Raw genomic sequence first — 57,671 nt, 5'->3', positions numbered from 1 at the left:
CGACGCGCCGGCCGAGCCGTCCGTCGAAGAGCAGCGAAAAGCTTATGCCGCTGTGCTTTCGCCGTTCCGCGGCAAGCCGGTCATCGTGCGCACGCTGGACGCGGGCGCGGACAAACCGCTCGCGTTCCTGTCCCCGGACGACGAGCCCAACCCGGCGCTCGGCGTACGTGGCGTGCGGATCGCGTTCGACCGGCCCGAGGTGCTCGACCGGCAGCTCGAAGCCATCGCGGGCGCGGCGGAGGATTCCGGCGCCGAAGTTTCGGTGATGGCCCCGATGGTCGGCACCGTCGAGGAAGCCGCGTGGTTCGCCGCGCGCGTGCGCGCCGCCGGGATCGCGCGGGCGGGTGTGATGATCGAGATCCCCGCCGCCGCGGTTTTGGCGCGGGAGATTCTCGGCGTGGTCGACTTCGTGTCCGTCGGCACGAACGACCTGGCCCAGTACACCTTCGCCGCCGACCGCCAGCTCGGCGCGGTGGCGAAGCTGAACGACCCGTGGCAGCCCGGTTTGCTGCGCCTGCTGAAGCTGATCGGCGACGCGGCGGAAGCGACCGGCAAACCGGCGGGCGTGTGCGGCGAGGCGGCGGCCGATCCGCGGCTCGCGCTGGTGCTGGCCGGGCTCGGCCTGACGAGCCTGTCGATGAACGCCCCGGCGATCCGGGCGGTCGGCGCGAGCCTGGCGACCGTGTCTCGGCAGAAGGCCAGCGAGATCGCGGCGGCGGCGCTGGCCACCGCCGACCCGGCCGCGGCGCGCAAGGCGGTCGCGGACGCCGTTTCTTAGCAGGGGACGCCGGATCCGGGCGAGAGATGGGTAAACGGATCCGGTGCCGGGCGCTGGTCAGCCGAAGATGCCCCGCCGAGGGTGGCGGATGACCAGCGAGCCTCCGTGGATGCGGCCGGTCAGCACGTAGCGCGGGGTGCCCGCGCGGCCGTTGCTGCCGGTCTTGTCGTCGAGCGAGCCGAACTTGATCTCGGTGATCGAGTTGTAGTCCACCGCCGCGTGCTGCGGAATGATCAGCTCGACCGAACCCCACTTCGAGTCGAGTTCGATCTGCACCACCGGGGTGGCGACGCGGGCCTCGGTGAAGTCGAGTTTGGTGCTGCCGTACTTGTTGCGCACGACCATCGCGGCCGGGACCTGCCACGGGCCGCTGCGCTGCAGTGACGAGTACTTGGCGTTGAGTTCGAGCCGCTGGCCCAGTCCGTAATTCGGCCCGTAGCCGGGCGGTTCGGGCGTCGGCGCGTACTGCGGAGCAGCGCCGGGGTGCACCAGCCCGGGCAGGTCCGCGAGCACGGTGTTGAGATCGCCCCTGGTCTTGGCGGCCAGCGCCTGGTCAGTGCGTTCGGTGAACTCGTCGAGGGTGAGCATCCCCTGCCCGATGGCTTTTTGCAGCACGCCCACGACGTGCTCGCGTTCGTCGTCGGACACCCGGATGTCGCGCGCGGTCAACGGCTTGGTCTCGGTCGCGGGCTGCGCGGCGGTCGTCTCTTCCTCGGCCATGGCTTCGATGGTAGAACTCGATTCACGCTGGCAGATCGGGGAAAAACCCTGAACGGACCCGTACCTCGCGCGTTGGTCGCCCTGGCCGCGGCCTGCTGTCTGCTGACCTCCTGCACGAGCGGGACTCCCGCGCCCGCCCCGGTGAGTTCGGCGCACCCGGCCCCGACCACCCCGCCGCCGACCGGCCTCGACGGGCTCGTCGCCACCGGCGGCCTCGGCGTGGAGTTGCTGCTGGCCACGTCGCCGCCGACGGTGTTCGACGCCGATTCGGGCGTGCGCGGAACCCTGCCCGGCGTTCCCGGCGGGCAGCGGGTGGTGTCGGTGCTGCGCGTCGGCCACACCCCGGTCGTGCTGACCGCGCCGACCTGCTCACCGGCCGCCTGCGCCCCCGCGGAGGTGTACGTCTACCTGGGACTTTCGCCCCCGCGGTCGCTCGGCAAAGCGGTGAGCGCGGCCCCGGGCGAGGACGGCACCAGCGTGTGGCTGATCCGGGAGGACGGTCCGGACCTCTGCCGGTTGGAACACGTCGCGCTCACCGGCACCTCGTTCGGCCGGGGCACCGTGGCGTCGTGCCACACGCTCGTCCGGGTGGAGACGGCGCACGGGTTGCTGATCACCGTCGGCAGCGGCACCGCCGAGACCGTTGACGTCCTGATCGACCCGGCCACCGGACGGACCGTGCAGCAGTCGCCGCGCATTCTCGCCGCCGCCGGTGATCGGCTCGTCCTCGGCGGCCTGACCGACCTGACGATCCTTGACCTGCGCGGCGGAGCGCGGAAACCGGTGGCCCTGCCGGTGCCCTCGCCCAATCCGGATGTCCTGCCGAGCCGGGACGGCGACGTCGCCGCGGTCGATTTCGGCACCCCGTCGTTCCCTGGAACCGGCACGCAGACCCGGGATCTGTGGCTGTTGAACCTGCGCGACGGCAGCTGGCAGCAAACGCCGTCGATGCCGTATTCGACGGAAAACCTGAAGCACTCCGGTCTGGAGTGGACGCAAGCGGGCGACCTGGTCATCGACGACGGAGTGGTCGCGGCGTGGCATCCGGGCGAACCGGCCTGGCGGCTGGGGAAGGCGAAACTCGCCGCGGCGCGGCAGGCCGCCGGGGTCGCGACCTCCTGAGGTCAGTCCTCGTCGAGGCCGTGCTCGATCGCGTAGCGCGCCAGCTCGACCCGGTTGTGCAGCTGAAGCTTCCGCAACGTCGACTGCACGTGGTTTTCCACCGTCCGGTGCGACAGCACCAGCCGCTCCGCGATCTGCCGCGCGGTCAGTCCCTTCGCGACCAGCCGGAGCACGTCGGTCTCGCGGTCGGTGAGCCGCGGCGGTTCCGGCGCGCCGTCCGGAACGTCGGCCATCCGCCGGTACTCGCCGAGCACCAGGCCGGCCAGCCCGGCGGTGAACACCGGGTCGCCGTCGGCGGTGCGGCGCACCGCGTCCACCAGCTCGGCCGCGGACGCCGATTTCACCAGGTAACCCGACGCGCCCGCTTTGACCGCTTCCAGCACGTCGCTGTGTTCGCCGCTGGCCGAGAGCACCAGCACCCGCGTGTCCGGCGCCGCAGCGGTGATCTCGCGAGTCGCTTCGACGCCGGACGTGCCGCCGAGGTTCAGGTCCATCAGCACCACGTCCGGCCGCACCGCGCGCGCGATCCGGATCGCCGCCGGGGCGTCCGGCGCGGTCGCGGCCACCTCGAACCCGTTCTCGCTGAGGTCGCGGGCCACGCCGTCGCGCCACATCGGGTGGTCGTCGACCACCATCACGGAGATCGTCCGTTCCGTCATCGCCCGTCCCTCATCGTGGCTGGCACTCGCACTTCCCACTCCGTGCCCCGGCCGGGAGCGCTGTCCAGCACCGCGGTCCCGCCGAGGTCGTCCACCCGGCCGCGAATCGACTTCACCACCCCGAGACGGCCCTCGGCCGCCGCTCGTTCCAGCCTGCCGCCCTCGATTCCCGGGCCGTCGTCGCGGATGCTCACCACGACCTCGCCGCCGAGGTCTTCGAGCAGCACCCAGGCGTGCGCGTCCGGACCAGCGTGTTTCTCCACGTTAGCCAGTGCTTCGCGGGTGATCGCGACGAGTTCCTCGGTGACGTGCGCGGGCAGGTCCACCGTTCCGGCCGGCGTCGAGACCTGCACCGACGTGGTCGCCAGCAGCTGCAATGCCGANTGCCGAACGGAGGTCCGCGGTGTCGCCGGACCGGGTTGGCTCGCTGCTCACCAACGCGCGCAACGCGATCTCCTGTTCTCCCGCGAGCCTCGCCAGCTCCGCTGCTTCACCGCCTACTTCGAGGCCGCGACGCCGTACGCGCGCGAGAACCTGAAGCACGCTGTCGTGAATGGAGCGCGCGAGCCGTTCGCGCTCGGCCGTCGCTGCTTCGGTGCGAAGTGCGCGCGCGAGCGCTTCGGCGGAGTTACGTGCGAGCGTCGCGGCCATACCGACAAGGAGACCGCTCGCGCACAACAGCACCCCATCACGGATGACGTCGATGTCGACGTGCGCGCGAGCGACACCAGTACCTACTGCCACGACGAGGCCTGCCACTACACCGCTGCGCGCGCCGAAGCGCGTTGCCGTCGCGATCGGCGCTACCGCCGCCCAGACCGTGGTGATCAACGGCGTAGTCGGGTTGTCGAACTGCGCGTCCGACAGGATCCACGGCGACGTGAGCATGAGCGCTGTGGTGAGTACGAGGTCGAAGATCACCAGCCAGCGGTGCCGTCCGTTCTCGCGCATGTACGCCAGACTCGACACGACGGACCACACGGCCATCACTCCGATGACGAGCCACCCCAGCCACGGCCGTTGGAAGCCCGGGTAGTGCGCGATCACCACGGCCAGCGCGAACAACCACGTGACGACGCGCAGCACCACGACACCGCGCCACAGCGGCGTCGCCGGGTCTCGGACGGAGCGAACGGTCACTTCTCGTCTTCTGTGTTTTCTTCGGAGCCGGCGTCCTCTTCCGGGTCGTCGTTCGGGTTGGCGGCTTGGCTGTGCAGCGCGTCGACGGTCGCCGGATCCGGATCGTGTTCGTGCAGCAGCGACCGGATCCCGGCATTCAGCACGGCCAGCAGCGGCACCGCGAGCAGCGCGCCCGCGATCCCCGCGGCGACCAGGCCGATGGCGATCGCGAGCACCACCGCGAGCGGGTGCAGCCGCACCGCGCGGCCGAGCAGCAACGGCTGCAGCACGTGGCTTTCCAGCTGCATCACGCCGACCACGATGGCCAGCACGACCACCGCGCCGATGACGCCCTTCGACACGAGCGCGATCAGCACCGCGACGCCGCCGGTGAGCAGCGCGCCGATGATCGGGATGAACGCGCCGAGGAAGACCAGCGTCGCCAGCGGGATCACCAGCGGCACGCCGACGATCCACAGCCCGATGCCGATGCCGACCGCGTCGACCACGGCCACCGCGGCGGTCGCGCGGATGTAGCTGACCAGCGACGCGAAGCCGCGCCGTCCCGCCACGTCCACCCGGTTGCGCACCCGCGTCGGCACGCCGCGCACCAGGAACGACCAGATGCCGTCGCCGCCGGCGAGGAAGAAGATCGTGACGAAGAGCGTCAGCACGAAGCCGGTGAGGATCTCGCCGACGGTGCCCGCGGTGGTCAGCGCGGTGGTGGTGATCGAGGCCTGGTTGTTCTGCAGGAAGCCGATGGCCTGGTTGATGAAGTCCTGGATCTGCTCCTGGCGCAGGTGCAGCGGACCGTTGATCAGCCAGTCCTTGATCTGGTTGAGGCTCGTGGTCAGTTGCTGCTGCAGTTCCGGAAGGCCGCTGGAGAACTGGGTGATCACGAAGGTCAGCAGCCCGCCGAGCACCGCGAGTCCGGCCACGAGGACGATCGCCGTGGCCAGTCCGCGCGGGAAGCGGATCTGCACGAGCCGCGACACCGCGGGGGCCAGCAGCGCCGAAAGCAGCAGTGCGATCGACACCGGCACCACGACCGAGGCGAGATAGCCCAGCAGCCACACCACCGCGTACAACGCGGCGATCACCACGATGAACCGCCACGACAGCGCGGCGGACACGCGCAGGCCGCGCGGGATGAAGCCGGTGACGTCGGCGACTGGATCGGAAAGGGACGGTTGTTCGCGTTGTCCGCGCCCTGGCTGGCTCACGGGGACAACCGTATCGGCCCCGCCGACCAAAACCGGGCGGATCGCCCCAGCGGCCGGCGCGAATCACCGCATCGCCGGGGTCACGCGAACCGACTCAGGAGTAACCAGCCGTCTTCTCCGGGGATGACCCATCGTGAGACCCGGCCACACCCTGTGTTGTTCACACGATGGTGGCATCAAGTCGTGTCAAGGATGCGCGGCGGACCGGAAATTTGGTTGTCTCGGGTTTGCACCACTGCGGAACCGTGCCGTTCCCGGCAAAAACCGAAATCATTTTTTACCCGAGGAGAAATCACCTGTGACGAACGACGCTGTGCACGAGAGGCGGGGCGCGACGCGCTTCGGCCGTCTCGCGTCGCGTGCGTTGTTCGTCGTTGGCGGCGCGCTCGCGGCCACCGCGGCCGCGTGGGCCGTCTCCTCCCCCGCCGCCTCGGCGGACCCGGTCGACGCGAGCGTCACGCCGGTCACCGACGCGACGGCCGCCGGGATCGGCGACGTCACCGACGGCGTTGGCCGGTTCGCGGGCGAGGTCACCGGTGCGGTGCAAGGGCTTTCGTCGTGCGGTCAGGGAGCCACCACGTGGTCTGAACCAGGCACGTCGCGGCCCGCCTGCTCGCTCGACCAGCTCGGCCGCGCGCACCGCGACGACCTCGCCGGAAGCCAGGAGGCCGCCGGAAAGGTCAGCGACGCGGTGAGCGGCCTCGGCCAGCACGCGGTCGTCAAGCCGGTGGAACGCACGCTCGGCTCGCTTGAGCACATCGCGCGCAAGCCGGAGGACGCCCGCCAGGTGATCGCCGACGCGACCACCCCGCCGCCCGCCGCACAGGATTTCGGCCGGAAGCTGTGGGATCTGCTCGACCCGAGCACTCCCTCGAACCTGGTCGACCTGCCGAAACTGCCGAGCGCGCCCGCCGAATCCGAGCAGGCTCCCACGCCCGGCATTCCCGAGCATCCCGCCGAGGCGGAGCAAAACCTCGGTGCCGCCACGATGACCACGTCCGACGCATTGCAGTCGGTCTTCTCGGCGATGGACGCGCAGTCCGTCGATCCGGTGCAGGGAACCGAACTGCCGCAGCGCCACCACGGCGACCGTGGTCTGCCCGGCGCTCCGTTCTCCCCGGCGCAGCTTCCCGTCGCGCCGCTTTCCATCCCGAACTCCCCGGCCGGTGGCAGCACCGCGCCCGGCGGACACCTCGACGGCTTGAACTTCGGCGTTCCCTCCTGGGTCGTCGCCGCCGTCGACAACGCCGTGGCGGGTTCGACCCGCACCGGCCTCGCGCACACGCCGCGCACCCCGGGCGAGCAGCCCGGCGTCACTCCTGACTGATCCACTTCACCCGCGGGGTCTTTGACGCACCCACGAGCACACTTTCGTGTGCCGTCGCCGTCATCGACACATATCCCGCGGGTTTTTCGCGCGCTGCGCAATTTCCGCGCACGCATTCCCCGGTGCATTCCTGAGACACAGGAACACCGTCACGAACCCGCAAGGGACCCCGATATGAAGGAGAAAAATCCCATGCAGACCTGGGCAAAGCGCGGACTCCAGACCGCGTTGGTCACGGGTGGGTTGCTGATGCTGGGCACCGGCATCGCCTCGGCCGACGAGAACGTCAACCCGGACACCCCGGCCTCCCCGCTGGATCTCAACGTCACCGTCCCGATCGACGAGGCCAACAACGCGATCGGCACCCCGCTCGGGCAGGTCGACCTCCCGGCGCACCACAACGAGATCAGCACCAAGCCCGTCACCTCCGCCGTCAAGGGAGCGCTCGCCTCGGCGAAGACGCCCGGCGGCTCCGCGGGCAGCCTGACCGACAGCCTCCCGAAGGCGGACGCTCCCCGGCAGGTCACGCCGACCCGCGACGCGTTCAAGGGCAACAAGGTCAACGGTGACGTCGTCGTCCCGGTCCAGATCGTGGACAACGCGGTCGGCGTCATCGGCGACGCCCACGTGCAGGGCGGCGACCACGACCAGACCTACAGCCACAACCAGGACGTCGCGACCGACGGCAAGTACTCCGGCATCGCGGGCAACGTCGTGGCGCTCGACTGGGCGCTGCCGGTGCAGATCGCGGGCAACGGCGTCGGCCTGGCCGGCGGCAGCGGCGCGGTCCACGGCGGTTCGGCGCACCAGAGCACCAGCGAGACCGGCAACATCGACACCACCGGCGAGGGCTCCGGCCTGTCCGGCAACGTCGTCGGCGGCCAGTTCGCGACCCCGGTCCAGGTGACCGGCAACGCCGCGTCCTGGATCCTCGGCAACGCCTACAGCGGCGACTACAACGCCGACACCACGGCCACCTCCGGCGGTTCGGCGAAGTCCAACGGCAAGGGCGCCGCGGGCAGCGGCAACGTGGTCGGCGCGCCGATCGCGCTGCCGGTCAAGTTCAACGGCAACGCAGGCGGCGTGTGGGGCTCGGACGCGGACTCCACCTCCAACTCCTCGGCCGACGCCAAGGCGGGCGACACCCGTCCGGGCAGCCTCAAGGGCATCCCGACCTACCTTGAGACCGACGGGGACCAGTCGTTCCTGTCCGGCAACGCCGCCGCCGCGCAGGCCAGCCCGGTCGCGAACGTCGCGTCCGTCGCCGGCTCGTGGATCGGCAACGCCACCACCGGCCAGGCGCTCGACCGCCAGGCCTCCTCCTCCACGCACGAGACCACCGCCACCTCCGGCGGTTTCGTGAAGACCACCGGCAACGACGCCGCCGGCTCGGCCAACGTGGTCGACCCGGCAGTCGCGCTCCCGGTCGAGGCGTGCGGCGTGGGCGGCACCTACATCGGCCGCGCGGTCGCCAACTGCGACAACACCACCACCGCGACCTCCGGTGACGGCAGCTACACCACCGGCAACGGCTCGTTCCTGACCGGCAACATCGCCAACACCCAGGTCGCGGGCGCCCCCGAGGTGCACGGCATCGGCGGCAGCCACATCGGTAACGCCTCGGGCACCTCGACCGAGACCAAGACCGTCACCGCGGGCAACTACGACGGCACCCAGGGCAACGACTCGTCCGGCTCGGGCAACATCGTGCAGGTCCCGGTGGCCGCGCCCGCCGAGGTGTTCGGCGTGGGCGGCTCCTTCATCGGGCAGGGCTCGGGCGACGGCTCCGAGACCAAGGTCGTGAAGGCGGGCGGCGGCGGCAACACCGCTGACGACAACGGCTTCCTCAGCTCGAACCTCGGCACCGTTCCGGTGTCGACCCCGGTGCAGCTGTTCGGCATCGGCGGCTCGTTCGTCGGCCAGGGCCACGGCACGGCCAGCAACGACACCACCTCCACCGCGGGCCAGGACGTGCACGCGACCGGCGCGCAGGGCGCGGGCGCGGGCAACCTCATCGAGGCCCCGGTCTCGCTGCCGGTGCAGGGCCACGGCGTCGGCGGCTCGGTGGCCGGCATCGGCACCGGCATGTCGGACAACCTGACCGACTCGACCGCGGGCGGCAACGCCACCGCGGACGGCAAGGACGGCGCGCTCGCCGGCAACATCGTCAAGGCTCCGATCGCCGGTGCGGGCACGATCTTCGGCGACGGGATCGCCGGGGGCGCGATCGGCGACGGCACCGCCACCAACGACATCACCTCGACCGCGGGCGGCGACGCTCTTACCAACGGTGACGGCGGCGCGGTCGCGGGCAACATCGTCGGCGTGGACCCCGCGCCGGTGGCGCAGGTCTTCGGCGACGCGGTTTCGGTCGCGGGCGTGTCCTCGGGCGACGCCATGAACAACACCGTCGTCACCGACGCCGGCAAGGACACCACCTCGGGCACCGAGGGCTCGATCTCGGGCGACATCCTCGACTTCCCGGTCCCGGCGGTCGTGGAGGTCTTCGGCGACGCCGTCGCCGTGGGCGGCGTGGCGCACGCGGTTGCCGACAATGTCACCGACGTGACCGACGGCGACGACGCCACCAGCACCGACGGCACCGGCGAAGCCCTGTCCGGCTTCGACTACTACCACTCGCTGGGCGCGCTGGTGCAGATCTTCGATGTGCCGCTGGAGGTGCTCGGCGTGGCTACCGCCGAGGCCGCCAACTCCACCGAGGTCGACCCCGAGCCCGTCATCAACGTGCCGTTCGGCGGCGAGATGGGCGCTGACCAGCTCCCCGCGCTGCCCGCCGTGCCGGGTCTGCCGGGCGGTTCCTCGGCCTTGCCGTCGGCTCCGGCGCTGCCGAGCCTGTCGGGTCTGCCCACCGCCACCACGCTGCCCGCCCCGGCGCTGCCGGGTGCCGAGCGTGCCGACGTGCCGCAGGTCAGCGGCCTGTCCGCGCTGGGTCAGCTGAACCAGCTGAAGGGCGCTTCGGCGCTGCCGTCGGTGTCCGGGCTGAAGAACGGCATCCACCTGCCCTCGGCCCCGGCCGTTCCGGCTCTGCCGGGCGTTCCGGCTCTGCCGGGTGCGGCTGCGCAGCGTGCGGACGTTCCGGCTCTTCCCGCTCAGCTGCCGGTGAAGACCTCGCTGCCGACGCTGAACCAGCTGCCGGCCGTCACGGCGCTGCCCGCCGTTCCGGGCATCCCGACGACCCTGCCGACCACGATGCCGACCGCTCCGGCCGTGCCGGCGATCGGTGACGCGACCGGCCCGCTGGGTGCGTTCCAGAAGCTGGCCGCGAAGGTGACCGGCATCTTCAAGAAGTGAACCGCTTCGCCTGAAGCGAGCCGGGGATAACCCCGGACGGGCCCGGAAGCCAGGTGCTTCCGGGCCCGTTTCGCGTGCTGGGTCAGCAGAATTCGAGCGACCGCTTCGCCAGTCCGTGCCAGAAACCGTCGATCACCGTGCGGCCCTCGCCTTCGGCCGAGCTGGCCCCGAGCGATACGAACAGCGGCGCGAAGTGTTCGATCCGCGGGTGCGCCATCGCGGCGGCCGGTGCCTTGTGCTGGAAGTCGAGCAACGCGTCGAGGTCGCGGGCGCGCAGCACCTCGTCACCCCAGTGGTCGAATTCCGCGGACCAGCCCGGCGGGGTTCCGTCGGCACCGTTGACCTCCTGCATCGCGCGGAGGTTGTGGGTGAAGAATCCGCTGCCGATGATCAGCACGCCCTCGTCGCGCAGCGGCGCGAGCTTGCGGCCGAGGTCGTAGAGCGCCCGAGGGTCGAGCGAGGGCATGGAAATCTGCAGCACCGGGACGTCGGCGTCGGGGAACATCTCGACGAGCGGGACGTACGCGCCGTGGTCGAGGCCGCGGTCTGGGGCGTCGTGCACCGGGGTCGCGGTCGAATGCAGCAGCCTGCGCACCTGCGCGGCGAGCTCCGGCGCACCCGGCGCGGCGTATTTGACCTGGTAGTAGTGCTCGGGGAAGCCCCAGAAGTCGTAGACGAGCGGAACCGTCGTGGTCGCCCCGAGCGTCAGCGGAGCCTCTTCCCAGTGCGCCGAAACGACCAGGACCGCGCGAGGCTTCGCCAGGTCAGCGGACCATTCCGCGAGCTGCCGGGTCCACGTCGCGTCGTCGGCGAGCGGCGGCGCACCGTGGCTCAGGTACAGGACCGGGGTGCGGGTCGCCATGACTGCCTCCAAGTGTTTGAAACTTCAACTATCACGGTACGCCGTATGCGCGGACTTGGCGAATTCGTCCTCGGCGGCCGCCTCTGTGCGCCAGACTCGGCTGGTGAAGTTCTTCTGCTACCACCGGGACCGCCCGGGCTCCGCCGCGTTGCGCGCCGAACTGGTCGAAGCGCATTGGTCCTATATGGACGGTTTCGCCGCCGAACTGATCGCCCGCGGCCCGACCCTGGAGGGCGAAGTGCCGACCGGCAGCGTGCACGTCGTCGACCTCCCGGACGCCGCCGCGGCTCGCGAATTCGCTTTCGCGGAACCGAATTACCAGGCCGGCGTCTACCGGGACGTCCTGATCCGCCGCTGGGACAACGCTCTCGGCCGCACCATGTGGGAGTTCCCCGGCGATCCGGAGGCAGCGAACCTGTATTTGGTGCTGGGCTGGGGTTCCGGCTCCGCCGCCGACCTCGAACCGGCCGCCACGGAGTCCTTGATCGCCTACGGCCCGCTGTGGTCCGACGACGGCACCGCCTGGCTCGGCACGGCAGCCTTGGTGCAAGCCGCCGATGCCGACGCAGCCCGCGGACTCCTCACCGCGGAGCACTACGCCGCGATCGAGGTGCACGACTGGGCGCCCGGCGGCCGTTCCTGAGCGACTGCCACACGATTCCACCGGCGGTGAGTGAGGCGAGTGCCAGAAGCGCGGCGAAGACTGTTGATCCAGCAGCGATTCCGAGGGCGTCGCTGAGATAGCCGGTGCCGACGGACAGCAGTGCGGCCGGGAGGTAGCCGCCGAAGTTGAGCAGAGCGTTGGCCTCGGCGCGCCGCCGCCCGGACACGTGGGTGCTGATCAGGGTGAGTCCGCCGAGTTGGCCGAGCCCCTGCGCGGCTCCCGCGAGCACGGCGGTCACGACGATGGCCACGATCCACTGCGCGTGCACGGCGACCAGCAACGCGGCCATGCAGGCGACCCCCACTGCCGCTCCGGTGAGCAGGATGGCGCGCACCTCAAGTCGCTTCGCCGCGAACTGAACCGCGGTCGCCGCACCGAACATGACGAACGCCGTTACCCCGGCGAGCAGGCGGTTGCTGGTGCCGAGCACGTTGGCCAGCAGCGCCGGTCCGAGGGAAAGCACGAACGACGTCGACGTGATTCCCGGCGCGAAAACCGCGATCCCGAGCGCGACGTACTTGCGCTGCGCTCGCGGCACCGCCGGGATCCGGACCCAGCCGGCTGCGTCGGGATCGACCGGACGCTGAAGCGGCAACCGAACAACCACGACGACCGCGCTGAGCAGCAGCACCGCCGAAAGTGCGAAGATCGTCACCGTCGGGCCGGGGAGATTTTCCGACAACGCGCCGGCTAGCAGCGGTCCCAGTCCGGCCCCGAACACCATCGCGGTCGACGCGGCGAGCGTGGCGGTGCGAGCGCGTCCAGGCCCGCCGACGTCGACAACCGCCGCCATCCCCGCCGACACCGTGATGCCGACCGCGATCCCCGCCAGCAACCGAGCGGCCACCAGCGCGAGCACCGACGTCGCGACGGCGAACAACCCGCAAGCGATCAGGGCGAGCAAAACCCCAGGCAGCACAACGGGTTTGCGCCCGAGCCGATCGGACGCGCGACCCGCCACCAGCAACGCGGCCAGCAATCCAGCGATGTAGGCCGCGAAGATCACCGTGAGCGTGCCAGCGGAGAAGCCGAGCCGATGCTGCCACAGCACGTACAGCGGAGTGGGCGCGTTCGAAAGCACGAACACCGCCGTGACGGGCCACGCGGCGAGCCAGGGACTGCCGGCCCGCGAGGGTGCGACGACGGCCATGGATCCTCCAGTACGAATTTGTTCGAACTATCGACTCGAACCTAGCAGTAGTTCGACTAATCTCGTACTGGAGTGGTTGAATGACGGCATGCGCTCGTCCTCGGTGACAGGTCTGGATACCCCGCCCGCCGAACTTCCGCCGCCCCTGCCCGAACCGGCGCGAGAAGACCTGCGGCTGGAAGTCGTCCTCGGCGCGCTGAGCGACCCGCTGCGGCTGACGATCGTGCGAAAACTGCTGCTGGAACGCGAGGCCTACGACCATCCGTGCGGCTGGTTCGGGTTCGACCGCCCGAAGTCGTCGCTGACCCACCACTTCAAGGCGCTGCGAGAGGCGGGCGTCCTGCGGCAGCGGCAATACGGGCTGGAACGACGCAGCCGGGTGCGCGCGGAGGACCTCAACGCCCGCTTTCCCGGGCTGCTCAACCTCGTCGCGGACTGGCAGCCTTGATTGCCGCGGCCGGTTCTGGATAGTGCGGACGAAGGCTGGCCGCGAGGACCCGGTCGAGCATCCGATCCGGCACGACGCGCGACAGGCGGGTGATCAGCGCCGCGTCCCGGCCGACGGTGTAGCGGGTGCGCGGTTTCCGGGCAGTCACCGCCTTCGCGATCACCCGAGCCGCGTCTTCCGCGGGTCTGCCGTTGGGCAGATGCGCGGCGGCGTGGGTGTTGACCGCTTCGAGCAGCCTTCCGTACCGGTCGCGCTGTTCCGGTGACATGGTGCCGGCCTGCTGGTTTGTGGCGGCGATGACCCGATCGGGCATTTGCGTGCGGACCGCGCCGGGCTCGACGACGACCACTCGCACGCCCAGCGGTGCCAGCTCACGGCGCAACGAATCACTGACCGCTTCGAGCGCGAACTTCGTGCCCGCGTAGGGGCCGTAGGCAGGCAGCGCGACTCGGCCGCCGACCGAGCTGATGTTGACCACCCGGCCGGATTCGCGCAGCAGTGCGGGCAGCAATGCCTGGGTGACGGCAACGTGGCCGAAGAGGTTGACCTCGAACTGCCGTCGCCATTCGCTCAGCGGCAGAGTTTCGACCGGTGCGTTGATCTGGATCGCGGCATTGTTCACGAGCGCCCGCAGCGGACCTGCCTGCGCGTCGACGCGCCGGGTCAGTTCGGCGATGTGCTCGGGCTGAGTGATGTCGAGGATGACCGGCTCGATGCCGTCGGCGCGCAGTGCGTCGGCGTCCCGCTCGCGGCGGACGCCAGCGAGAACGTGGAATCCCCGGTGGGCGAGTTCGCGCGCGGTCGCCGCGCCGATCCCGGTCGAAGCTCCCGTGATGACTGCTACGCCGCTTTCAGATGACACTGTCACCCCAGTGAGGGTAGGTAGTTCAGATGACGATGTCAACTGTATGCTGGGCGGCATGGTCAGCCGTGCGGAATCCGCTGCCGCGACACGCCGCGCCCTGCTGGACGCCGCCGCCGGACTGCTGGACGTCGGCGGCCCGGAAGCGGTGACCTTGCGCGAGGTCGGGGCGCGGGCGGGGGTCAGCCGCGGCGCGCCGTACCGGCACTTTCCCGACAAGGACAGTCTGCTGACCACAGTCGCGGCCGAAGCCTTGGAGCGGCTCGCGGACGAGGTCCACGCGGTGCGCACCGATCCGAAGGTGGCCGCGGACGACACGGTGCACCGTGGTCTGGCCGCCCTGATGACGATCGGCCGCCGTCAGCCGCACCTCTACCAGCTGATGTTCGCCGCACCAGCCGGGGACTCGGCCGCGATCGAAGCAGCGGAGCAGGCGGGCGATCGCGCGATGGGCGAGTTCCTCGCCATCGTCGGCGACCTGGTCGGCGCCGAGCACGCCCGGCGGTTCGGGGCGCTGCTGCTGACCAGCGCGCACGGGATCACGGACATGGCGGTCAGCGGCCACCTGGCGGAGGGCAAATGGCAGGTCACGGCCGAGGACCTGGTCTCGACGCTGGTGTCGATGATCGACCGGCAAGCCCGGCTCGGGTAGCGGCTGATCGTCGATGACGCCCGGCAGCACATCGCCGGGATCGCGGATCTGGACGTGAGCGTGTTCATGGTGCTGCGTGCCGCTTCCCGGGGAGCGGTGTCACCCACGGAGCTGACGCGGCAGCTGAGCACGCACCCGAGCGCAACCACTCGCACCAGCACCCGCCTCGTTCGCTCCGGCACCACGGCCGATGCGCGACGACTCACGGTCAGCCTGACCGACGAGGGACGCCGGATCGTCGGCCTCATCGCGCGGCGCATTCGACCGGAACTGCAACGCCGATTCGATGCCATCGGACTCGACCGCGTCACGGAACTTCTCGACACACTGCACGCCTTCCTCCGCGGCGGCGTGCCGGACTCGTCCGAGCAGTGACCCGCTGCAGGTGCGCACCGAAACGGACCTGCCTCGGCCTGTCCACGACGACAACCGGATGGGCCCCATCTCCTCCTTGCTCCACGCCTGAAGCGAGATGAAGTGGCCGGTGAGAAAATGCGGACAGCTTTGAGCGGCTCTGGAGGGTCTCATCGCGTGTGACATGTTGATCTTGGTTGACCTGCGGTTTCGCGGTTGTCTCACTGTGATGTCATCTGAGATCGGTCTCAGTTTTGTGGCATTTCCTCAGGCGGTTCGGTGGGCTCATATTTTCGTGAGCGCTCCCCGCGATCAACCTCCGGTCTGCGGCAGCAGCGGAGGCTGCCGGGCTTGCTGGCAGCCCGGCCAGCTCGCGATCATGGAACCAACACGATCTTTCCGTGGGTCCGCCGCTCAGCGACCAGTTGGTAGGCCTTGCGGACGTTGGTGAGCGGATAGGTGGCGGCGATGGGGATGTCAAGCTCGCCGGTGGCGACGAGATCGACGAGGTGTTGCAGCCCCGCGGCCCCACCGGCGTCGTTCGTGCCGGCGATGCCGGCGCGGCCGTCCAGTGCGGCGTGAAAGTCGACGACGGTGTTGACGCGCTTGGCGGGGACACCCAGCTCGTGCGCGAGATCGACGTAGTCGGCGCCGAAGGTGTCGATGAACGCGTCGACTCGACCACCGGCGGCCGACCGGATCCTTGCCGCTTGGCCGTCGCCGTAGGTGACGGGGGTGATGCCGTGGTCACGCATCCACGCGTGGTTGGCCTGGCTGGTCAGGCCGATGACAGCCGCACCGGTGCGGCGCGCGAGTTGGACGGCCACGACGCCGACCGCACCGGCCGCACCGGACACGACGATCGTCTCGCCGGGCGCCGGGGAGACCGTCTCGACGCTGGCGAGTGCGGCCATCGGCGCGACGTACATCGAGCCGGCGACCTCCCAGCTCATGCCGGCGGGCTTGGTGACGAGATGATCGGCAGCCACGGCGACGAGCTCGGCGTGGCTGACCCGCTCGTCGGACCAACCAAGCACGTCATCGCCGACATGCCAACGCTCGACCCCCGCGCCGACGGCGACGATCTGCCCGGCCAGGTCCGTGCCCTGCCCGGCGGGGAAGGTCATCGACGGCAAAGGCGTATCCGAGGCCCGTCCAGACAGCCGCGCCCGCAGTGCCCACGCCTGCTCGGCGAGGCCTTCCCGCACATAGATGTCCCCGGGGTTGGCCGCGGCCGCCCGGACCTTGACCACCACCTGTCCAGGTGCGGCCACCGGGTCGTCGACGTCGCGCACGTCGAGCACGTCGACATCGCCGTAGTGGTCGAAGCGAACCGCTTTCATCCTCAACCTCCCATGATCGCGCCGGCTCCCGCCGACGTATAGACATGACTCATGTTCGAACATGAGTCATGTCTATCATGGTGAATGTGGGTCTCGCTAGACTCGGCATGGTGAACTCGGACCAGCACCTCGGCCACGGCCCCCCGCCACCAGACACGCCCGGCGCTCTCCGGTTCCAGCGCACGACCTCCTGGCTGCTGGCCGGCGCCGGCAAGCTTGTCCTGCAACGGTGGACCGGCATGCTCGCCGGGCTCGAGCTGACCTCAAGTCAGTACAAGCTCCTGCTGACCCTCGACGAGACCGGTCCACTCGGCCAGCAGCGACTGGCCGAATTGGTCGGCATTGACCCCCGCAACGCGGTGCCGATCATCGAGACCTCGGTCGAGCAGGGACTGCTGATTCGTCAGGTCGACCCCGCCGATCGGCGCCGACGGGTGCTGGAACTCGCGCCCACCGGCCGACGATTCGCCAAGAAGCTCCGATCACTGAGCGCCGACATCGAGGAAGAGCTACTGGGGCCGCTCGATCCTGCCGATCGCGTGACCCTGCAACGAACGCTGCGCGCTCTGCTCGACGCGGCCGACCCGCACCCCTGAGTCCAGCCCGGCATGGAGTTCGACGAGCGACAGCTTCGACGGGAGCGTGACAGGTGGCGGCAAGTCGCTCATCGGCTATGACCGTGCGTCCAGGGCGGCGTTGTCGGACAGGTTCGGTGATGACGGGCCACCTCGGATGAGACAGCCAGCACCCGAAGGGTGAGGGAGCCGCCGCCGGAGTGCCAACTGCGTGAGATTGGGCCGGGTACCGACGCGGCTGGTTGAGAAAGTGCCATCGGTTTTGAGATCCTACGCGGCTCGCGTCAGTCGTGGGCCAGGTCGGCGAACCGGCTGTAGTGCAGCTGGTGCGCGACCACGATCGTGCTCGTCGGGCCCGCACGATGCTTCGCCAGGATCAGGTCGGCCTCCCCGGCGCGCGGGTCGTCGCGTTCCCAGGCGTCCGGCCGGTTGATCAGGATGACGATGTCCGCGTCCTGCTCCAGGGAGCCGGATTCACGCAGGTCCGACAGCATCGGCTTCTTGTCGGTGCGCTGTTCTGGACCACGGTTCAGCTGGGAGATCGCGATCACCGGCACTTCGATCTCCTTCGCCAGCAGCTTGAGCTGACGGGAGAACTCCGAGACCTCCTGCTGCCGCGATTCGACGCGCTTGCCGGACGTCATCAGCTGCAGATAGTCGACGACCACGAGCTTCAGGTCATGCCGCTGCTTGAGCCGGCGCGCCTTCGCGCGGATCTCCATCATCGTCATGTTCGGCGAGTCGTCGACGAACAGCGGGGCTTCCGACACCTCGCTCATCCGCCGGGCCAGCCGCGTCCAGTCGTCGTCGGACATCTTGCCGCCGCGCATGTCGGCGAGGCGGATTTTCGCCTCGGCCGACAGCATGCGCATCACGATCTCGGTCCGGCTCATTTCCAGCGAGAAGATGACGCTGGTCAGGCCGTGCTTGATGGAGGCCGAACGGACGAAGTCCAGTCCGAGAGTCGACTTCCCGACACCGGGACGGGCCGCGACGATGATCATCTGGCCGGGGTGCAGGCCGTTGGTCAGCTCGTCGAAGTCGGCGAAGCCGGTCGGGATGCCCTGGGACTGGCCGCCGCGCGAGGCGATCGCGTCGATCTCGTCCATGGTCGGCTGGAGCAGGTCCTCCAGCGCGACGTAGTCCTCGCTCGTGCGGCGCTCGGTGACGTCGTAGATCGCGGCCTGTGCGCGGTCGACGACCTCGTCGATGTTCGCGCCGTCGGCCGCGGCCGCGCCGTAGCCGTACTGCACGATGCGCGTGCCCGCCTCCACGAGACGGCGCAGCACCGCCTTCTCGGACACGATCTCGGCGTAGTACCCCGCGTTGGCCGCGGTGGGCACGGTCGCGATGAGGGTGTGCAGGTACGGCGCGCCGCCGACGCGGCCGAGTTCGCCGCGCCGCTCCAGCTCGGCCGCCACGGTGATCGGGTCGGCCGGTTCGCCGCGGCCGTAAAGGTCGAGGATGCAGTCGTACACGGCCTGGTGCGCGGGACGGTAGAAATCGCCGGGGCCGAGCGCCTCGATGACGTCGGCGACCGCGTCCTTCGACAGCAGCATGCCGCCGAGCACCGACTGCTCCGCCGCGATGTCCTGCGGCGGCTGGCGGTCGAACCCGCCAGGGCCGGGGTCGCTGGGACCCGGATCGGACTCCGCGTACGCCGGACCGCGGTCATCGGTCACCGCCACTGCCCGGACACCTCCCTCGCCCAGCCGTTCGTTCCGGCCGTCCCCGTCGTCTCGCGTGCGCCTGTCCTGTGCTGAACCGCGTCCGCCCGCCGCCTGGCGTGGCGGTCAGTCCAGGCGAACACCTGTTCGAGTATGCCGGAGTCGGCCCGGCTTTCCCGCCCGTCCGTCCGGTCCGCTTCGATGATGGACCGGACGGTTCCCCGCGCCGGTGACCGCCACGCGGAGCGACCGGGAGCACTGGGCGCGAACGCACGCTAGATCCCTCGGACGGACGAGTGCAATTCCGGGTGTTGACCGTGCTGTGGACAACCTGTGGATGACTGGGGGCAACGAATCACAGGTATCCGTGAGCCTGTGGACAAAGTGGGGACAGTGCAGATCGGCTCCAGTAAAACCGCAGGTCAAGCCCTGTGCAGAGACTGTGGAGAACTTCGCGAAAACTCGTCCGGCGTGTCGTGTCGAACTGGTTCTTCGGCGTGTCGCACCCGCGTCGGTCCCCTGCCCTGTGGATGGTTGCTACGCACGGTAGATCACCGACCCGATGGGCTGAACGAAGGAGAATTCCCCACGCGACCCAGCCGACGGCTGCGCACAGTGAGCGATCAGGCAAAAGCGCAGGTTAACCGCGCGCGAACGCGAAACCGGGTGAGGTTCACCGGCCGGACACCTCGCGGTGCCGTGCCGGGAACCCCACCCGGAGTAACGCTCGGGGCGCTCAGCCCAGGGCGCTTTGCGCTTGGCGGAGCCGTTCGGAGATCGCCTGCTGAGTGCCGGGGGTGAACACGATGAGCGACTCCTTCCCCGGCCGCTCCTCCATCAGCCACCGGCCTTCGCTGGTGTCGATGAAGTTGACCGGCTTGGGCACCCGCCGCCGACGTCCGCCCTGCGGCCGGGACGCGACGTACAACGCGCCGCTCCCGGTGCGTGGCAGCTTCAGGATCCGCTGGATCTCCTTGAGCGGTTCCACCTGCGCGGTGCGCTGCCCGGTTTGCATGATCGAGGCCCGGGGCACCTCGTCGGACCCGAAGGACCGCCCGCTCTCGTACTCGCTCTTGGTGGTGATCAACGGCTGCCCGGCCGCAGGCTTGCCCGCCGGGATGAGGTCGAGGAACGTCTGCAGCAGCAGATCCGGACGCTGACGGAGCACGGTGAGCATCTGCTCGCCGTGGACCCGGATCAAGCCGAAGCCGCCGCCGTTGCCGCTGCCGACCAGTGCGCCGAAGTTCGAGGGACTGTCCTCGAACGTTCCGTCGAACCAGCCGTAGTACTCAAGCTGCGGGTGCGAGATGGACTCGACCAGCGCGAGAAGGTCGCGATCCATTCCCCGGGGTCCCATGAGCCCCGCCGCGGTCAACGCGGCGTTGACCTGCTGGTCGAGCTTCCGCTCGGCCGTCGGGTCGTAGAACGCCGCCGTCTCGGCGATGACCTGGTGCGGTTCCCCGCCCCGCCGCTTGATCAGGTTGCACAAGGTGAAGACGGTGAACTTCGTCGGTGCGTCAAGAGAGACCACTGTGCTGGGCCTCATTCACCGATGACCGGAGGAACGGTCATCTGGTCCGAGCCGAAGAGTTCGTTGGCGTCTTCTTCCACCAGGTACTTCGTCTGGTGCTCCTCGTCTTCCTGGCCCTTGCCGCCCTTGGCTCCGGCGCCCATGCCGCCCATTCCGGCCGCGCCTGCCTTGCCGGCCGCACCGCCGCGCATTCCGCTCATGCCACCTGCGCCGGCACCAGCACCGGCACCGCCTGCCGCGGCTCCAGAGCCGGAGCCGCCGGGACCGAATCCCGCGCCGCCGAACGCGCCGGGACCGAATGCCGCACCCGCACCCGTACCCGCGCCCGTACCGGCGCCTCCGCCCCCGCCGCCGGGGCCGAACTGGCTGGCTCCACCGCCGGGACCGAAGGTGCTCGGGCTGAACTTCGACGGATCGGTCGTCGGAGGCGTCCAGCCGGAGGTCGACGTGCTGTCGTTCGGGCCGGTGTAGTGGCCAGGACCGTTCGGGTCGTTGAACTGGCCAGGACCGCTCGGGGTCGGCACATTGGTGTGCGGCCCGTTCGGCCCGTTCGGGTCGAACTTGGGCGTGTCCACCTTGGGCGGGGAGAAGCTGCCGCCACCGCCGCCGGGTCCGCCGCTGAAGCCGCCCGGTCCGCCGCTGGGACCGCCGCCGAACTTGCCGGGGCCGTCAGGGCCGTTGGAGAGGTTGTTGCCTTGCCAAGCGCTGTACTGCGGCAGCTTGCTCGCGTTCTGCCCGCTGGCGTTGAAGTAGTTCGTGTACGCCTGGACGTTGGCTTTGGAGTTGTCGTTGTACTTGTTGATCTCGTCGTCTTTGTCGCTCATCGGGTTGAGCCCGTCGAGAAACCCAGCGGACGGCGGATCCTTGGGCAGGCTCTGCACCTTGCCCTTGACCGTGTGGAAGCACTCGGCCTGGGTGTTGAGGAAGGTGTGGCTCTTGCTCAGGTTGGAGACGGAGTCCTCGAGCCAGGTCTTGAGCGGGTGGGCGCCGGCCTGAGCGGCGGTGGCCCCGCCGCCCTGCCAGGCACCGTCCATCTTCTTGTTCAGGTTGTCGATCTCGGTGGCCCGCTTGTCGTGGGCATCTCCGAGGCTCTTGGCCGAGGTCACTCCGGAGTCGAGTGACGTGGTGTCGCCTGCGTTGATCTTCTCGTAGATCGTGTACGCGTCAATCGAGCGGCCGCCGAGGTCAGCGGATTGCTGCTGCGCCTCCGGGCCTCCGCTCATCAGCCCGACCAGACCGCCGACGGCACCGCCGACTACTGCCCCGACCGGGCCCGCGACGGACCCCGCAGCCGCACCGACCGCCGCGCCTTGCAGCGCTTTTCCTGCAGTGTTGGCGTCATTCCCCATAATGAGCCGCTCCTTCCGAGCCGGGCACCGGCCGAATGCCGGTCACTATGCCCCCTTGAGATGTTTGATCATCGCGGTGGCGGCCTTCTCGGCGATGCCGCACGGGTCGCTCCGGTGCGGGCCGACGCCGATGTTCGGGATGACCGAGACGGCGAGCTGGTCGGTGACTCCGACCCAGAGGCTGCAACTGCCGGACGGGCGACCGTCTTGCGTGTCGGCGAAGACCGCCGGATAGCCGTCGATGCTGGTGGGCGTGAAGTAGGCCTGCTTGTCCTTCTGCGCGTAGATGTCGCTGATCCCGTTCTTGTTCTGCGGGAGCGCGCCGATGTTCACGAAGTTCTGGTTGCTCGCGGTCGAGGTCCAGCGGCAGCCGCCCAGGCTCCCCGTGCTCTTCTCTCCGGGGGACTTGAGGCCGACGTCATCGGCCTCGGCGGCGTTGAGCACGCTGCACGGATTCTCGACGACATCCTTGGCGGGCAGCGGCGCGGGCACCTTGGGCCCGGTGCCGCCGTTGTCGGCGGGAGTGCTCGAACCTGCGGTGGCCGGCGGCTCAGCGGTGCCACCTGTTCCACCGCCGCACGCGGTCAGCAGACCGAATGCGGCAACAGCGGCCGTGGCGAGCCGTACGGTGCGATGCGGCATCTGGCGCTCAGGCTCCCTTCGCCTGTTTGTTCATTTGGTCGCGGTTTTCCTGCTCGGAAACCTTGATCTTGTTCTTGGCCGCGCGCAGCGCCGTGATGAAGTTGTTCACGTAGTCGTACATGCGCTGATGCTGCTGGAGAAGGGTCTCGCCGGACGGGTTCGCGCCTTGGCTGACGAAGTCTTCGCTGGCGAACTCCTTGGCCGGTGGCTGGACCTCTTTGATCTTCCGGGCGTCAGTGAGGTCGTCGTTCATGTGCGCAAGCAGGTCTTCCCACTGCTTGATCACCGAGTCGATCTCGTCTTCGCTGAACTTGTAGCCGCCGGCCGTTCCGTACCCGCCGACCATGATCGGAGGCGTTGGTGGCACATCGCTGGACATCCTGGTGACCCCCTTTGGCACAGTTCTCGCTCCCCAAGCGGCGAGATCAGCAAGTTGGATGGTAACGCACGCCAATTGGTTCCCGCTCGGTGTTCGCGAATCGGGGAGAGTGGGGCCGAGCTGGGAACTTAGGGTTCTTTCCCGGGTCTCGGAGAGGTTACGAGGCGTGCTGTGGATGTCCGGACATCGCGGCCGTGGCTTCCTGCGCGACTCCGTATCCGTCCCGGGTGGTGCCGATGCCGATCTGCGGGTTGACGGAAACGGCGAGTTGATCGGTGACACCCGCCCAGAGAACGCAGTTGCCGGACGAACGGCTGTCCTCGACCGCGGCCGCGGGCAACCAGCTACCCGTCCACGGTGATCGGGATGGAGCAGGCCTGTTGCGCGTAGATGTCGCTTTGTGCTGCATGAGTGGAGTGTTGTTGACGTAGTTCAGGTTGCTGCTCAAGGAGATCCACCGGCAGGCGTTAAGCGATCCGTTGCTCTTCTCGCCTGGATAACGGAGGCCGACGTCGTCGCTTCGGCTGTGTTGAGCACGCTGCGCGGATCCGCGCGCAGCTGCTTGATGGACAGCGGCGTGCCATCTGGTGCCCATGCCCCCTTTGCCGTGCGGCGCTTGCTTCCGATGGGAGCAAGCGCGTAACGCGCCGTAATCGACCGGAGGCGCGGTTCGCCGAAACAAAACCGCCCCCGGGAGAATCTCCCGGGGGCGGTTTCACGGACAAACCGTCAGTTCGCGGCCACAGCCTTGACCTCGAGGCGGAGGTCCACCTTCACGTTCGGGTGCAGGCGGGCGTTGACCGAGTGCTTGCCGACCGTCTTGATGTGGTCGCGCAGGTCCAGGACGCGCTTGTCGAGCAGCGGGCCGCCCTGTGCCTTGATCGCGTCGACGATCTCGCCGGCGGTGATCGAGCCGAAGAGCTTCTTCGAGCCCGCCGCGGCCTTGCCGGTCAGCTGGATCGCGCCGAGGCCCTCAAGGGTCGCCTTGATTTCCTTGGCGTGGTCGAGGTCGCGGATGCGGCGGGATTCCTGTGCGCGCTGGATCGTGCGCACGTTCTTCTCCGCGCCCTTGCTGGCCACGATCGCGTAACCGCGCGGCAGCAGGTAGTTGCGGGCATAGCCGTCCTTGACCTCGACGATGTCGCCGGGGCCGCCGAGGTTCGCCACGTCGGTGGTGAGAATGATCTTCGCCATGACTAGTGCTCCCCTCAGCGCGCGGTGGACGTGTAGGGCAGCAGAGCCATCTCGCGCGAGTTCTTCACCGCGATGGCGATGTCGCGCTGGTGCTGGCTGCAGTTGCCGGTGACGCGACGGGCACGGATCTTGCCGCGGTCGGAAATGTACTTCCGCAGCAGGTTGGTGTCCTTGTAGTCGATCGTTTCCGGGCGGCCCTTCTTCTCGGCCTTGCAGAACACGCAGACCTTCTTCTTGGGCTTGCGAATGGGTGGCTTGGCCACTGGTGCACTCCTGGAATTCTAGAAAGAGATGAGATCAGAACGGGGGTTCGTCGGAGAAGCCTCCGCCGCCACCGCCCGCGGGCGGGGCCGAGCCCCACGGGTCGTCGGCGGGCGCGCTGTTGCCGCCGCCGCCGCGGTTGCCGCCGCCTCCGTTGAAGCCGCCTCCGCCGCCGAAGTCACCACCGCCGCCGCCACCGCGGCTGACCTTGTTGACCTTCGCCGTCGCGTAGCGCAGCGAGGGGCCGATCTCGTCGACCTCGAGCTCGACGACGGTGCGCTTCTCGCCTTCCTTGGTCTCGAAAGACCGCTGCTTCAGCCGTCCCTGCACCACCACGCGGGCACCCCGCGTGAGCGACTCAGCGACGTTCTCCGCCGCCTGCCGCCAGATGTTGCAGCGCAGGAACAGCGCCTCACCGTCCTTCCACTCGCCGCTCTGGCGGTCGAGCGTGCGCGGGGTGGACGCGACGGTGAAGTTCGCGACCGCCGCACCGGACGGGGTGAAGCGCAGCTCCGGGTCGGACGTCAGGTTCCCGACCACGGTGATGACGGTGTCTCCAGCCACGGATGGCGTCCCTTCGGATCGGGCTCGGATCAGGCCTTGGCGGGCGCGGGCTTGGCCGCGGCCTTGACCTCGCGGCGCATGACCTTGGTGCGCAGCACGGTTTCCTGCAGCGACAGCTGGCGGTCCAGTTCCTTGACGGCCTCGGCCGTCGAGTTCAGGTCCAGCAGCGCGTAGATGCCCTCGGCGTTCTTCTTGATCTCGTACGCCAAGCGACGGCGGCCCCAGACGTCGACCTTCTCGACGCTTCCGCCCGAAGTGCGGATCACGTTGAGGAAGTTGTCCAGCGTGGGCGCGACCGTACGCTCGTCGAGCGTCGGGTCCAGGATGACCATTACCTCGTAATGGCGTGACATAACCACTCACCTCCTATGGGCTCGCGGTCACGGGGGATCCGTGACAGGAGGGTTTGTCCAGGTAAGCGTACCCGGCGGGTCCGACAGCCCGGTGCGGCGGGTCAGCTGACGCGGCGCAGCACCCAGGTGCGGACGAGCCCGGCGGTGACGCCGGCCAGCACGATCACCGCGAGCAGCATCGGCAGCTGGACGTCCGAGGCTCCGCCCTGGCTCGCCAGTGCTTCGGCGTTGCCCGCGTTGCGGATGTCCGGGCCCTGCTGGCCCTGCGGGTCCTGCCCGGCGGAGGGCTGCTGCGGCAGCGCGCCGGAACCGGGCAGCGAGCCGTAACGCGCGCCGGGCGCGATCGCGGTGCCCAGCACGCCGGGGTTGCCCGGGGTCGCGGTCGGGATGGTGCCGTAGTCGCGCGGCGGGGCGATCCCGGTCGAACCCGGCTGGTAGTTGCCGAGCGGGTTGCCGCCGCCGTTCTGGGCGGGTGCGTTGCCGTTCGACTGGGTGCCGCCGTTCGACGGGGAGCTTGAGGACGCCGGTGCCTGGTAGTTGTTCGCCATCGTGGTGAGCCCGCACGCGGACGCGACGCCGGAGCGGATCCCGTTCAGCACCTTGGTCTTGGTGTCCGGCAGGACGCCGAGCCCCCACTCGTTCTTCAGTGCGTTCGAGACGATCTGGCCGATCGCGTCGCCGCTGATCGTGCCGCCCGCGGCGTTCGGGATCGCGCCGACCTGAAGGTTGCCCTTGTTCCCGATGGCGTTCGCCAGCGAATCCGGCCACACGGTGAGCAGCCGCCAGAAGTCGACCTGGTTCTTGGCCGACTGGCGGACGATCTCCTTGACCGCCGAGCCGGGCACGACGACCGAATCGCCCATGCCGCCGGTGACCGAGCCCTTGCACTGGTTCGCGAGCGTGGTCGCCGCGGACGCGGTGCCGGTGCCCAGGAACGCGCCGCCGGTGAAGAGGGCGGCGAGAGCGGTGACGGTGAGTGCTCGACGGGTTCGCTTCCAGGTGGGGATGTTCCGCACGAGCACTATCCTCCGGGGTCCGCGGGCATGGTTCGTCGCATCCAGGACAACGAATGGACTCCGGTAAAGATACTGGCGCTGTGACAACAGTGCGGCGAAGCCGCTCGACCCAGGGTGGTGGCGGGGCGGGGCGGGCTAACTCGTAGCGACCATTCGGCGGAGCACCCAGGTGCGGACCAGACCCGCGCTGACTCCGGAGAGTGCCAAAACTGCCACCAGAACCGGCCAGTCCAACCCGTTCGCGTGGTTTCCGCCGGTGCCTGGCAATGCTTCGGCGTTACCGGCGTTCTGGATCGTGCGGTCGCCGCCTGCTGCCGAGCTGTCCGGGTTCGAAATGCCGTACTGCGGCGCGTAACCCGGGATCTGGCTGCCGTAGCGCAGTGAGGGCGACGGGCTGAACAGTCCGGCCATCGCCATCGGGATGCCGCTGTAATCGCGCATCGGCGCGTATCCGGTGTTGTAGCCGTACGACAAATTGCCGAAGTTCGGCAGGAACGCCGAGAACGGTGCGGCCCCGCCGCCCGCACCGCCGAAATCGCCGAGGACCGGGCTGGTCGAGCCCGGCATCTGGGGCTGCTGGCCCGGCGAGCCGCCTTGCTGCGGAGCACCGCCGTTGCTGCCGGACGGCGGTTGCTGCGGGTTCGGGCCCGGGTTCTGCTTGCCCGGCTGGCTGCCGGTGAGGCCCTGGCCGACGGCGGAGACGCCCTGCTGTACCGCGTTCGTGCCGCCCGCGACCGCGCCGTTGACCGCGCTCGCGGCGGGTGCGCCGACCACCGGGACCGGAGCGACGACGGTGTTGACCACGTTCACCGTGACCTGGCAGAGCGTGCCGAGGACGGCGTTGACGGTGCCGGTGAGCACGCCGGAGGCCTGGCCGACGATGCCGAGGTCGATCGGGATGCCGAGCAGAGTCGTGGCCTTGACGTGGTCGCCCGGCTTGGCGGTGATGGTGGATCCGCATTTCGGCGTCAGGGTGTCCGCTGAAGCGGTGCCTGGTGCGGCGAGCGCGGCCGAGCCGGCCAGGACGAAAGCGGCGGCGCCCACCGCGGTGGCCTTCCGTGCCCGGTGCTGCTGCATGGCCGTCGACCCTTTCGCCGCATCCGTTGTACCTGCCTTGCTGAAGACAACGACGGTAACGAAGACGAGTAACGCCCGCCTCCCCTCCGAGGTCAGGCATTCGGGTGGAAGCGGGCGCTACTCAGGGTGAGAGTCAGGCGGGTTTGCGGCGCAGCCACGCGCGCACCAGCGCGGCGGCCACCATCGCGAGCGCGAGCACGGCGATCAGCAGCGGCAGCCGGGCGGGCGGGTTGGCCGCGGGCAGCGCCTCGGCGGTGCCGGACTTCTTCGCGTCGACCGTCGGCACCTGGTCCTGCGGCAGCTGGCCGGGCACGACCTGGGTGACGATCGGGGCCTGCACGAAGCTCGCCGGGAGCATCGCGGCTCCGGTGAAGATGCCGGACACCGAGTCGAGGCCGGACAGTCCGCCGCCCGAGGTCACCGGGCCGAGCGTGTCGCCGCCGGGGACGGGCTGACCAGGGCCGCCCGGGCCGGGAGCCGGGGACGGCGGAGCTGGCGGGACTGGCGGGTTGGGCGTGGGGTTCGGCGGTGTGGGGCTCGGTTGCGGGACGAGTGGCGGTACTCCGCCGACCACTGCCTGGGTCGCGTTGCCGAGGCCATTCGCCGCGGCCTGTACCAACGGGCAAGTGTCCTTCGCGGCCGTTTCGCCAACAACCGGGACCTCGCCGACGCCCAGCGCGCGGACGGTGTCGCCGACCGGGACGGTGAGCAACGTGTTGTTGCCGTCGGTCTGCTTCGCCTTCGAATCGAGGCCGACGGTCACCCGGTTCGGCGCGTTGAGCGGAGCGCCCGCGTCGAGCGCGAGGCCGGTGCCGTTCTTGCCGTTTTGCAGCGTGGATTCGCAGTCGCCGGGCACCGTCGGGCTCGGGTCCGCGGACGCGGTGGCGGGAAAGGCCAGGACCGCTGACAGCAGCGGTGCCGCGAGCGCGACTCCCAGCGCGACCGTCCGTCCAGCGCGTTTCCGCATGTCTTTCCTCCCCCGACTGGATCACGGAACGCGCTCACGGTACTCCACGAGCGTCACCAACTCGGGCGGAAGGGGGAGATTCGCCCGGTAGTAGCGTCAGGGCATGCAGATTGGCGCCCATGTCCGCGACGACGATCCGCTGGCCGCCGTCGCCGAGCGAGAAGCCGACGTCGTCCAGTTCTTCCTCTCCGACCCGCAGGGGTGGAAGGCACCGAAGCCGCATCCGCACGGCGAGGAGATCAAGGCCTCCCCGGTCGAGGTGTTCATCCACGCGCCGTACCTGATCAACGTCGCGTCCAAGAACAACCGGATCCGCATCCCGTCCCGCAAGAACGTCACCCAGCACGCCGACGGGGCCGCCGCGATCGGCGCGAAGGGCCTGATCGTGCACGGCGGGCACGTCGCCGCGGGCGACGACATCGAGGAGGGCTTGGTCAACTGGCGCAAGCTTTTCGAGCGCGAAGCGGAGAAAGGCGGCTTCGCGGTGCCGATCCTGATCGAGAACACCGCGGGCGGCGACAACGCGATGACCCGCGAACTCGACGTGATCGCCCGGCTGTGGGACAAGGTCGGCGAGTTCGGCGCTGGCTTCTGCCTCGACACCTGCCACGCCTACGCGGCGGGCTGGGATCTCGCGACCGCGGTGGAGAAGGTCAAGGCCATCACCGGCCGGATCGACCTGGTGCACTGCAACAACTCCCGCGACGAGCACGGTTCCAACCGCGACCGGCACGCATCGGTGGTCGACGGAGACGGCACGATCGAACCGGAGCTGCTCGCCGAGGTCGTGCGTCAGGCGGGTGCGCCGGTGGTCGTCGAGACGCCGGGCGATGGCCAGGCCGCCGACATCGCGTACCTGCGCAAACAGCTCGCCTGAGAAGCCGTGAAGGACTCCTTGCGGGGGATCGGATTCCCGCGAGGAGTCCTTCACGGACTTCAGGAGACGGGTTGTTCGGTGCGGGAGCGGCGGAAGGACGCGAAGACGACCTTGTCGCGGGCCCGCTCCAGCACGCCGCCCGCCGGGTCGTCGTCGCCGGAAAGCCGGACCAGGTCGGTGCGCGGCCGGTAGATCTCGCGGAGCACCAGCACGCACAGCCCGACGACGGCGAGGTCGCGGATGACCACCCCGCCGAGGAACCAGCCGGCCGGCAGTCCTTTGTGGTCGACGCCGAGGTAATAGAACATCCGGGGCGCCCACACCGCCGCGTCGATGACCATCCAGCCCAGCAGCAGCCGCCAGCGCGGGATCGCCAGCACGGCCAGCGGGACGAGCCACAGCGAGTACTGCGGGCTCCACACCTTGTTCGTCAGCAGGAACGCCGCCACGACAAGGAAAGCCAGCTGCCCGAACCGAGGCCGCCGCGGCGCGGTGAGCGCGACGTACGCGATACCCGCGCAGCAGGCCAGGAACAGCACCGCGACCACGATGTTCAGCACGGTCGGCGACTGTCCTTTTTGGAGCACGCCGTCGAAGCCCGCCCAGCCGGTGGCGTAAGAGACGACGTTGTAGAGCGAATCCGGGTCCATCGGGCGCAACGTGTTGAGCCGGAAGAACTCCCACCAGCCGCGCGGCGCGGCCACGATGAACGGGACGTTCACCACCAGCCAGGCCAGCACGGTGAACGCCGCGGTCCGGCTCCACGCGCGCAGTTTCCCGGCGCGCAGGCACAACAGGAACAGCACCCCGAGCAGCAGCAGCGGATACAGCTTGGTGGCGACGCCGAGTCCGAACAGGACTCCGGCGACCTCCGGGCGTTTTCGCGACCACGCCAGGATCCCGGCGGCGGTCGCCGCGGTGGCGAGTGCGTCGAAGTTCGTAAAGGTATGGACCAGTACCAGCGGTGAGATCGCGACGAGCACCGCGTCCCACGGCCTGCGTTTCGTGGTCCGCCCGGTGGCCCACACGGTGACCAGCCAGGCGAGTGCGAGCCAGAACGCGGAGATGTTGAAGTAGATCGCCACCGGCAGCGCGCCGGGCAGCCAGCCCGCGTTCGCGACCGAGGTCCAGCCCGCCGCGAGTTTCGCGTTGGTCCACTGGAACAGGCCGGTGACCACCGGGTACTCCATGTACCGGGTCTGGTTCTCCGCGGTCTGCGAATCCTCCTGCCACGACGTGACGTAGGGGAAGGTGCGCGCGTCGTCGAGCTTTTCCGAGCTGTAGAGCGGGACGATGTCGGAGTAGCACATGGCGACGAACGGACGGCCGGAGCGCCAGTCGAGCTGGTGCACGCCGCCTGAGTCGCTGTACTGCTGAATGCACGAGGCCTTGCCGAACCAGCACACCACGAGCGCGAGCACGGCCATCGCGAGCCCGACGCGCTGCGGCGACCAGAACCACTGCCTGCCGACCGCCGCGTGCGTGCCGATCGGACCGCCGACGGGTCTCGTCGCCGCGGCCACCAGCGGGTCGTGCCGGCTGGGGGCGATCCGCTCCGCCGGGGTGAGCGTGCGGGGAGCCGAATCCGGCTCTTCGGCGGCGGGCTGGGAGGCGCGGGACACGTCGGGATGCTATCGGTCCGCGGGTGGGCTGCCGGTCATTTCGGATCCTCGTAAAACCCGGCAAGCACCTCGAAAGCGGCACCGAGGGCCACCGCTTCCTCGTCGAGATCGCTCAGTTCGACGTCGATGCGCTGCCAGTACGGCACCGGCAGCAGGTCGCGCAGCTGCTGCGAGACCGTTTCGCGGTAGACCTCGGGCGCGCCGCGGACAGTCCGTCCGAACAGGACGATCCGTTCCAAATCGAGCACCTGCACCAGGTCGGCGAGCCCGATGCCGAGCAGCCGGGCGGCGTCGTGCGGGGTGCCGGCGGCGCGGTGCATGACCTCGACGCAGCCGCGGCGGCCGCAGGCGCAGCGCGGTCCGGCGTAGGCGATGGTGGTGTGGCCGAACTCACCCGCGTTGGTGCGCGGGCCCCGGTAGACGCGCCCGTCGATCAGCAGGCCGACCCCGATTCCGGTGCCGACCAGGACCACCGCGGTCGCGGCCGAGGTTTCCTCCGGCCAAGCGTGCGCGAAGGCGGCGGAGTTGGTGTTTTTGTCCAGGGTGACCTGCAGGCCGGTGCGTTCGGCGAGCAGATCGCGCAGCGGGACGTCGTGCCAGCCGGGCATGTTCGTGGCGTCACGGACGCGGCCTGCGCGGTGGTCGAGCGGTCCCACCGAGCCGACGCCGAGCCCGAGCACGCGCGCCGGATCGACGTCGGAAAGCAGTTTGCGCACGCCGTCGGCGATCGCGGTCACCGCGGCTTCCGGGCCGAAGCCGATCGGCAGCGGGCCCTCCACGATCTCCTCGACCTCGCCGGTCAGCCCGGTGCGCAGCACGAGAAAGCCGTCGCGGTCGAGTTGTGCGCCGAGTGCGCAGCGGGCTCCCGCGCGCAGCCGCAGCATCGTGCGCGGTTTGCCGACCCCGGCCGCGGGTGCGCGTTCGACGTCCAGCAGCCCTGCCGGGAGCAGGTCGGACACGATTTTCGACACGGCCTGCTGGGTCAGCCCGGACCGCTGCGCCAGCTCGACCCGGCTCAGCCCGCCCGCGCGCAGGATGTGCCCGAGCAGCAGCGCGCGGTTGTGGCGTCGCAGCCCGCGCAGGTTGACGCCGGTTTCCGCCATCGGCCGATCATCTCGGACGGGTGGCCTATTACGCAACAGTGTTGTTTAATGGGGGTCATGGCTGATGACGCGCGGGTCGGCATTCTCGGGTACGGGATCGGCGGCCGGGTTTTCCACGCGCCGCTGGTCGCGGCGACCCCCGGCCTGGTCCCGGCCGTGCTGGTGACCGCGAACCCGGACCGGGCCGCGCAGGCGCGCGCCGAGCATCCGGGTGCCGAAGTGGTCCCGGACGCGGACGCGCTTTTCGCCCGCGCGGGTGATCTCGACCTGATCGTGGTGACCACGCCGAACCGCACGCACGTGCCGCTCGCCCTCCGCGCGATCGACGCCGGGCTGCCGGTGGTCGTGGACAAGCCGTTCGCGCCGACCGCGGCCGATGCGCAGCAGGTCGTCGACGCGGCGAAAGCCAAGGGCGTCGGCCTCACGGTCTTTCAGAACCGCCGCTGGGACTCGGATTTCCGGACCGTCGGCAAGGTGCTCGAATCCGGTCGCCTCGGTACCGTCTTCCGCTTCGAATCCCGCTACGACCGCTGGGTGCCGAAGATCAAGGACAACTGGCGCGAGTTCGGCGACCCCGCCGAGGCGGGCGGCCTGCTCTACGACCTCGGCGCGCACATCGTCGACCAGGCGCTGCAACTGTTCGGGCCGGTTACCCAGGTTTACGCGGAGGTCGACCGTCGCCGCCCCGGCGCGGCGGTGGACGACGACATGTTCGTGGCCCTGCACCACGCGAACGGTGTGCGGTCGCACCTGTGGTCGTCCGCGCTCGCCGGCACCCGCAATCCGCGGTTCCGCGTGCTCGGCGATCAGGCGACGTTCACGAAATACGGCCTCGATGTCCAGGAACCACAGATCAAAGCTGGTCTCCGCCCCGGCGACGACGGCTGGGGCGTGGAGCCGGAAAGCGACGCCGGCCTGCTCGGAGTGAATGACGACACCGAAGCGGTGCCGACCGAAACCGGTTGCTACGAAGCGTTTTACGCCCAGGTCCGGGACGCGCTGCGCGGCGAGGCGGACTTCCCGGTGGACCCGGCGAGCGCGGTCGAGACATTGCGCGTGATCGAAGCCGCGCACCGCTCGGGTGCCGAAGGCCGCGTGATCACGCTCGGCGGCTGAGGCCGCCCTCTGAACGGCCGTGGCCGCGACGGACTCCCCCCACCGTCGCGGCCACGGCCTTTTCGTCACTCCTGCGGCGGATCCTCGTCAGTCGGCGGGCCGCCAGTCGGCGGATTGTGCGAGGACGGCTTGCCCGAGGGCCAGTGCGGGAGCCCGCTCGGCCAGTGCGGCTGACTGGGTCCGCCGGTGATCGGCCCGCCGTGCTCGTTCCCGTCGCCGGGATCGTCCGGTTCGTTGCCGGTGGTCTGCTGCGGCGGATGCTCGTCGCCCGCGTTCTGGTCCCCCTGCGGCGGCGGGGCCTGCGCGCCGATCAACTGCACCTGGTCGAACTTCTCGGCGGGCTTGCCCTTCAGGTACCCGTCGAGGAACTTCTGCCACAACGGACCCGCGATCGTCGAACCGTAGATCGGCGACGTTCCCTTGCCGTGCAAGGCCTGGTCGCCGTCCGCGCCCACCCACGCGGCCACCGAGACCGACGGCGTGTAGCCGACCATCCAGGTCTGCGCGTTCGCGTTCGCCGCCCACGCCGGTTCGCCGGAGCGCTTCGTGTGCTGCTGGGTACCGGTCTTGCCGGCGCATTCGTGGCCGGACGGGCACTTCAGATGCGAGAAGTCGATCACCGGACCCAGTGCCATGGTCACGTTGCCGGCGATCTGCTTGGCCTTGTCCGCGCTGCTGTCGAACACCGGTTTCCCCGCGCTCGGCTGCGCCTCGTAGGCGACTTCCTTCTGTGCGTTGGTCACCTTCAGCACGAAATGCCGGTCGCGCTGGAGGCCGTTGGCGGCGAAGGTCGCGTACGCGCTGGCCATGTCCGCGGGCGTGATCCGGGTGTTTCCACCGCCGAGCGCGATGTTCGCGTCCGCAGTGGAGATCAGCGACTGGCCGCCGTCGTCCTTGGTCTTCACGCCCGCTTCCTGAGCGGCCTGCCCGACCGGGCCCGGGTGCGTGTCGTTCAGCACCATGTCGTAGAACACCGTGTTCGCCGACCGCTTCATCGCCTCGGCGACCGTGCACTGCCCGGCGCAGCTGGAGCTGGGACCCGCGTTGCGCACGACCCGGCCGTCGAAGACCCGGTTGTTGCTGCCGTCGAAGGTCGAGTTGATGCCCTTGCCCATCTTGAGGAACGCGGTGAGGTCGAACGCCTTCATCGACGAACCGGGGTTCTGCGGCGTGTTCGCCCAGTCTCGGGCGGCCTGCTTCTTCCCGTTCACCTCGACCAGCCCCGGCCCGCCGTAGTACGCGAGCACCCCGCCGGTCTTCGGGTCGACTGCCACCAGCGAATCGAGCAGCCGGTCGTCGGACTGGTCCTTCAGCACGTCGGTCGCCGCCTGGGCCGCGATGTCCTGGGCGTGCTTGTCGATGGTGGTCTGGACCGTGTAGCCGCCCGCGAAGTACTTGTCGTCGTCGATGCCGTGCTGCGCCAGCTCGGCCTTCACCTGGTCGCGAATGAACCGGTACGGGGCGTTCGAGTCGTCCTTCGATTCCTCCAGCGGGATCACGGCCGGGAACTGTGCCGACTGCCGCTGCTGCGCGGTGATGTACTTGTTTTCGAGCATCCGGTCGAGCGCGGTGTTCCAGCGGCCCTGCGCCACCTTCGGGTTCTCCGAACGGCCCGGCTGCTGGATCAGCCCGGCGAGCAGCGCCGCCTCGGAGTAGTCCAGCTTCGAAACGTCCTTGTGGAAGAAGGCCTGCGACGCCGCGCCGATGCCGTACGCCCCGCGCCCGAAGTAAATGATGTTCAGGTACGCGGTGATGATGTCCTGTTTCTCGTACGTCTGGTTCATCTTGAAGGACTTCGCCAGCTCGGTCCATTTACGGGTGAGCGTCGGGGCGTCGTTGTCGGTGGCCTTCTTGATGTACTGCTGCGAGATCGTGGACCCGCCGCCCGCCTTGCCGGTGAGCTGGTTGAACGCCGCGCGGAGCAGACCGGTGACGTCGAAGCCGGAGTTGGTCTCGAACGTCGAGTCCTCGGTCGCGATCACCGCGTGCTTCACCACGTCGGGGATCTGCTGCGGGGTGAGGATCTGCCGGTTGCCGCCGGAGGGCACATCCTTGCCCATCGGGCTGCCGTCGGCGTAGAGGTAGGTGACGGCCTGGTTCTGGCCCTGCGCGATGCTCTGCGGCGAGGGCACGTCGACCGTGAAGTAGGTGATCACGAACGCGATCGCCGGGATCACGATGAAGAGGCCGACGAACGCGTACGCACAGCGCCGGATGATCTTCCAGCGTCTCTTCTTGCGCTGCTCGGGCGTGCGGCCCTTCTTGTCCAGGTCTTCCGACGGGTACCCGTCGTCCGGATCGAGCGGTCCCTCGTCCCGGTAGCCAGCGTCCCGGTAGCCCGGATCGCGGTAATCATCCTCGATCATCCGGTGGGTCATCAGTTCCGGCTCGCGCTGCGGCGGCGGAACCGGGCGGCGGCCGGGAGGCGGCGGACGGCGGCCCGGCGGCGGAGAACCCGCCGGACCGGTCGGACCAGCGGCGGGACGCCGCGGACCGCGGGCCCACGGCGGCGGACCGGGCTGGGACGGAGGTGGTTGACGCCGCGGGTCGGGATCCCGGTCGGGCCAGGAGCGGCTGCGGTCGTCGTTCACTGCGGATCCTCTTCTCGGACACGGGCAGCCTGCGGACGCAGAAGGCCCTCTGATGACCAGACGCGGCAACCCCGGTCGAGGTTCACTCCGCTGGCCGATCCCCTTCGCGGGGGAGGAGACCGTCGGTGAACCTACCGCACCCCCAGCCGGGCGGTACCGGCGAAAAGAGGCTCCTCTCCGGGGTGGAGAGGAGCCTCTTTGCCGGGCCGGGCGCGGATCAGCCGCTGCGGCGGGGCGGTTCGCCGTTCACCACGGGACCGCCCCCGCTGCCGGGGTTGCCGCCTTCGGTGCCGCCGCCGAAGATGCCGCCCGGTTTGGTCGGGCTGGTCGTCGTCGAGGACGGCGGATGCGACGAACTGGTCGGCGGCTCCGACGACGAAGACGTCGTGGACGGCGGCGGCGCCTGCTCGCTGGACGTTTCGCGCGGCGGCGGGGGCGCCTTGCTCGAGGTGACGACCTCGTCCGCGTCCTTGCCGATCGGCTGCACCTTGTCGAACTTCTCGCCCGGCTTGTCCTTGAGGTAGTTCGTCGTGAAGTCCTGCCAGGTCGGGCCCGCGACGGTCTTCCCGTAGATCGGCTTGCCGTTCTTGTCGTGCAGCGGCTTGTTGCCGTCGCCGCCGATCCAGACCGCGGTCGACACCGAGGGCGTGTACCCGACCATCCAGGTCTGGGCGTTGCGGTCCTTGTACGAACTCGGGTCGCTGTCTCGCGGGTCGTACTGCTGGGTGCCGGTCTTGCCCGCGCAATCGTGGCCGCTCGGGCACTTCAGGTGCGACTCGGCGATGACCGGACCGAGCGCCTCGGTCACGTTGCCCGCGATCTGCTTGCTCTTGTCCGCGTTGTCGTCGAACGCGGGTTTGCCCTGTCCGTTGGTGTCGTCGAAGACGACCTCGTCCTGGGAGTTGGTGAGCTTCGCGACGAAGTGCTGGTCGCGCCGGACGCCGCCGGAGGCGAACGAGGCGTACCCGGCGGCCATGTCCTCCGGGGTGACCACGGTGGCGCCACCGCCGAGGGCGATGTTGGCGTCGCTCGTGCCGAGCTTGGCCTTGCCCTTCGGCGCGGACTGCACGCCCGCCTCCTTCGCGGCCTCCGCGACCCTGGCCGGTTTCGTCCAGTTCAGCACCATGTCGTAGAACACGGTGTTCGCCGAGACCTCCATGGCCTTCTTGACCGTGCACTGCGGACCGCAACTGGAGCTTTCGCCCGCGTTGCGGACCACCCGGCCACCGAGTTCCCGCCGGTCGGTGCCGTCGAAGGTTTCGCCGAGCCCCTTGCCCATCTTGAGCCAGGCGGTGAGGTCGTAGGCCTTCATCGACGAGCCCGGGTTCTGCGGCACATTCGCCCAGTCCGTGGCGAGCACGTCCTTGCCCTCGTCGTTCTTCATCGTGGTCGGCCCGCCGTAATAGGCGAGCACGCCCCCGGTTCTCGGGTCGACGGCGACCAGCGCTCCCCGGAGATTCTCGTCGGTCTGGCCCTTCATGTTGTCCTGGACGGACTGCACCGCGAGTTTCTGTGCGTTCGGGTCGATCGTGGTGTAGATCTTCGCGCCGGTGGAGTACAGCTTGTCCTCGTCGTAGCCCTTGTCCTTCAGCTCGTCGAGGATGCGCCTCTGGATGAAGTAGTCCAGCGTTCCGGCGTCCTGCTTCTGCTGCGAGTCGCGCGGGACCAGCGTGGGGAACTGCGCGGCCTTGCGGTCGGCGGGCGAGAGCCAGTGGTTGGCCACCATCTGGTCCATCACGTAGGTCCAGCGCTTCTTGACGTACGCGGTGTCCTGGTCCTTGCCCGGTCCCTGGATCATCCCGGCGAGCAGTGCCGCCTCGGACGCGTTGAGCTGCCCGACGTCCTTGCCGAAGTACGCCTTCGAGGCGGCGGCGATGCCGTTCGCGCGGCGGCCGAAGAAGACGATGTTCAGATAGCCGGTGATGATGTCCGATTTGGACGTCTCGTTGTTCAGCTTGAACGACTTCGCCAGCTCGGTCCACTTACGGGTCAGCGTCGGGGCGTCGTTCTTGGTCGCCTGCTTGATGTACTGCTGCGAAATGGTCGAACCGCCGCCGGTGCCGCCGGTCGCCTGGTTGAAGACCGACCGCAGGATCGCCATCACGTTGAAGCCGGAGTTCGTCTCGAACGTCGCGTCTTCGGCCGAGTACACCGCGTGTTTGACGACCTCGGGCACCTGGTTGGGCTGCAGCAGTTCCCGGTTGCCGCCCTGCGGGACCGAGCGGCCCATCACCGATTTGTCGCCGTAGTAGAAGGTGATCGGCTGGCTTTGCTGCGCGAGCACTTCCTGCGGCGAGGGCACGTCGACCGTGAAGTAGGTGATCACGAACGCGATCGCGGGCACCACGACGAACAGCCCGAACATCGCGTACAGCACCCGCCGGACGATCTTCCACCGGCGTTTGCGGCGCTGCTTCGGCGTGAGGTCGGCCTTGCTCTTCTTGCCGTCCTGGTCGCCTTCCGGGTCGTCCTCGAAGTCCTCGTCGTCGGAGTACTGGGCGAGGCGGGTTTCCTCGTCGTAGGGGTCGTAGCCGTNAGCCGTCGTCGTACCGGTCGTCGTAGGGGGCGTAGCCGTTGTGCGCGGCGTGCGTGATCAGGTCCGGTTCGCGCTCTGCCTCCGGATAGGACGGCGGAGGCGGCGGCGGGACCCGGCGGCCCTGGGGCGGCCGTCCGCCGGGCGGCGGCTGCCGGAAGCCCTGGGTGGCGTTCCCGTTGGGACCGCCGTTGGGACCGGGACGTCCGCCCGGCGGCTGGCGGCGCGGCGGCGGCGCGCCCTGTCCGTCGAGGATCTGCGACGCACGGGTGCCCGAACCGCGGTCCTGCGGGCCGGGACCCTGGGGAGCGCGGCCCTGCGGAGCGCGGTTCTGCGGCATCCGCTGCGGACGGCGCGGCTCGTCGGCGGGCCACTGCGGACCGCCTTCGTCGCCGCTCGGCCATTCGGGGCCGGCTTGCGGGGCGCGTGGCGGGCGCGGGCCGCCCGCGGGAGGACGGCGGGGCGGTGCGGGGCGCCGGGGGGCGTCATCGGATGGCCAGGCGGGACCGGGGTCCTCCTGCGGTCGCCGGGCACGGCGAGGTGCATCTGGCTCCTGGCTCGGCCAGGAGCGGTTGCGGTCGTCGTTCACGAATGGGCCTCCGAGGGCTGCACTGTCTGCACTGGTGCCGCCCCGCGTTCTGCAGCGGTTGTGGTACTCGTCACTGCCCGGCAGTCCTTCGCGGCCGGGTCGGCTGGGGCTCTCCCGTGCCGAGGACATAGGACAGGACCAGATGGTTCCAATGGCACGTCCGGCACACCTCTACGTCATAGACGGTGAACTCCCCGAAAATCCCCGACATCCGGGTCAGTTCGGCGGGGGTGCGGGCCGACCCCGAGACGTGCTTCAGCTCGTCGCCGTAGACCCAGGAGACGAGGTGCAGCGGAGCCCGGCGGCACATCGGACAGGCCCGGTCCTCGGGTCTGCCGTGGAATTTCGCCGCGCGGAGCAGGTACGGGCTCGCGTCGCAGACCTCGTGGTCTCCGACGCGTCCGGAGCGGACGCCGGCCAGCAGCGCACGGCGCTGCAAGGCGTAATCCACAACCTGCCGCTGGTTTCGCACGAGGACAGAGTACGGGCTCTTTCTGTGTCCGCGGTGCCCCCTGCTTCCCCGTACCCAGGGCGACCGTTCGGACACGCCGAAAGTTAGCTAACGCTCTGATCACGGATCAGAGGGGCGGGTGCTGGTCGCGGGTTACTTCCGCCACTTCGATGTATCGGCGCGATATACTCGGCGAGTAGGTTGGCTGAGCCGGTCCCGGGTGATCAACGAGGCTGGCCGCGGCGTATTCCCGGAATGGGGTGTGGTGTGCTCGAACTCGCGATCCTCGGATTGCTGCACGAGGCGCCCATGCACGGGTACGTGCTGCGCAAACGTTTGCACGAGACGCTCGGGATGTTCCGGACGTTCTCGTACGGCTCGTTGTATCCGACCTTGCGCCGGCTGCTGCGGGCCGGCTACCTCGTCGAGGAGTTCGACGAGGCGGACGACCGGGCGTGGTCCCGGCGCGGCCGCCGCGTCTACAAGCTCACCGCCGAGGGCAAGGAACGCTTCGCCGAACTGCTCGGCGACGCGGGACCGCAGACGTGGGACGACGAGGGATTCGGCGTCCACCTGGCATTCTTCTCGCGGACACCGGCCGACGTCAGGATGCGAATCCTGGAAGGCCGCCGCCGCCGCGTCGAGGAGCGGCGCGAAGGTTTGCGGGACGCGCTGGCCAGGGCCGAGGAGAAGATCGACCGCTACACCCGCGAGCTGCACCGGCTGGGGCTGGAGTCGAGCGAGCGGGAGGTGCGCTGGCTCAACGAGCTGATCGCGCACGAACAAGCCGAGCAGCGCGGCCCGCAGCAGCCGGGACGCGGTTGATCGGCGGCCGCAACGGGGCGGCAGACCTGCAGATGCAAGTGAATGAGATTGAAGGAGAAACCGGCATGGGCGAGAACCGCCGCGTTCGGGTGGCCATCGTGGGCGTCGGCAACTGCGCCTCGTCGCTGGTCCAGGGTGTGCAGTACTACCGTGACGCGGATCCCGGTACGCGCGTCCCCGGTTTGATGCACGTCCAGTTCGGCGACTACCACGTGCGCGACATCGAGTTCGTCGCCGCGTTCGACGTCGACGCGAAGAAGGTCGGCCGGGACCTCTCGGAGGCGATCTCCGCCAGCGAGAACAACACGATCAAGATCGCCGACGTGCCGCCGCTCGGCGTCACCGTCCAGCGCGGGCACACCTACGACGGCCTCGGCCGCTTCTACCGCGAGACCATCGAGGAGTCCGACGAGGCTCCAGTCGACCTGGTCGGCGCGCTGCGCGACGCGCAGGTCGACGTGCTCGTGTCCTACCTTCCCGTCGGGTCCGAAGAAGCCGACAAGTTCTACGCCCAAGCCGCGATCGACGCGAATGTCGCGTTCGTCAACGCGCTGCCGGTGTTCATCGCCTCCGACCCGGAGTGGGCGAAGAAGTTCGAGGACGCGGGCGTCCCGATCGTCGGCGACGACATCAAGTCCCAGGTCGGCGCCACCATCACGCACCGCGTGCTGGCGAAGCTGTTCGAGGACCGCGGCGTGCAGCTCGACCGCACGATGCAGCTCAACGTGGGCGGGAACATGGACTTCCTGAACATGAAAGAGCTGGAGCGGCTCGAGTCGAAGAAGATCTCGAAGACCCAGTCGGTCACCTCGCAGGTGGACCGCGAGCTCGGCAAGGGCAATGTCCACATCGGACCGTCGGACTACGTGCAGTGGCTCGACGACCGCAAGTGGGCCTACGTCCGCCTTGAGGGCCGCGCGTTCGGCGACGTGCCGCTGAACCTGGAGTACAAGCTCGAGGTGTGGGATTCCCCCAACTCGGCGGGCATCATCATCGACGCGGTGCGCGCGGCGAAGATCGCCAAGGACCGCGGCATCGGCGGCCCGATCCTGTCCGCGTCGTCCTACTTCATGAAGTCGCCGCCGGAGCAGTACGACGACTCGACCGCGCGCGACTCGGTCGACGCCTTCATCCGCGGCGAACTGGAGCGCTGAGCCCAGCTCCACTGTCCGTGCCGGGAATCCTGGGGGACGCCGAGTCCCGCAGGATTCCCCGCACGGCTGTTCAGGGCAGGTCGGCGGAGACCAGTTCGGTTTTCGTCATCAGGTCGCCGAACGGGTCGGACAGCTGTTTGCCGTACCGGGCGGCGAGTTCGCCCGAGCGGTTCACCGTTGTCTTCCAGCCCTGTCCGGCCAGCCAGTCGACCGGGTTTCGGCGCGGCTCGGTCGAGACCAGGTCGTTCATGTCCAGGCCGAACCGCTGTTCGGCGTCCGCGGCCTGAAGAGCGTCGCGCAATTCGGCTCCGCCGAGATCGGGCATGTGCTCGATCCCGATCCGGCTGCCCGCTACGCAACGGGCGTGCACGAGGTCGAACAGCAGTTCCTCCGCCCGCGCGGGCAGATACGGCAGCAGCCCTTCGGCGATCCACACTGACGGCCGCGTGCGGTCGAACCCGGCGTTTTCCAAGGCGGCTGGCCAGTCCTCGCGCAGGTCGGCTCCGATCGGATGACGGCGGCAGCGCGGGGCCGCGCCGAGTCCCTCCAGGACGTCCTGTTTGAACTCGAGCACTCGCGGCTGGTCCACTTCGAAGACGTCGCGGCCGGACAGGTCCAGCCGGAAGGCGCGTGCGTCGAGCCCGGCCGCGAGGATCACGACCTGCGGCGCGTCCGTGCCGGTGACCACCTCGTCGAAGAACCGGGACCGCACCGCGAGGTACTCGGCCATGGCCGTCCAGAGCGGGTCGTCGACCGGTTCGACCGGCATCGGCCGGGGCGGATTCGCGGCGCGGACGAACTCCGCGGCGAACCGGTCTTCGATGAGCGGATCCGGGGACACGGTCGCGATCGCCCGGCCCGCCGCCACCCCGAGCGCGGTCAGTCCGACGCTGCTGACGATGTCCCAATCCTGTTCCGGTGCAGCCATTTCCACCCCTTGCGCCGATATCGTTGGCAAGCGTTCAGGATGGCACTGTGCGACCGCACGGATACCGGCTGCGACCGATTTGGGGTTATTTGCCGCTGTGGGCTGCGTCACTCACTGAGCGCGGCGGGCAATGCGGCCAGATTCGGCAGCACGGTGGCGTCCCGCAGCACCGCCGGGTCCGGCGGGAAGTGCGGGTTCGGCACCGCGAACACCGTCATATCCGCCGCGAACGCCGCGCGCAGGCCGTTGGTCGAGTCTTCCACCGCGGCGCAGCGGGACGCTTCGACGTTCAGCAGCATCGCCGCGCGCAAGTAGACGTCCGGCGCCGGCTTGCCCGCTGCCACCTCCTCGCTCGACACCGCGACCGGGACCAGCGACGTCAGGTCGCACGCGGTCAGGAACGAGTGGATCAGCACCGGCGGCGACGAACTGGCGATCGCGACCGGCCAGTGCCGGGAGATCTCGCGGACGACCTGGTCCGCGCCGTCGATCACCGGCGGACGGTCGGCGTAGCGGGCGGCCATCTCGCCGACCACTTTGCTCGCGATCTCGTCCGGGGTGAGCCGTGCGCCCAGGGTTTCCACCAGGTAGTTCGCCCATTCCGGCGTGCTCATCCCCTGCTGGGCGCGGGTCGCCTCGGGCCGCCAGGTCCCGCCGTGCTCGGCGACCACGGCGCGGCGCACCTCGTCCCACGTCGTCTCGGAATCCACCAGTACGCCGTCGAGGTCGAAGATCACCGCATCCACTGGTCCAGCCTAGGGGTCTTGGACTGGACCACCTTGTGAGCCGAATTACTTCGCCACCCTAACTAATTTTTGTTAGCCTAGCTAAGTGACTTCCTCGAAGGGCGATCTGGCGCATCGGCTGCGGCCGGTGGTGTTCCGGCTGTACTACCTGGTGCGCCGCGAAACCGCGCAGCTGCTGACCCTGACTCAGGGGTCGGTGCTGTCGGAGCTGGTCGGCCGGGGCCCGAGCCGGATGAACCGGCTTTCCCGTCTTGAGCGCGTGCGGATGCCGTCGATGACCGACGTCGTGCGCAGGCTCGAACGGCTCGGCATGGTGACCCGCCGTCCCGACCCCGACGACGGGCGCGCCGTGCTCGTGGAAGCCACGCCGGAAGGCGAGCGGTTCTACGCCGAGATGATCGCGGGCCGGGAGGCGGAGCTGCGGGCGCGGCTCGACCGTCTCGACCCGGACGAGCGCGCCGCCATCGACGCCGCGCTTCCCGCGCTCACCAAGCTGATCGCCGACTTCCACCGTGACGACCCCGCCGCGGAACTCGCTGTTATGTCCGAAGGAGGAACTGATCCGCGATGAGCGCTGAGCACCACTCGAGCCTGCTGGACGCGGTCAAGGGCCAGCCCAAACAGGTGTGGATCACCGCGTTCGCCGCGGTCATCGCGTTCATGGGCATCGGTCTCGTCGACCCGATCCTGCTGTCCATCGCCAAGGGGCTGAACGCTTCGCCGTCGCAGGTCACACTGCTGTTCACGTCGTATCTCGGCGTGCAGGTGATCGCGATGCTCTTCACCGGCGCGATGTCCGCCCGGTTCGGGGCCAAGCGGACCGTGCTGCTCGGGCTGACCCTGATCGTCGCCGCGACCGCGCTGTGCGCCGCGGCGGGTTCGATCGAACAGCTCGTCGGCCTGCGTGCGGTGTGGGGGCTGGGCAACGCTTTCTTCATCGCCACCGCGCTGTCGGTGATCGTCGGCGCGGCGACCGGCGGCCAATCCGGTGCGATCCTGCTTTACGAGGCCGCGCTCGGCGTGGGACTCGCCGTCGGGCCGCTGCTCGGCGCGCTGCTGGGCACGATCTCGTGGCGCGGTCCGTTCCTCGGCACCGCCGTGCTGATGGTCGCCGCGCTGGTGTTGTGCTCGATCTTCCTGAAGAGCGACTCGGCCGAGAAACGCGAACCGATCAAGCTGCTCGACCCGATCCGCGCGCTCAAGCACCCCGGTCTGCTCCGGACGTCGATCGCCTCGGCGCTCTACACCGCCGCTTTCTTCGCCGTGCTCGCCTGGTCCCCGTTCGTGCTCGGCTGGAACGCCATCGCGGTCGGCCTGATCTTCTGCGGCTGGGGCCTGTGCGTGGCGATCGCCGGCGTGGTCCTCGCGCCGAAGATGGCCGCCCGTTTCGGCGAACGGCACGCGGCCGCGCTGGCGGTGACCGGTTACACAGTGCTGATGCTGGTGCTCGCCATTCCGAGCAAGCCGGTGGTGGTCGTCGGGATCATCGTGTCCGGGCTGGTTTCCGGGCTGCTGAACACGCTCTTCACCGGGACCGCGATGTCGATCAGCGACGCGCCGCGGCCGGTCGCGAGCGCCGGGTACAACTTCTGCCGCTGGTTCGGCGGCGCGGTCGCGGCCACGCTCGTCGGCCACATCGCCGAGTGGATGGGCTGGGAGCAGGGCCCGTTCCTGGTCGCCGCCGTGCTCTGCGTGATCGCCGCCGTGCTGCTGTCGCAGCGCGAGAAGAAGGCCGACCCGCACACTGTGCCGAAGGAGGCCGCGCTCGTCGGCGACGAGGAGTTCTGAGCTGGCCGACCACATTCGGCGATCGCCCCCGGACTGTCTGTTCGGGGGCGATCGCCGTCTTTGCGTGAATACATTCGCCGTTAACCTTTTGGTCTGATTAAGGGGGTTTTCGCCGCATACGGTCGCCGGGTTCCCACCGAGAAGCGACCCTGGAGGCCCCGTGTCCCTGGAGCCCGGACGACTGCTGCCCTTGTTCACCGCGCATTCCGGCGGCCGGTCACCGATCACCTGCGAATACCGCTGTGGCAACGCGTGCGCGCACGAGGCCCCGAACCCGACCGGCAACGAATACTTCGGCGACATCGCCAAGGGCGTCTCGCGGCGCGGCGTGTTCAAGGCGGGTGCGGTGATGGCGGCAGCCGCGGGCGGGTTCGCCGCGCTGTCCGGCACCGCTGCCGCGGCTCCCCCGGCCCCGCTGGCGAAAGGCCGCGCCGTGCCCGGCACCGACTTCACCCCGGTGCCGCCGAACAAACTCGACGCCGTCAGCATCCCCGACGGGTACGCCCAGCACGTGGTGATCCGCTGGGGCGACCCGGTCGTCCCCGGCGCGCCGAAGTTCGATTTCCGCAGGCAGACCGCGGCCGCGCAGGCCAAGCAGTTCGGCTACAACAACGACTTCGTCGGCCTGATCCCGCAGGACCCGCTGGGCGTGGGCAATCTGCTGGTGGTCAACCACGAGTACACCACCGAGGTGCACCTGTTCCCGGCCGACCAGTACGACCCGGCCAATCCCACCGAGGAGCAGGTGAAGATCGCCTGGGCGGCGCACGGACTGTCGGTGCTGCAGACGCTGCGCGACCCGATCGGCGGCGCGCTGCGCACTGTTCCGAGTCCGCTGAACCGGCGGATCACGCTCGACACGATCTTCGAGGTGCGCGGTCCGGCGGCCGGTTCGAAGTACCTCAAGACGTCGGCCGATCCGTCCGGCAAGCGCGTGCGCGGCACGCAGAACAACTGCTCCGGCGGCGTCACGCCGTGGGGCACCGTGCTGTCCGGCGAGGAGAACTTCCACCAGTACTTCGCCCACGCGGACAAGGTTTCCGACCCGACCGAAGCCGCGCGGCTCAAGCGGTACGCGATCGGCACCGGCGAGAGCACGCGCAAGTGGGAGCGGTTCGACCGGCGCTGGGACGCCTCCCGCGAGCCCAACGAACCCAACCGGTTCGGCTGGGTCGTGGAAATCGATCCGAACGACCCGCATTCGACGCCGGTCAAGCACACCGCGCTCGGCCGGTTCAAGCACGAGGCGGCGAACGTCAAGATCACCGCGGACGGCCGGGTCGCGGTGTACTCCGGCGACGACGAGCGGTTCGAGTACATCTACAAATTCGTCTCGAAGGGCAAGTACAAGAAGGGGCATTCCGCGCTCGCCCGGCGGCACAACTCGGCGCTGCTGGACGAGGGGACCCTGTACGTCGCCAAGTTCTCCGGCAACAGCCACGGCGAGATCGACGGCTCCGGCAAGCTGCCCGCCGACGGCGAGTTCGACGGCACCGGCGAGTGGATTCCCCTTGCCAGCGGAGATAAGTCCTTTGTGGATGGATTCACCGCGGAGGAGGTCTACGTGTTCACCCGCCACGCCGCCGACCGCGCCGGGGCGACCAAAATGGACCGTCCGGAGGACATCGAGCCGAACCCGGTCAACGGCCGGATCTACGCCGCGCTCACCAACAACTCCGACCGCGGCGCGGCGGGCAAGGCCGGTCCGGACGAGGCGAACCCGCGCACCCGCAACAAAAACGGGCACATTCTCGAATGGGACGAGGACCGCGGCGACAGCGCGTCGACCCGGTTCTCCTGGCGGCTGCTGCTCGTCTGCGGCGACCCGGCCACCGCCGACACCTACTTCGGCGGTTTCCCGAAGGACCAGGTCAGCCCGATCTCGTGCCCGGACAACGTAGCCTTCGACCCGCACGGCAACCTGTGGATCTCGACCGACGGCAACACCCTCGGCGCGAACGACGGCCTCTTCTCGGTCCCGGTGAGCGGACCGGAGCGCGGGCACGTGAAGCAGTTCCTGTCCGTGCCGGTCGGCGCCGAGACGTGCGGTCCGGTCGTCACCGAAAACCTGGTGCTCGTCGCGGTGCAGCATCCCGGCGAGGACGCGGCCAGTTCGGCAAACCCGACCTCGCACTGGCCGGACGGCGGTGCCTCGCAGCCGCGGCCCGCGATCGTGTCGGTGTGGAAGAGGGGTGCCTTCGGGCTGCCCGGCCGGATCGGGCACCGGTAACACTTTGGGGTGTTTCTCACCGATGATCGGGCCTCCTGGGTCTAGCTTCACCGCGTGAAGCGGGCAAGGAGAGTCGCGATCGGACGTACGGCGGGCGCGGCGGCGGGCACTGCGGTGCTGGTCGGCGCGCTCGCCGTCGTCACTCCCGGATCAGCTCCCGCCGAGGGAGTCCCGGATTGCGGCGGCATCGCGGCCAACCCGAGCGTGGAGGACGCCGGTTCGCCCGGCGGGCCGCCGAGCGGGTACCTGTTCAGCCCCGCCGCGCCGGTTCCGCGCGGCACCCCGCCGGACCGGGTGCCGAAGCTCGTCACCAGCACTGCGCATGCGGTCGACGGGCAGGTCAACGCCCAGATCCAGACGCCGGACGGCCGGGTCAGCTCGGCCGCCCAGCAGGTGAAAGCGGTGCCCGGCGGGCAATACTCGCTGTCGGTGTGGGCGGGTAGGGCGCAGTCCGGCCTCGGTTCGCACGCGAGCGCGACCACCGGGCTGCGCTTCGCCGACCGCGCCGGCCGCGTGCTGGCGGAGAAACCGCTCGCGGTGACGCACGACGTCGCGTCCGACGGCAAGCTCGCGCAGCAGGAACTGCCGCCGTTCACCGCGCCGGACGACACCTCGGCGGTTTCGTTTTTCGCCAGCACCAACCACAACTGGGTGCTGTGGGACTGCGTGCACGTGGCTCTCGCCGCGTTCGCGGTGAAGATGGAGGTGCGGAATCCGGCGGACGGAACGTGGGGCTCCTCGGCTGCCATCCCGGCCGGCGATACCGCGCACTTCCGCGTCTCGGTCTCCAACACCGGCTCCCAGCCGCTCACCGGACTGCTCGTGAAAGACCCGTGGTGCTCCGGGCTTCCCGGAGCCTTCGACCTCGCCGCCAACGCGTCGCGAGGACTCACCTGCGATCATCAGAACCTCACCGAGGACGACAACGGGCACGTCAACACCGCGAAGGTCACCGGCACCGGTCCGGGCGGCCCGCTCGCTGAGCAGAAGGCGAGCGCGACGGTCACCGTCACGCCGCAGCCCGCGGTCGGCAAGATCGGCGATCGCGCGTGGAAAGACCTGAACCGCAACGGCACGCAGGACGACGACGAACCCGGCTTCCCGGAGCTGCCGGTCACGCTCAAGGACGGCGCGGGCGGCACCGTCGCCACCGCGCGCACGAACGCCGACGGCAGCTACCTGTTCGACCAGCGCAAGGACGGCACCTACCAGGTGTGCTTCGACATCTCCAAGCTGCCGGACGGCCTCACCGTCACCGAGCGCGGCGCGGGTGCCCCGGGTCTGGACTCGGCGGTCGACCCGGCGACCGGCTGCACCTCGCCGTTCACCCTCGGCGGCAAGGAGCGCGAGCGGATGGACCTGGACATCGGCCTCGCCCCGCCGGCGCCGGCCGTCCCGCCCGCGCCGAGCGGACCGCCGATGCCGGCCGCCTCCGCCTCGTCCGACCGCTGACATTGCGGCGACCGCTCGGCGTCGCTGCCCGGCGAATGCGAGACTGTGGCTGCACACCACGTCTCGGGGAGGTCTGGACCAATCATGACAGCGGCCGCCGGCCTGCCCGCCGACCCGCTCCCGTGGTACCGCCGCCCGATGGCCTGGACGTGGGCCGCCACCGGGGCGGTCCTCGTGCTGTACACGGTGCTTGCCTGGCAGCGCCGGTGGATGAGCGACGACGGATTGCTCGTGCTCCGCACCGTCCGGCAGATCCTCGCCGGGAACGGTCCGGTGTTCAACGTCGGCGAACGCGTCGAAGCGAGCACGAGTCCGTTGTGGACCTGGCTGCTCGCCGGATTCGGCACGATTCCCGGACCGCCGCTCGAATGGATCGCGGTGATCGCCGGCCTGCTGTGCGCCGTCGGCGGCCTGTTCTTCGGCCTGGACGGCGCCCGTCGGCTCTACGCCGGACCAGTGGCTCCCGCCGGTGCGCTGATCGTGTGCGCGCTCCCGCCGTTCCGCGACTTCGCGACTTCCGGGCTGGAAACCGGCCTGGTGCTGTTGTGGCTCGGACTGAGCTGGTGGCTTCTGGTGCGCGGCACAACGCCGGTCGTCACCGCGATCGTGCTCGGGCTGGGCCCGCTCGTCCGGCCGGACCTGGCGTTGTTCAGCGTGGTCGGCTTCATCGCCCTAGTGCTCCTGCTTCGCCCGCGATGGCCTGCCGCACTTGGCTGGCTCGGTGCGGGAGTCGCGATTCCGGTGGCATATCAGGTGTTTCGGATGGGCTACTACGGTTTGCTCACGCCGAACACCGCGCTCGCCAAGGAGGCGGCCAACAGCGACTGGCCGCGCGGCTTCGCGTACCTGGCCGATCTGGTCAGCCCGTACGTGCTGTGGATTCCGTTGCTGCTGCTCGTGATTGCCGCCGCGCTAGTGCGCCAGTCGCGCATCCTGCTGCTGGCTTCGTTGGTGAGCGCACTCTTGCTCGCGCTGTACGTCGTGCGTGTCGGCGGCGATTTCATGCACGGCCGGATGTTGCTGCCCGCGTTGTTCGTGCTGTTGCTTCCCGTCATGGCGATCCCGCTGACCCGAAAGACAGTCGCGCTCGCCGCCGGAGTCGCCGCGTGGTCCGCAGTCGCGGGCGGCTGGCTGCGCGTGCCGTACGAGGGCGCCCATCTCGCGGTGAGCGTCACTGACGAACGCGGCTACTGGTCCTGGGCGACCGGTCACGAGCACCCGGTGCTGGCGACGGATTTCCTCGGTCAGGACGTCATCCGCGACGCCGTCGACGCGGTGCGGGAAACGAAGCAGCCGGCTGTGCTCGTCTACAGCTACGGCGACGTGAAGCAGTGGTTCCGCTTCCCGACCGACCGGCCGTACGTGACCATGGCGGCCGACAGCATGGGCGCGATCAGCACCATCGTGTCCCTGGACGTCCGCATCCACGACGGCTACGGCCTGGCAAGCGACCTGGCCGCACACTCGTCGGCCATCGCGGGCGGCCGTCCCGGACACTCGAAGTGGCTGGTCGCGGCGTGGGAGATCGCCGATGCCGGACGCGGGGACCTGGCCACCGACGGCGAGATCCGGATGTTCCAGCCCTCCGAGATCGACGCCGCTCGCCAGGCGCTGCGCTGCCCGGACGTGCGGGAGGTGCTCGCCTCCACGCGTGAACCGCTCACCTGGAGTCGGATTATCGACAATTTCACCGGCGCGCTGCATCGGACGGAAATCCGCTACCCGCGCGACCCGGCGGCCGCGGCTTACTGCGGGAAGGGACCTCCCCGGGCTGGCGGCTGAGCTGCGGACGCCTACCGTGGCCGGTATGACCGACCTCCCGCTCGCCCTGATCACCGGTGCCTCGCGGGGCATCGGCGCGGCTATCGCGCACCAGCTCTCCCCGACGCACCGTCTCCTCCTCGGCGGCCGCGACACCGACGCACTGGCGAAGGTGGCCGAGGAACTGCCCGGTGCCGAGCCATGGCCGGTCGACCTCACCGACGCGGCTTCCCTGGAAGCCGCCGCCAGCAAGATCGACCGCCTTGACGTGCTGGTCCACTCCGCGGGCATCGGCAAGATCGGCACGGTCGCCGACTCGCCGTCCTCGGTTTGGCGCACCAACCTGGAAGTCAACGTCATCGCGGTCGCCGAGCTGACCCGCCTGCTGCTGCCCGCCCTGCGCAACGCGAACGGCCACGTCGTGGTGATCAACTCCGGCGCGGGTTACACCGCCCGCCCGGGCTGGGGACCTTATGCGGCAAGCAAATTCGCTGTCCGAGCCTTCACCGACGCACTCCGCGCGGAAGAACCGGACCTGCGCGTGACTTCGGTGTTCCCCGGCCGCACCGACACCGACATGCAGCGCGAAGCCCGCGTCCAAGAAGGCGGCGAGTACGAAGCCGACAAATACCTGCGCCCGGACTCCGTGGCGACGGCCGTGCTGACCGCGGTGACCGCCACCCCGGAAGCCCACTTCACCGAAATCCAGGTCCGTCCTCGCTGAGGTCAGGCCCGCAGCCGGGCGGCGGTGTCGGCCACCGCCGCCTGGATCTCGCGGCGGTCGACCCGCGTCGGTTCGGCGTCGGCGACGACCTGTTCGCCCGCGACCCACACCTCACGCACCCGGCGCGAACCGGCCGCCCACACGAGATTCGCCAGCAACTGCTCGTCCGGCACGTCGAGACCGGCGGCGAAGGCCGGGTCGTCGAGGTCGACGTGCACCAGGTCAGCCCAGCGGCCCGGCTCCAGCACGCCGAGATCGTGGCGGCCGAGCGCTTCGGCGCCGCCGCGGGTCGCCATCAGGAACACGTCCTTCGCGGTCACCACGGTCGAATCGGCATTGGCCAGCCGAGCCAGCATCGCCGTCAGCTGAAGCTCTTCCCACAGGTCGATGTCGTCGTTCGACGCCGGACCGTCGGTGCCGAGGCCGATCGCGACCCCCGCCGCCCGAAGGTCCTTGATCCGCGCGATCCCCGAAGCCAGCTTCGCATTCGACCCAGGGCAATGCGCCATCCCGACCCCGCGGGCGGCGAAGATCGCGATGTCCTCATCCGACAAATGCACCGCGTGCGCCGCCAGCGTCCGCCCGTTGAGCATCCCCAGCGAATCCAGCAGCTTCGGGACCGACCCGTGCTCCTTGCGCTGCTCGACATCCTCCGCGGCCGCCTCAGCGATATGGATCTGCACCAACGCCCCTCGGGCAGCCGCGGATTCCGCAGTCGCTCGCAGCCCGTCCGGGTTCAGCATGTACGCCGAATGCGGCCCGTAACCCAGCTCGATCCGCTCCCCGGGGCCGAACCGCAGCCCGTCGGCGTCGATCCACCGGTCGATCGCCGCCAGCGTCTCCCGCCAATCCAGCCCGGGCAGCTCGATCACCGGCGGCGCGACGAGCACCCGGCCGCCGGTCGTGAGCACCGCGTCGACCAGCTGCTCGCCCTCGAAATACATTTCCGCGCTGGTCGTCACGCCGTGCCGGAGCATTTCGACCGATCCGAGCAGCATGCCGGTGCGCACGTCCGCAGGCTTCAGCTTCGCCTCGGTCGGCCAGATGATCTCGCGCAGCCAGCGCAGCAGCGGCAGGTCGCCGCCCATGCCGCGCAGCAGCGTCATCGGGCTGTGCGCGTGCGAGTTCACCAAGCCGGGCAACAGGATTCCGGTCAGCCGGGTCAGCTCGCCGGTGAACTCCGGCGCGGTCGAAGCCGGTCCGACGAAGGAAATCCGGCCTTCGTCGTCGACATCCACGACGGCGTCGCGGAGCAGCGAGCAGGACGGGTCGGCGGGCAGAACAACCGGGGCATGGAATCGACGCGACATAACGAGATAGTACGGGCGTCCCAGTAGCGGTTAGTCCACTACGCCGCTACGCCAGGCCCAAGCTGCGATTTCCACTCGGTTACGCGCGCCGACTTTGCCCTGCACCGAAGCCAAATGCGTCTTGACCGTCGACAGCGACAGGAACAGCTCCGCGCCGATCTCGGTGTTGGTGAGCCCGCGTGCGGCGGCCTTCACCACGTCCAGCTCGCGCGCGGTCAGCGGCTCCGACGGTGCCGGAGCTTCCCGCTTGGTGGTGGTCCCGCCGTCGAAATGCTTCAGCAGCCGCACGGTGATCTGCGGGGACACCAGCGCGTCGCCGCGATCGGCCGCCCGCACCGCCTCGATCAGCAGGGCGGGCCCGGCGTCCTTGAGCAGGAAGCCGCTCGCGCCGTTGCGCAGCGCGGTGTGCACGTATTCGTCGAGATCGAAGGTGGTGACCACGACGACCTTCAGCGGGTCGGCGACGTCCGGCCCGGCCAGCTGGCGGGTGACTTCAAGCCCGTCCAGGCCCGGCATGCGGATGTCCAGCAGGCAGACGTCCGGGCGCAGTGCGCGCGCCTTGGCGACCGCGGAGACCCCGTCCGGCACGTCCGCGACCACCTCGATGTCGTCCTGGGCGTCCAGGATCATGCGGAAGCCCATCCGCACCATTTCCTGGTCGTCCGCGATCAGTACCCGGATCACCTGTCAGTCTCCCCGTTCGCCTCGAGCGGCAGCCACGCCTCGACCCGCCAGCCGCCGTTCGGCTCGCGGCCTGCCGAAAGCCTGCCGTGCAGCAGCGCGACGCGTTCGCGCATGCCGACCAGACCGTATCCGCCCGACCCGCCCGCCGGACGATGCGTCTGCCCGCTGCCGTTGTCGGTCACCCGCAAGTGCAGTTCGCCGTCGACGACCTCGGCCAGCACGAGCGCCTCGGTGGCGTCCGAGGCGTGCTTGCCGACGTTGGTGAGCGACTCCTGGATCAGCCGCAGCGCGGACCGGCCGACCTCCTGCGGCAAGTCCGCCGGCAGGTCGAGCCGCAGTTGCGTCGGGATGCCGTGATTGCCCGCGTCGACGAGTTTGCGCAGGTCAGCGGCCAGGTCAGTGGTCGCCTGCTCGTTGAACTCCCCCGAGCCGGCCTGTGCGTCGCCGCGCATGCTGCGGACCAGGCGGCGCATCGCGGCGAGCGCCTCGACGCCCGCGTTCTCGATCCGGCCCATCGCCTCCAGCGCCAGCTCCGGGTTCTTCTCCCCCATCATCCGCGCGGCCTGCGCCTGCACGACGATGCCGGTCACGTGGTGCGCGACGACGTCGTGCAGCTCCCTGGCCAGCGCCATCCGCTCGGACGTCTGTGCGTCGGTGACCGCCGATTTCACCACCTGCGCGCGTTCGGAATCGCGCGAACGCAGGTAGAGGCCGATCGCGATGGCGATGCCGAGCAGCAGGACCGCGACGGTGGCGAGCATCCCGAGCGTGATCGGGTCGGTGAGCAGCCGCCCGGTGCGGTACTGGCTGAAGTTCAGCACCGAGCCGACCGCGACCACGCCGGACAGCACCACGATCCGGGGCCAGGCCCGCGCGAGCGGCACCGCCCGCACCACGTTCACCACGACGCCGAAGGCGGCCACGATCTGCGTCGGCGGGATGCCGCCGAGCAGCTGGTAGCTGTGGCTGGGGTGCAGGAACGGCGTCGCGAGCGCGGAAAGCAGCAGAAGCCCGGCCACCACCAGGATCGAATCGCGCGGCCGGCGCGGCGACAGCGTGGTCACCGCGGCGGCGCCGATCGAACAGGCGAGCAGCGGGAACCCGCGGCTGCCGCTTTCGTAGGTGTAGCCGAATTCGATCAGCACGCCGATGCCGAGCATGCCGATCAACGGCCACTGGCCGCGCACCAGCTCGGTGAACCGGTGCATGCTGCGCAGGCGTTCCGCCGTCGCCGGATCCCGTTCGCGGCGCGGGCGGCCGATCACGCCGGTGAGCACCGCCGCGACGAGGAACAGGAAACCGAAAAGCAGCGCCTGCGCGATGGCGCTGCCGTAGAGCCTGCCGTCGTATTCGCGGCCGAACACCGCGGTGAGCGCGCCCATCACCAGCGCGCTGATCACCGCGAAAGCGACCCCGGGCCGGGCCCGGCGGGCGAGGAAGTAGACCATTTCGACCCCGGCCACGACCTCGGTGATGGTCAGGTTCGCCAGCACGCTGGAGTAGGTCGGGATGTGCAGATAGCGGATGGCGAAGGTGCAGAACATCAGCGTCAGCGCGCCGAATACGCCCGCCACCGCCGCGCGTTTACGGGCCCAGAACGCCCACGCCGCCATCGCGAAAATACCCGGGAAAAGACCGAGATCGGCGAAGCGCGGGCCCACGTTGTCGAGTGCCGCGTCGGTCACGAACACGAGGTCGAACGCCAGCGCGGCGAGCAACACGAGCACGGACATGTCGAGGCGGCGGGCGAGTTCGGTCGCCCGCGCGACAAGCGTTTTCGACGGCGGGGAGTGCGGCACACCGTGACGGTAGATGATCCGCGCCCGCGCGCACCTTGGCCACGTGGTTCGTCGCCATCGGCCGATCGGCCGATGGCGGGCTCGCCGGTACCGGCCGTCTGCCCGAAGTGGACACCCGCTCGGATCCGCGAAGCTGCCTTCCGTCGCAGTCGAAGACGAATGACGGAGACAGGGAGAGAGCTGGCGGATGACGAATCCACAGTGGAGTGCCGGACCGGTGTTGTCGGGGCGCGGGCTGGTGAAGCGCTACGGACAGCAGCACGCGCTGGCCGGAATCGACATCGACGTCCAGCCGGGCGAGGCGATCGCCATCGTCGGCCCGTCCGGCTCCGGCAAGACCTCGCTGCTGCACGTGCTGGCGGGCATCCTGCGTGCCGACAGCGGCGAAATCTGGTTGCAGGGACAGCGGATCGACCAGTTCGGCGAAAAGCGGCGCAGCGAACTGCGGCGCACCGAATTCGGTTTCGTCTTCCAGTCCGGAATGCTCGTGTCCGAGCTGACCGCCGAGGAGAATGTCGCACTTCCGTCGCTGCTGGCCGGCGGAACTCGTGGCGAAGCCCTTGCCGCGGCGCGGGAATGGCTCGGCAAACTCGGGCTGTCCGGCAAGGAAGCGCGCCGTCCCGGAGAGCTTTCCGGCGGCGAGGCGCAGCGCGTGGCGATCGCCCGCGCGCTCACCCACCGGCCGAAGGTGATCTTCGCCGACGAACCGACCGGCGCGCTCGACACCCGCACCGGCCGCGAGACGATGGACGCGCTGCTGGCCGCCGCGCAGGCGTCCGGAGCCGCGGTGCTCGTGGTGACCCACGACCGGGAACTCGCCGAATCGATGCCGCGCACCGTGGCGATCCGCGACGGCCTGATCGCGACAAGGCTCGCGGCATGAACCCGTTCCAGCTCGCCCTGCGGGTACTGCGCGGCGACCGGCGGACCCGCACCTCGGCGATCCTCACCGCGGTCGGCGTCGCCGTCGCGACCGGGCTCGTCCTGCTGCTGGCGACCCTGCCGTACGCCACTCAGGCACGTGAGCAGCGGGCGCTGTGGCAGAGCAGCGGCCGTTACGACTCCGGCCAGCAGAACGCCCTGCTGGTCAACTCGTCCAAGGACTACTTCGACGGCAAGCAGGTCGCCCGCGTCGACATCGCGGTCACCGGCCCGGCCGACTCGCTGCGGCTACCCCCGGGCATCCCGCAGCTGCCCGGTCCCGGCGAGACGATCGTGTCGCCCGCGCTCGGGAAACTGCTCAACGCGACTCCGGCCGACCAGCTCGGGAACCGTTTCGGCAAACCGGTCGCCGCGTTCGGCGACGAGGCGCTGCGGTACCCGGAGCAGCTCGTCGCGCTCGTCGGACACAGCCCGCAGGAGATGCGGCCGTACGGGCACACGGACCAGCCTGGCCAGGACGCTTTCCCGGCCGCGGCCTTCCCGAACGGGCAGGGACATCCGGACGGCCTGCTGACGGTGCTGTCCTGGGTCGGCATCATCGTGCTGCTCGTGCCGAGCCTGGTGCTCGTCGCGTCGTCGGCCCGGCTCACCGCCGCCCGCCGCGAACAACGGCTCGCCGCGATCCGGCTAGCCGGTGCGACCCCTGGTCAGGTGACCGCGATGGTCGCCGCCGAAACCGGATTGTCGGCGGGTGTCGGCGCCTTGCTCGGCCTCTTGCTGAGCCCGGCGCTGCGCGGCTTGGCCACGTTCGTGCCGTGGGACGGCGGAACCTGGCTGGCGTCGGACTTCGCACTTCCGGTGGGACTGACCGTGCTCGCCGTGCTGCTGGTTCCGCTGCTCGTGGTGCTCGCCGGCGTGCTCGGCCTGCGCCGGGTCGTGCGCACGCCGCTGTTCGCGACCGGCGGGCACGCCGTCAAGCCGTTGCGCTGGTGGCGGCTGCTCGCGCTGCCCGCGGCCGGATTGTTCTTCTTCTACACCGTTTTCGGCGCACGCAGCGGCGGCAGCGGCAACCTGGTGCTGTTCGGCCTGCTGCTGGTGGTCGCTTCGGCGATGGTGGTCGGACCGTGGGTGACCTCGGCGGTCGGCGGCACGTTCGTGCGGATCTGGCGACGGCCGTCGTCACTGCTGGCCGGACGCCGGCTGCGCAACGACCCGAAGGGCTCTTACCGGGCCTCGGCCGGGATCGTGCTCGCGGTGTTCACCGGATCGATGGCACTCACCCTGTTGCCGTCGATCGAATCCCTCGCCGGCGGCGGACGCCAATACGTGGACTCGGCGCTGTACGTCGACGTCACCCCGGACCGCGCCCCCGAAGCGACCGAGCGGACCAACGCCACGCTCACGAAGGCGGGACTGTCCGAACGCGTCATCCCGGTGTCCAGCGTCTACGTGATGCAGGGCGAGGGGAACTACCGGTCGATGCAGCGCGCGTACGTCATGACTTGCACTGATGCCGCCAAGCTGACCCGGCTCGGGATCACCCAGCAGGACTGCAAGCCCGGCGTCGGGCTGTACGCCCCGTACCAGCTGGACACGAACAACCTGCGGATCGCGCGGTACGGCGGCGAGGACAACACCGGCACCCCGCTCGGCGCGGTCAACCCGGGGACGTACCACCCGGAACGGCTCAACAGCTTCGGCGAATACGTGATCGACCCGTCCGCGGTGCCGGCCGGGGTCAAAGCGAGCCAGGTCACCCTGGTCGTGCCGACCGCCGAGACCAACCGCGAGATCGTGCGGACCGCACTGGCGCCCAACGCGGTCGGGGCGGAAATCGGCAGCCGCGAGCAGTACCTTTACGGACAGCAAGTGCAGCTCAGCGACCTGCGCCGGGTCACCGTGATCGGCCTCATCGCAGCAGGCATCCTGGCCGGCTGCAGCGCGGCGGTCGCGACCGCGGGCTCGGTCATGGACCGACGCCGGACGTTCGGTGCCCTGATGGCGGCGGGCACCCCGGTACGCGTGCTGTCCCGTGCGCTTCGGATGGAAGCCGCACTGCCCGCGCTGGTGGCGACCATCGGTGCCGGTGTGGTCGGCGTAGCGGTCGGCCTCGGCCTGTTCATGGCGACGATGGAACGGGGATCGGTCGTGTTCAGCCCATGGATCGCCGCGCCGGTGGTGCTGGGGATCGGGGTCGCCCTGCTCGGTGCGTCGGTCTGCACGCCCGCGCTGAAGCGAGTGCAGGCGGAACCACTGGCCGACGAATAGCTGGCGGCCGCCCCTCGTCGGGGGGGGTGTCCTTATGTGGTTGTCAAGCCGCGGTGGGCATGATCGAG

51 protein-coding genes and 1 pseudogene (1 of these 52 running past the window's edge) are annotated in these 57,671 nt (G+C 69.6%); 21 read left to right on the top strand and 31 right to left on the bottom strand.

Annotated features, from left to right (window positions below; genetic code table 11):
- Window positions 1–778 carry the end of a phosphoenolpyruvate--protein phosphotransferase gene (ptsP, locus tag A4R44_RS09080; protein ID WP_067578263.1) on the top strand. The gene continues 896 nt to the left of window position 1, outside the view, so the window shows 778 of its 1,674 coding nt (coding positions 897–1,674); its start codon lies off the left edge, out of view; its stop codon occupies window positions 776–778.
- A 57-nt stretch (window positions 779–835) separates the two neighbouring features.
- On the opposite strand, the gene A4R44_RS09075 is transcribed toward ptsP, so the two are convergent.
- On the bottom strand, window positions 836–1,498 hold the full coding sequence (locus A4R44_RS09075) for a DUF1707 domain-containing protein (RefSeq protein WP_067578261.1): 663 nt from the start codon (window positions 1,496–1,498) through the stop codon (window positions 836–838).
- A gap of 72 nt (window positions 1,499–1,570) precedes the next feature.
- Between A4R44_RS09075 and A4R44_RS09070 the strand changes: the two genes are divergently transcribed.
- Window positions 1,571–2,620 carry a hypothetical protein gene (locus A4R44_RS09070; protein ID WP_232791546.1) on the top strand — a complete coding sequence of 350 codons (1,050 nt, stop codon included), beginning with the start codon at window positions 1,571–1,573 and terminating at the stop codon, window positions 2,618–2,620.
- 2 nt (window positions 2,621–2,622) lie between these two features.
- Here the strand turns inward: A4R44_RS09070 and A4R44_RS09065 are convergent, their stop codons facing one another.
- The 3 genes and pseudogenes from A4R44_RS09065 to A4R44_RS09055 form a co-directional block, all read right to left on the bottom strand.
- Window positions 2,623–3,279 (bottom strand): response regulator transcription factor, encoded by a 657-nt coding sequence (locus A4R44_RS09065; protein WP_067578257.1) that lies wholly within the window; start codon window positions 3,277–3,279, stop codon window positions 2,623–2,625.
- Window positions 3,276–4,419: pseudogene (gene macS, locus A4R44_RS09060) on the bottom strand (MacS family sensor histidine kinase). Before macS ends, A4R44_RS09065 begins: the two are co-directional and overlap by 4 nt.
- On the bottom strand, window positions 4,416–5,621 hold the full coding sequence (locus A4R44_RS09055; RefSeq protein ID WP_067578255.1) for an AI-2E family transporter: 1,206 nt from the start codon (window positions 5,619–5,621) through the stop codon (window positions 4,416–4,418). The pseudogene macS and the gene A4R44_RS09055 overlap by 4 nt, the downstream one beginning before the upstream one ends.
- Before the next feature lie 298 nt (window positions 5,622–5,919).
- Between A4R44_RS09055 and A4R44_RS09050 the strand changes: the two genes are divergently transcribed.
- Together A4R44_RS09050 and A4R44_RS09045 are read left to right on the top strand one after the other, a co-directional pair.
- Window positions 5,920–6,948 (top strand): hypothetical protein, encoded by a 1,029-nt coding sequence (locus A4R44_RS09050; RefSeq protein WP_067578254.1) that lies wholly within the window; start codon window positions 5,920–5,922, stop codon window positions 6,946–6,948.
- A 192-nt stretch (window positions 6,949–7,140) separates the two neighbouring features.
- Window positions 7,141–10,260 (top strand): PE-PGRS family protein, encoded by a 3,120-nt coding sequence (locus A4R44_RS09045; protein ID WP_232791545.1) that lies wholly within the window; start codon window positions 7,141–7,143, stop codon window positions 10,258–10,260.
- 82 nt (window positions 10,261–10,342) lie between these two features.
- Here the strand turns inward: A4R44_RS09045 and A4R44_RS09040 are convergent, their stop codons facing one another.
- Window positions 10,343–11,122, bottom strand: a complete 780-nt coding sequence (locus A4R44_RS09040; protein ID WP_067578250.1) for a dioxygenase — start codon at window positions 11,120–11,122, stop codon at window positions 10,343–10,345.
- 103 nt (window positions 11,123–11,225) lie between these two features.
- Between A4R44_RS09040 and A4R44_RS09035 the strand changes: the two genes are divergently transcribed.
- Complete coding sequence (locus A4R44_RS09035) at window positions 11,226–11,765, top strand: YciI family protein (protein WP_067578712.1); 540 nt, start codon at window positions 11,226–11,228, stop codon at window positions 11,763–11,765.
- On the opposite strand, the gene A4R44_RS09030 is transcribed toward A4R44_RS09035, so the two are convergent.
- Window positions 11,704–12,936: an MFS transporter gene (locus A4R44_RS09030; RefSeq protein ID WP_067578248.1), complete on the bottom strand. Its 1,233-nt coding sequence runs from the start codon at window positions 12,934–12,936 to the stop codon at window positions 11,704–11,706. The two genes, A4R44_RS09035 and A4R44_RS09030, sit on opposite strands and share 62 nt — an antisense overlap.
- Before the next feature lie 88 nt (window positions 12,937–13,024).
- Between A4R44_RS09030 and A4R44_RS09025 the strand changes: the two genes are divergently transcribed.
- Window positions 13,025–13,384: a helix-turn-helix transcriptional regulator gene (locus A4R44_RS09025; protein WP_067578246.1), complete on the top strand. Its 360-nt coding sequence runs from the start codon at window positions 13,025–13,027 to the stop codon at window positions 13,382–13,384.
- On the opposite strand, the gene A4R44_RS09020 is transcribed toward A4R44_RS09025, so the two are convergent.
- Entirely contained in the window at window positions 13,356–14,252 is an 897-nt protein-coding gene (locus tag A4R44_RS09020; RefSeq protein ID WP_232791544.1) for an SDR family oxidoreductase, read from the bottom strand. The genes A4R44_RS09025 and A4R44_RS09020 overlap by 29 nt on opposite strands.
- A gap of 52 nt (window positions 14,253–14,304) precedes the next feature.
- Between A4R44_RS09020 and A4R44_RS09015 the strand changes: the two genes are divergently transcribed.
- Together A4R44_RS09015 and A4R44_RS09010 are read left to right on the top strand one after the other, a co-directional pair.
- Complete coding sequence (locus tag A4R44_RS09015) at window positions 14,305–14,898, top strand: TetR/AcrR family transcriptional regulator (RefSeq protein ID WP_067578710.1); 594 nt, start codon at window positions 14,305–14,307, stop codon at window positions 14,896–14,898.
- 54 nt (window positions 14,899–14,952) lie between these two features.
- Window positions 14,953–15,273, top strand: coding sequence for a hypothetical protein (locus A4R44_RS09010; RefSeq protein ID WP_067578242.1), 321 nt, complete (start codon window positions 14,953–14,955; stop codon window positions 15,271–15,273).
- A 356-nt stretch (window positions 15,274–15,629) separates the two neighbouring features.
- Here the strand turns inward: A4R44_RS09010 and A4R44_RS09005 are convergent, their stop codons facing one another.
- Window positions 15,630–16,658, bottom strand: coding sequence for a zinc-binding dehydrogenase (locus A4R44_RS09005; protein WP_338080360.1), 1,029 nt, complete (start codon window positions 16,656–16,658; stop codon window positions 15,630–15,632).
- Window positions 16,659–16,705: 47 nt separating this feature from the next.
- Here A4R44_RS09005 and A4R44_RS09000 point away from each other — a divergent pair, with 47 nt between their 5' ends.
- Window positions 16,706–17,191, top strand: coding sequence for a MarR family winged helix-turn-helix transcriptional regulator (locus A4R44_RS09000; protein WP_157904837.1), 486 nt, complete (start codon window positions 16,706–16,708; stop codon window positions 17,189–17,191).
- A 263-nt stretch (window positions 17,192–17,454) separates the two neighbouring features.
- Here the strand turns inward: A4R44_RS09000 and dnaB are convergent, their stop codons facing one another.
- From dnaB to A4R44_RS08935, 13 genes are all read right to left on the bottom strand, one after another.
- Window positions 17,455–18,858 (bottom strand): replicative DNA helicase, encoded by a 1,404-nt coding sequence (gene dnaB / locus A4R44_RS08995; protein WP_037809085.1) that lies wholly within the window; start codon window positions 18,856–18,858, stop codon window positions 17,455–17,457.
- 715 nt (window positions 18,859–19,573) lie between these two features.
- Entirely contained in the window at window positions 19,574–20,383 is an 810-nt protein-coding gene (locus A4R44_RS08990) for an ESX secretion-associated protein EspG (RefSeq protein WP_067578236.1), read from the bottom strand.
- Window positions 20,380–21,717 carry a hypothetical protein gene (locus A4R44_RS08985; RefSeq protein WP_067578234.1) on the bottom strand — a complete coding sequence of 446 codons (1,338 nt, stop codon included), beginning with the start codon at window positions 21,715–21,717 and terminating at the stop codon, window positions 20,380–20,382. Before A4R44_RS08985 ends, A4R44_RS08990 begins: the two co-directional genes overlap by 4 nt.
- 45 nt (window positions 21,718–21,762) lie before the next feature.
- A complete protein-coding gene (locus A4R44_RS08980) occupies window positions 21,763–22,359 on the bottom strand; it encodes a DUF3558 domain-containing protein (RefSeq protein ID WP_067578232.1) in 597 nt (198 codons plus the stop codon).
- A gap of 7 nt (window positions 22,360–22,366) precedes the next feature.
- Window positions 22,367–22,738: a hypothetical protein gene (locus A4R44_RS08975; protein ID WP_067578230.1), complete on the bottom strand. Its 372-nt coding sequence runs from the start codon at window positions 22,736–22,738 to the stop codon at window positions 22,367–22,369.
- A gap of 157 nt (window positions 22,739–22,895) precedes the next feature.
- Entirely contained in the window at window positions 22,896–23,078 is a 183-nt protein-coding gene (locus A4R44_RS08970; RefSeq protein WP_067578228.1) for a hypothetical protein, read from the bottom strand.
- Between the two features lie 389 nt (window positions 23,079–23,467).
- Complete coding sequence (gene rplI, locus A4R44_RS08965; protein ID WP_009085244.1) at window positions 23,468–23,932, bottom strand: 50S ribosomal protein L9; 465 nt, start codon at window positions 23,930–23,932, stop codon at window positions 23,468–23,470.
- A gap of 14 nt (window positions 23,933–23,946) precedes the next feature.
- Entirely contained in the window at window positions 23,947–24,195 is a 249-nt protein-coding gene (rpsR, locus tag A4R44_RS08960; RefSeq protein WP_009085242.1) for a 30S ribosomal protein S18, read from the bottom strand.
- A gap of 34 nt (window positions 24,196–24,229) precedes the next feature.
- Entirely contained in the window at window positions 24,230–24,757 is a 528-nt protein-coding gene (locus A4R44_RS08955; protein WP_009085240.1) for a single-stranded DNA-binding protein, read from the bottom strand.
- A 29-nt stretch (window positions 24,758–24,786) separates the two neighbouring features.
- Window positions 24,787–25,110: a 30S ribosomal protein S6 gene (gene rpsF, locus A4R44_RS08950; protein WP_093572314.1), complete on the bottom strand. Its 324-nt coding sequence runs from the start codon at window positions 25,108–25,110 to the stop codon at window positions 24,787–24,789.
- 101 nt (window positions 25,111–25,211) lie between these two features.
- Window positions 25,212–26,132: a hypothetical protein gene (locus A4R44_RS08945; protein WP_067578226.1), complete on the bottom strand. Its 921-nt coding sequence runs from the start codon at window positions 26,130–26,132 to the stop codon at window positions 25,212–25,214.
- Between the two features lie 129 nt (window positions 26,133–26,261).
- The gene (locus tag A4R44_RS08940) at window positions 26,262–27,203 is read right to left on the bottom strand and encodes a hypothetical protein (RefSeq protein WP_202506400.1); all 942 of its coding nucleotides are present in this window, start codon (window positions 27,201–27,203) and stop codon (window positions 26,262–26,264) included.
- A 133-nt stretch (window positions 27,204–27,336) separates the two neighbouring features.
- Window positions 27,337–28,170 (bottom strand): hypothetical protein, encoded by an 834-nt coding sequence (locus tag A4R44_RS08935; RefSeq protein ID WP_067578224.1) that lies wholly within the window; start codon window positions 28,168–28,170, stop codon window positions 27,337–27,339.
- 103 nt (window positions 28,171–28,273) lie between these two features.
- Here A4R44_RS08935 and A4R44_RS08930 point away from each other — a divergent pair, with 103 nt between their 5' ends.
- Complete coding sequence (locus A4R44_RS08930; RefSeq protein ID WP_067578222.1) at window positions 28,274–29,047, top strand: deoxyribonuclease IV; 774 nt, start codon at window positions 28,274–28,276, stop codon at window positions 29,045–29,047.
- A 59-nt stretch (window positions 29,048–29,106) separates the two neighbouring features.
- On the opposite strand, the gene A4R44_RS08925 is transcribed toward A4R44_RS08930, so the two are convergent.
- A complete protein-coding gene (locus A4R44_RS08925; RefSeq protein WP_067578220.1) occupies window positions 29,107–30,669 on the bottom strand; it encodes a glycosyltransferase family 87 protein in 1,563 nt (520 codons plus the stop codon).
- 35 nt (window positions 30,670–30,704) lie between these two features.
- Window positions 30,705–31,772: an ROK family transcriptional regulator gene (locus A4R44_RS08920; protein WP_067578218.1), complete on the bottom strand. Its 1,068-nt coding sequence runs from the start codon at window positions 31,770–31,772 to the stop codon at window positions 30,705–30,707.
- A gap of 57 nt (window positions 31,773–31,829) precedes the next feature.
- On the opposite strand from A4R44_RS08920, the gene A4R44_RS08915 reads away from it, so the two are divergent.
- Window positions 31,830–32,888, top strand: coding sequence for a Gfo/Idh/MocA family oxidoreductase (locus A4R44_RS08915; protein ID WP_067578216.1), 1,059 nt, complete (start codon window positions 31,830–31,832; stop codon window positions 32,886–32,888).
- Between the two features lie 65 nt (window positions 32,889–32,953).
- Here A4R44_RS08915 and A4R44_RS08910 read toward each other — a convergent pair whose 3' ends face one another.
- From A4R44_RS08910 to A4R44_RS08900, 3 genes are all read right to left on the bottom strand, one after another.
- Window positions 32,954–35,254, bottom strand: a complete 2,301-nt coding sequence (locus tag A4R44_RS08910; RefSeq protein WP_067578707.1) for a transglycosylase domain-containing protein — start codon at window positions 35,252–35,254, stop codon at window positions 32,954–32,956.
- A gap of 442 nt (window positions 35,255–35,696) precedes the next feature.
- Entirely contained in the window at window positions 35,697–37,856 is a 2,160-nt protein-coding gene (locus A4R44_RS08905; protein ID WP_232791543.1) for a transglycosylase domain-containing protein, read from the bottom strand.
- Between the two features lie 815 nt (window positions 37,857–38,671).
- Window positions 38,672–39,073 carry a DUF5318 domain-containing protein gene (locus tag A4R44_RS08900; RefSeq protein WP_037809062.1) on the bottom strand — a complete coding sequence of 134 codons (402 nt, stop codon included), beginning with the start codon at window positions 39,071–39,073 and terminating at the stop codon, window positions 38,672–38,674.
- 246 nt (window positions 39,074–39,319) lie between these two features.
- On the opposite strand from A4R44_RS08900, the gene A4R44_RS08895 reads away from it, so the two are divergent.
- Both A4R44_RS08895 and A4R44_RS08890 read left to right on the top strand, forming a co-directional pair.
- On the top strand, window positions 39,320–39,877 hold the full coding sequence (locus A4R44_RS08895; protein ID WP_067578215.1) for a PadR family transcriptional regulator: 558 nt from the start codon (window positions 39,320–39,322) through the stop codon (window positions 39,875–39,877).
- Window positions 39,878–39,942: 65 nt separating this feature from the next.
- Window positions 39,943–41,031, top strand: a complete 1,089-nt coding sequence (locus A4R44_RS08890; RefSeq protein WP_067578213.1) for an inositol-3-phosphate synthase — start codon at window positions 39,943–39,945, stop codon at window positions 41,029–41,031.
- 70 nt (window positions 41,032–41,101) lie between these two features.
- Here the strand turns inward: A4R44_RS08890 and A4R44_RS08885 are convergent, their stop codons facing one another.
- On the bottom strand, window positions 41,102–41,959 hold the full coding sequence (locus A4R44_RS08885; RefSeq protein ID WP_067578705.1) for an SAM-dependent methyltransferase: 858 nt from the start codon (window positions 41,957–41,959) through the stop codon (window positions 41,102–41,104).
- A 107-nt stretch (window positions 41,960–42,066) separates the two neighbouring features.
- Window positions 42,067–42,705, bottom strand: coding sequence for an HAD family phosphatase (locus tag A4R44_RS08880; RefSeq protein WP_067578211.1), 639 nt, complete (start codon window positions 42,703–42,705; stop codon window positions 42,067–42,069).
- Window positions 42,706–42,790: 85 nt separating this feature from the next.
- On the opposite strand from A4R44_RS08880, the gene A4R44_RS08875 reads away from it, so the two are divergent.
- The 6 genes from A4R44_RS08875 (at window position 42,791) to A4R44_RS08850 (ending at window position 50,660) form a co-directional block, all read left to right on the top strand.
- Window positions 42,791–43,276 carry a MarR family winged helix-turn-helix transcriptional regulator gene (locus A4R44_RS08875; RefSeq protein ID WP_067578209.1) on the top strand — a complete coding sequence of 162 codons (486 nt, stop codon included), beginning with the start codon at window positions 42,791–42,793 and terminating at the stop codon, window positions 43,274–43,276.
- Entirely contained in the window at window positions 43,273–44,493 is a 1,221-nt protein-coding gene (locus A4R44_RS08870) for an MFS transporter (protein WP_067578203.1), read from the top strand. The genes A4R44_RS08875 and A4R44_RS08870 overlap by 4 nt, the downstream gene beginning before the upstream one ends.
- A 160-nt stretch (window positions 44,494–44,653) precedes the next feature.
- Window positions 44,654–46,723, top strand: a complete 2,070-nt coding sequence (locus A4R44_RS08865; protein ID WP_067578201.1) for a PhoX family phosphatase — start codon at window positions 44,654–44,656, stop codon at window positions 46,721–46,723.
- 54 nt (window positions 46,724–46,777) lie between these two features.
- On the top strand, window positions 46,778–48,175 hold the full coding sequence (locus A4R44_RS08860) for an SdrD B-like domain-containing protein (protein WP_067578200.1): 1,398 nt from the start codon (window positions 46,778–46,780) through the stop codon (window positions 48,173–48,175).
- A gap of 84 nt (window positions 48,176–48,259) precedes the next feature.
- Window positions 48,260–49,957, top strand: coding sequence for a hypothetical protein (locus A4R44_RS08855; RefSeq protein ID WP_067578198.1), 1,698 nt, complete (start codon window positions 48,260–48,262; stop codon window positions 49,955–49,957).
- Window positions 49,958–49,982: 25 nt separating this feature from the next.
- Complete coding sequence (locus A4R44_RS08850; RefSeq protein ID WP_067578196.1) at window positions 49,983–50,660, top strand: SDR family oxidoreductase; 678 nt, start codon at window positions 49,983–49,985, stop codon at window positions 50,658–50,660.
- A 2-nt stretch (window positions 50,661–50,662) separates the two neighbouring features.
- Here A4R44_RS08850 and A4R44_RS08845 read toward each other — a convergent pair whose 3' ends face one another.
- From A4R44_RS08845 to A4R44_RS08835, 3 genes are read right to left on the bottom strand one after another with little or no spacing between them, the layout of a single operon-like run.
- Window positions 50,663–51,970, bottom strand: a complete 1,308-nt coding sequence (locus A4R44_RS08845) for an amidohydrolase family protein (RefSeq protein WP_067578194.1) — start codon at window positions 51,968–51,970, stop codon at window positions 50,663–50,665.
- A 30-nt stretch (window positions 51,971–52,000) separates the two neighbouring features.
- Window positions 52,001–52,654 (bottom strand): response regulator transcription factor, encoded by a 654-nt coding sequence (locus A4R44_RS08840; RefSeq protein ID WP_067578192.1) that lies wholly within the window; start codon window positions 52,652–52,654, stop codon window positions 52,001–52,003.
- On the bottom strand, window positions 52,651–54,453 hold the full coding sequence (locus tag A4R44_RS08835) for a sensor histidine kinase (RefSeq protein ID WP_067578190.1): 1,803 nt from the start codon (window positions 54,451–54,453) through the stop codon (window positions 52,651–52,653). Before A4R44_RS08835 ends, A4R44_RS08840 begins: the two co-directional genes overlap by 4 nt.
- A gap of 187 nt (window positions 54,454–54,640) precedes the next feature.
- On the opposite strand from A4R44_RS08835, the gene A4R44_RS08830 reads away from it, so the two are divergent.
- On the top strand, window positions 54,641–55,336 hold the full coding sequence (locus tag A4R44_RS08830) for an ABC transporter ATP-binding protein (protein ID WP_067578189.1): 696 nt from the start codon (window positions 54,641–54,643) through the stop codon (window positions 55,334–55,336).
- Window positions 55,333–57,603 (top strand): FtsX-like permease family protein, encoded by a 2,271-nt coding sequence (locus A4R44_RS08825; RefSeq protein ID WP_067578186.1) that lies wholly within the window; start codon window positions 55,333–55,335, stop codon window positions 57,601–57,603. Before A4R44_RS08830 ends, A4R44_RS08825 begins: the two co-directional genes overlap by 4 nt.
- Window positions 57,604–57,671 lie beyond the last annotated feature (68 nt).

The organism is Amycolatopsis sp. M39 (assembly GCF_001651785.1).
Classification (GTDB): Bacteria; Actinomycetota; Actinomycetes; order Mycobacteriales; family Pseudonocardiaceae; genus Amycolatopsis; species Amycolatopsis rubida.
Note: the sequence above shows the minus strand (reverse complement) of the source record. Positions and strands in the feature narration are given on the sequence as shown.

Bases quoted from the DNA above. Each gene is read 5' to 3' on its own strand.
- A4R44_RS08915 (WP_067578216.1), top strand. From the start codon at position 31,830: ATGGCTGATGACGCGCGGGTCGGCATTCTCGGGTACGGGATCGGCGGC.
- rpsF (WP_093572314.1), bottom strand. From the start codon at position 25,110: ATGTCACGCCATTACGAGGTAATGGTCATCCTGGACCCGACGCTCGAC.
- A4R44_RS08890 (WP_067578213.1), top strand. From the start codon at position 39,943: ATGGGCGAGAACCGCCGCGTTCGGGTGGCCATCGTGGGCGTCGGCAAC.
- A4R44_RS08825 (WP_067578186.1), top strand. From the start codon at position 55,333: ATGAACCCGTTCCAGCTCGCCCTGCGGGTACTGCGCGGCGACCGGCGG.
- A4R44_RS09030 (WP_067578248.1), bottom strand. From the start codon at position 12,936: ATGGCCGTCGTCGCACCCTCGCGGGCCGGCAGTCCCTGGCTCGCCGCG.
- A4R44_RS09005 (WP_338080360.1), bottom strand. From the start codon at position 16,658: ATGTTCGAACATGAGTCATGTCTATACGTCGGCGGGAGCCGGCGCGAT.
- A4R44_RS08975 (WP_067578230.1), bottom strand. From the start codon at position 22,738: ATGTCCAGCGATGTGCCACCAACGCCTCCGATCATGGTCGGCGGGTAC.
- A4R44_RS08920 (WP_067578218.1), bottom strand. From the start codon at position 31,772: ATGGCGGAAACCGGCGTCAACCTGCGCGGGCTGCGACGCCACAACCGC.
- A4R44_RS08985 (WP_067578234.1), bottom strand. From the start codon at position 21,717: ATGGGGAATGACGCCAACACTGCAGGAAAAGCGCTGCAAGGCGCGGCG.
- A4R44_RS08980 (WP_067578232.1), bottom strand. From the start codon at position 22,359: ATGCCGCATCGCACCGTACGGCTCGCCACGGCCGCTGTTGCCGCATTC.
- A4R44_RS08845 (WP_067578194.1), bottom strand. From the start codon at position 51,970: ATGTCGCGTCGATTCCATGCCCCGGTTGTTCTGCCCGCCGACCCGTCC.
- A4R44_RS08940 (WP_202506400.1), bottom strand. From the start codon at position 27,203: ATGCAGCAGCACCGGGCACGGAAGGCCACCGCGGTGGGCGCCGCCGCT.
- A4R44_RS09045 (WP_232791545.1), top strand. From the start codon at position 7,141: ATGCAGACCTGGGCAAAGCGCGGACTCCAGACCGCGTTGGTCACGGGT.
- A4R44_RS08990 (WP_067578236.1), bottom strand. From the start codon at position 20,383: ATGAGGCCCAGCACAGTGGTCTCTCTTGACGCACCGACGAAGTTCACC.
- A4R44_RS08855 (WP_067578198.1), top strand. From the start codon at position 48,260: ATGACAGCGGCCGCCGGCCTGCCCGCCGACCCGCTCCCGTGGTACCGC.
- A4R44_RS08910 (WP_067578707.1), bottom strand. From the start codon at position 35,254: ATGATCGAGGATGATTACCGCGATCCGGGCTACCGGGACGCTGGCTAC.
- A4R44_RS08870 (WP_067578203.1), top strand. From the start codon at position 43,273: ATGAGCGCTGAGCACCACTCGAGCCTGCTGGACGCGGTCAAGGGCCAG.
- A4R44_RS09015 (WP_067578710.1), top strand. From the start codon at position 14,305: ATGGTCAGCCGTGCGGAATCCGCTGCCGCGACACGCCGCGCCCTGCTG.
- rplI (WP_009085244.1), bottom strand. From the start codon at position 23,932: ATGGCGAAGATCATTCTCACCACCGACGTGGCGAACCTCGGCGGCCCC.
- A4R44_RS09025 (WP_067578246.1), top strand. From the start codon at position 13,025: ATGCGCTCGTCCTCGGTGACAGGTCTGGATACCCCGCCCGCCGAACTT.
- A4R44_RS08930 (WP_067578222.1), top strand. From the start codon at position 28,274: ATGCAGATTGGCGCCCATGTCCGCGACGACGATCCGCTGGCCGCCGTC.
- A4R44_RS09075 (WP_067578261.1), bottom strand. From the start codon at position 1,498: ATGGCCGAGGAAGAGACGACCGCCGCGCAGCCCGCGACCGAGACCAAG.
- A4R44_RS08850 (WP_067578196.1), top strand. From the start codon at position 49,983: ATGACCGACCTCCCGCTCGCCCTGATCACCGGTGCCTCGCGGGGCATC.
- A4R44_RS08830 (WP_067578189.1), top strand. From the start codon at position 54,641: ATGACGAATCCACAGTGGAGTGCCGGACCGGTGTTGTCGGGGCGCGGG.
- A4R44_RS08935 (WP_067578224.1), bottom strand. From the start codon at position 28,170: ATGCGGAAACGCGCTGGACGGACGGTCGCGCTGGGAGTCGCGCTCGCG.
- A4R44_RS08885 (WP_067578705.1), bottom strand. From the start codon at position 41,959: ATGGCTGCACCGGAACAGGATTGGGACATCGTCAGCAGCGTCGGACTG.
- A4R44_RS09065 (WP_067578257.1), bottom strand. From the start codon at position 3,279: ATGACGGAACGGACGATCTCCGTGATGGTGGTCGACGACCACCCGATG.
- A4R44_RS09040 (WP_067578250.1), bottom strand. From the start codon at position 11,122: ATGGCGACCCGCACCCCGGTCCTGTACCTGAGCCACGGTGCGCCGCCG.